Consider the following 56,983-nt stretch of genomic DNA (forward strand, 5'->3'; position numbering starts at 1 on the left):
GAGCCCCTTCGGCGGCATGGGCGGCGCCGGCTCGCTGGCCGACACCGCAGCGGAGTTCGCCGCGGTGGCCGACGAGCTGGGCGTGTCGGTCTACCAGGTGACGCTGGCCTGGCACCTGGCCCAGGCCGACGTCGTCATCCCCATCCCCGGGGCCAGCAAGCCGCGCTCGATCCAGGACAGCGCCGCCGCCACCCACGTGCAGCTGAGCCCCGAGCAGCTGGCCCGCCTGAACACGACCCCCTGAGACCACCCGCCGCCTGAGACCACCCGCCGCCAGCGACCGCCCGCCGCCTGCGGCATGGGAGCCCGTGCACCCGGTCCCGAGGCCCCTCCCCGGGTGCATGGGCTCCCATGCCTGGGCTCAGGCGAGGACGGCGTCCAGGGCGGCGAGCACCGTGGCCACGGTGTCGGGGCGGGCGTTGTGGCCCATCATCCCGATGCGCCACACGGTCGAGGCGTACTGACCGACCCCGCCGCCGATCTCGATCGAGTACTCCTCGAGCAGGCGCGTGCGCACGGCTGCGGAGTCGACCCCCTCGGGGACCCACACAGTGGTGAGCTCGGGCAGCCGGTGGCCCTCGGCCGCGAACAGCCGCATGCCGCGCTCGACCAGACCCGCCTGCAGCGCCCCGCCGGCGGCGGCGTGCCGAACGTGGACGGCGGGCAGGCCCTCCTCGAGCACGCGCCCCAGGCCGGCGTGCAGCGAGACGACCATCCCGGTCGGCGCGGTGTGGTGGTAGGTGCGGCCGCCGGAGCCCGCGGCCTCGCCCGCGTAGCCGCCGAGCATGCCGAGGTCGAGGTACCAGGACTGCGGCTTCTCGATGCGCCGCTCCCACGCGCGGTCGGAGATGGTGAACGGGGCCAGGCCGGGGGCCACGCCCAGGCACTTCTGCGAGCCGGAGTAGGCGATGTCCACGCCCCACTCGTCCAGGGCCACGGGGATGCCGCCCAGCGAGGTCACGCAGTCGGCCACCAGCAGGGCATCGCCCTTGCCCGCGCCGAGGGTGGCCATGTCGGACTCCACACCGGTGGAGGTCTCGGCGTGCACCGCGGCGATGACCTTGGGCGAGGGGTGCGCCGACAGCACCCGGTCGGCGTCGACGGGCTGGCCCCACTCGTGCTCGACGGCGACGACGTCGGCCCCGGTGCGCGAGGCGACGTCGACCATGCGCTGGCCGAACAGGCCGTTCACCGCGACGACGGCGACGTCGCCGGGGCCGAGGGTGTTGACGAAGGCGGCCTCCATGCCGGCCGACCCGGTGGCCGACAGCGGCAGCGTGCGCCGGTTGGCCGTGCCGAAGACGGTGCGCAGCCGCTCCGAGGTCTCGTCGAGCACCTGGAGGAACAGCGGGTCGAGGTGCCCGAGCAGCGGCTGCCCGAGGGCCGCGGTGGCCTCCGGGTAGGGGTTGCAGGGGCCGGGTCCGAGCAGGGTGCGGGCGCGCAGCATGTGCCGCAGATTACCCACGGCGGCTGCGCGCCCCTCCCCCGTCAGGAGGCCGGCGCCTCGGGCTGCGCGTCGATGCCGGCTTCCTTGCGCTGCGCGGTGCTGATCGGCGTCGGTGCACCGGTCAGCGGGTCGTAGCCGGCACCGGTCTTCGGGAAGGCGATGACCTCGCGGATGGACTCGACCCCGGCCAGCAGCGCGGTGAGCCGGTCCCAGCCCAGCGCAGCACCGGCGTGCGGCGGCGGGCCGTAGGCGAAGGCCTCGAGGAAGAAGCCGAACCGCTCGCGGGCCTCCTCGCGGGACATGCCGAGGGTCTCGAACACCCGCTCCTGCAGACCCGCGTCGTGGATGCGGACCGAGCCGGACATGCACTCGTTGCCGTTGATCACCAGGTCGTAGGCGTCGGACAGCGCCGCGCCCTTGTCCTCGGCGAACCGCTCGCGCCACTCGGGGGTGGGCGAGGTGAAGGGGTGGTGCATGAAGGTCCAGCCGCCGTCCTCGGTCTCCTCGAACATCGGGAAGTCGACGACGAACAGGAAGGCCCACGAGCCCTCGGGCACGAGCTCGAGGCGCTTGGCGATCTCGTTGCGGGCCGCGCCCAGCAGCTCCTGCGCCGGACGGCGGGGGCCGGCGGCGAAGAAGATGCAGTCGCCCGGCTGGGCGCCCACCGCGGCGACCAGGCCCTCGCGCTCTGCGTCGGAGATGTTCTTGGTGACCGGGCCGCCGAGCGTGCCGTCCTCGGCGACGGTGACGTAGGCCAGGCCCTTGGCGCCGCGGGAGCGGGCCCAGTCCTGCCAGGCGTCGAAGGTGCGCCGGGGCTGCGAGCCGCCGCCGGGCATGACCACGGCGCCGACGTAGGGCGCCTGGAACACCCGGAACGGGGTGTCGGCGAAGTAGGAGGTCAGCTCGGTCAGCTCGACGCCGAAGCGGGTGTCGGGCTTGTCGGAGCCGAGGCGGTCCATGGCCTCGCGGTAGGTCATCCGCGGGATCTCGCCGACCTCGTGGTCGGCCAGCTCGCGCCACAGCGCGGTGACGACGGCCGAGGCGACGTCGAGCACGTCGTCGCGGTCGACGAAGCTCATCTCGAAGTCGAGCTGGGTGAACTCGGGCTGCCGGTCGGCGCGGAAGTCCTCGTCGCGGAAGCAACGCGCGATCTGGTAGTACCGCTCGAGCCCGCCGATCATGAGCAGCTGCTTGAACAGCTGCGGCGACTGCGGCAGGGCGTACCAGGAGCCCGGCTGCAGCCGGACCGGGACGACGAAGTCGCGCGCGCCCTCGGGGGTGGAGCGGGTCAGCGACGGCGTCTCGACCTCGGTGAAGCCCAGGTCGGCCATGACGCCGCGGGCCACGCGGTTGACCTCGCTGCGCAGCTTCATGACCTTCGCGGGCCCCTGGCGGCGCAGGTCGAGGTAGCGGTGGGCGTAGCGGACGTCGTCCCCGGCGGGCTGCGCGGTCTCGATCGGGAAGGGCAGCGGCGCCGACGCAGACAGCACCTCGAGCGTGGCGGCGACGACCTCGATCTCACCGGAGGGCAGCTCGGGGTTCTCGTTGCCCTCGGGGCGCCGCTGCACCTCACCGGTGACCAGCACGCAGAACTCGTTGCGCAGCGCGTGCGCCTCCTCCTCGCGGACGACGACCTGGGCGTAGCCCGAGCCGTCGCGCAGGTCGAGGAAGACGACCCCGCCGTGGTCGCGGCGGCGGGCGATCCAGCCGGCGAGGGTGACGGTGGTGCCGGCGTCGGCGGCCCGGAGGGTGCCGGCGTCGTGGGTGCGCAACAAGGAGGTGCCTCTCAGAAGGGTGCGGGTTACCAGCGGGAGTGGACGTGGGTGCGGATGCGCTCGTCGTAGAGCCGCTCGAGGTCGGCGAGCTCGGCGTCGGTGAGCGGCGGCAGGTCGGCGGCCGCGGCGTTGCTCTGCGCCTGCCGGACGCTGCTGGCGCCCGGGATGACCGCGGTGACGCCGGCCTGCTGGATGATCCACCGCAGCGCGACCTGGGCGGGCGTGCGGTCGCCGCACAGCTCGACGAACTCACGCGCCGCGGCGACGCCGACGTCGTAGGGCACGCCGGCGAACGTCTCGCCCACGTCGAAGGCCTCGCCGTTGCGGTTGAAGTTGCGGTGGTCGGTGGCGGCGAAGGTGGTGTCCTCGCCGAACCGGCCGGTGAGCAGGCCGGAGGCGAGCGGCACCCGGGCCAGGATGCCCACCTGGGCCGCGGCGGCCGCGGGCAGCAGCTCCTCCAGCGGCTTGCGCCGGAACACGTTGAGGATGACCTGGATCGACTGCACGCCGTCGTGCTCGAGCGCCGTCAGGCCCTCCTGCACGGTCTCGACCGACACGCCGTAGGCCGCGATCGAGCCGTCGGCGACGAACCCGTCGAGGGTGTCGTAGACCCGCTGGTCGGAGTAGACGGCCGGCGGCGGGCAGTGCAGCTGCACCAGGTCGAGGGTGTCCACACCCAGGTTGCGGCGCGAACGGTCGACCCAGGCCCGCAGGTTCTCGGGGGTGTAGGTCTCGGCGACGAACGGGTCGGCCCGGCGGCCGGCCTTGGTGGCCACGAACGGGCGGTCGCCCCCGCGCTCGCCCAGGGCCGCGGCGATGCGCTGCTCGGAGCGGCCGTCGCCGTAGACGTCGGCGGTGTCGAGCAGGGTGACGCCGGAGTCGAGGGCGGTGTCGAGCACCTGCCGGGCGGTGCTGTCGTCGACGTCGCCCCAGTCGGCGCCGAGCTGCCAGGTGCCCAGGCCGACGACGGAGACGGAGGCGCCGGTACGGCCGAGAGGTCGCTGTTCCATGCTCACACGCTCGCACGCAACGAGGTGGCCAGCTCGGTCAGGGGGACGGCGACCTGCTCGCCGGTGGCCATCGTCTTGACCTGGGCCACGCCCTCGGCCAGGTCGCGCTCGCCCACCACGACCACCCGGGCGGCACCGGACCGGTCGGCGGCCTTCATGGCGCCCTTGAGCCCGCGCCCGCCGTAGACGGTGTCGGCAGCGACCCCGGCAGCGCGCAGCTGCCCGACCAGCCGGACGGCGAACCGCTTGGCCTCCTCCCCGAGGTGCACGACGAAGACGTCGATGCCGGACGCGACGGCGACGTCGAGCCCCTCGGCCTGCACGGCGAGGATCGTGCGGTCGACGCCGACGGCGTAGCCGATGCCCGAGACGTCGGGGCCACCCAGCGCGGCCGACAGCCCGTCGTAGCGGCCGCCGCCCCCGATGCCCGACTGCGAGCCCAGGCGGGCGTGCACGAACTCGAAGGTGGTCTTCGTGTAGTAGTCCAGCCCGCGCACCAGCCGCGGCGCCTCGACCCAGGCGACCCCGAGGTCGGCCAGGTGCTGGCGGACGGCGTCGTAGTGCGCCTTCGTGGCGTCGGAGAGGTGGTCGACCATCAGCGGGGCGTCGACCAGCTGGGACTGCACCTCGGGCCGCTTGTCGTCGAGCACCCGCAACGGGTTGATCTCGGCTCGGCGGCGGGTGTCGTCGTCCAGGTCCAGCCCTGCCAGGAACGAGGTGAGCAGCTCGCGGTACTGCGGCCGGCAGGTCGCGTCGCCCAGCGAGGTCAGCTGCAGCTCGTAGTCGGTGAGGCCGAGGTCGCGGTAGCCCTGGTCGGCCAGCGCGACGACCTCGGCGTCGAGCGCGGGGTCGTCGACACCCAGGGCCTCGACGTCGACCTGGGTGAAGTGCCGGTACCGCCCGGCCTGCGGCCGCTCGTAGCGGAACGCCGACCCGACGCTCCACAGCTTCACCGGCAGGGCGCCGGCGTAGAGGCGGTGCTCGATGAAGGCGCGCACGAGCCCGGCCGTGAGCTCGGGTCGCAGCGTCAGCGAGCGGTCGCCGCGGTCGGTGAAGGTGTACATCTCCTTCGACACGACGTCGGTGGACTCCCCCACCCCGCGGGCGAACACCGCGGTGTCCTCGAACACCGGGGTCTCGACGTAGCCGTAGCCGGCCCGGCGCAGGGGGGCGGTGAGGGTGTCGCGGACGGCGAGGAACCGCGCCGACTCCGGCGGCAGCGTGTCGAAGGTGCCCTTGGGGGCGACGAGGCCGCTCACAGCCCGCGGCCCTTCGCGGGGGCACTGCCGGGGGTCGACGCAGCGGCCTCGGCCAGGTAGGGGTTGGTGGACCGCTCACGCCCGATGGTGGTGGCCGGCCCGTGCCCGGGCAGCACGACCGTGGCGTCGTCGAGCGGCAGGACGACGTCGCGCAGCGAGCCGAGCATCGCGTCCCACGAGCCCCCGGGCAGGTCGACCCGGCCGACCGAACCGGCGAACAGCACGTCGCCGGCCAGCAGGCCCGGGGAGTCGTCGAGGTCGAGGGAGAACATGACCGAGCCCTGGGTGTGGCCCGGCGCGTGCCGGACCGTGAGGTCGACCCCGGCCAGCGACAGGACGGCGCCGTCGTCCAGGCTCAGCACGTCGGCCGGGTCGGGCAGCCGCACGCCGGAGATCAGCGGGGCCAGCTGCGGCCCGTGCCAGCGGGCGGGGTCGGACAGCATGCCGGAGTCGGCCGGGTGCAGGTAGGCGGGGATGCCGTACCCGTCGCAGACCGGCAGCACCGAGAAGGTGTGGTCGAGGTGCCCGTGGGTGAGGACGACGGCGACCGGCTTCAACCCGTCGGCGGCCAGCATCTGCGCCAGCGGCTCGACGGCGTCCATGCCGGGGTCGACGACGACGCACTCGGCACGCGGACCGGACGCCACCGCGTAGCAGTTGGTGCCGAACGCGCCGGCGGGGAACGAGCGGATGAGCACCCGAGCAGGGTACGTCCCGGGTCCGACACGACCGGTGTCCCAGGAGACGGCCAGGGAAGGCTGCCTAGACTCCGCACCCGTGGTCAGCAACAAGCAGCGTCGTCAAGCCGCCCAGCGTCACCTGCAGCGCCAGCTCGAGCGGCGGGCGGCCCAGCAGCGGGCCCGGCGACGCAACCTGCTCATCGGCGGCACCGTCGCCGCGGTCGTGGTGGTGGTCGGGGCCGCGCTGCTCATCACGACCACCGGTGGCGACGACGACAGCACCGCGGCGGCCAGCAGCTCCGCGGCCACCACGAGCGCCGCGGCGGCCCCCACCCCGGGTCCCGGCGCCGAGCGGGCCGGCCAGACCACCACCGCGGGTGCGTGCACCTACACCTACGACGCGCAGGGCAGCTCCGGCACCGTCGCCGTCGACGCGCCCAGCGGGGACCTCCCCACCGGCACCCAGGCCGAGACCATCGCGACCAGCGCCGGGGACATCGGGGTCACCCTCGACTACACCGGCCCGGGCGTGTGCGCGGCCGAGAGCTTCTCGACGCTGGCCGCCCAGGGCTACTTCGACGGCACGATCTGCCACCGGCTGACCACCTCCGACGGGCTGAAGGTGCTGCAGTGCGGCGACCCGTCGGGCACCGGCACCGGTGGCCCCGGGTACTCCTTCCCCACCGCGGTCGACGGCAGCGAGACCTACGGCCGCGGGGTGCTGGCCATGGCCAACAGCGGCCAGGGCACCGACGGGAGCCAGTTCTTCCTGGTCTACGGCGACAGCCAGCTGACCCCCGACTACACCGTCTTCGGGACCATCGACGAGGCCGGGCTGGGCGTCCTGGACCAGGTCGCCGCCGTCGGCACGGCGGACGGCAGCCAGGACGGCCAGCCGGCCACCCCGGTCACCATCACCGGGGTCACCCCGAGCGCGTAGCCCTGCCCGGTGGCGCACCCGTGCAGCGGGTGCGCCGTCACGCCGGTCACGGATGCCGCGGACCAGCCTGGGCGCGCATCGCCGTCGGTTCTGCGCGCCGGGCCCGGTCCTCGGGTTCCAGCACCCGCACGGGCGCGCTGTGCGCGCGGAGCTGCGGGGTTGAGCGCGGGGTCAGCCGGACGCGGGTCGACCGGCTCGACCCACGTCACGCCGTGACGCGCTCCACGTCGAAGACGCCCTCGACGTTGCGGACCGTCTGCAGGACCGCACCCAGGTGGGCGGGGTCGGCCAGCTCGAAGGTGAAGCGGCTGACCGCCACCCGGTCGCGGCTGGTCTGCACCGAGGCCGACAGGATGTTGACCCGCTCGTCGGCCAGGGCCTTGGTGACGTCGGAGAGCAGCCGGTGCCGGTCGAGGGCCTCGACCTGGATGGCGACGAGGAACACCGCGCCGGGCTGGGCAGCCCAGGCGACCTCGACCAGGCGCTCGGGCTTGCGCTGCAGGTCGGCGGCGTTCGTGCAGTCGGTGCGGTGCACGCTGACGCCGCCGCCGCGGGTCACGAAGCCCAGGATGTCGTCGCCGGGGACGGGCGTGCAGCACTTGGCCAGCTTGGCCCACACGTCGGTCATGTCCGTGACGACGATGCCGGGGTCACCGCTGGCGGTGCGGGCCACCGACCGGCGGGCGGGGATGGCGGTCTCGGCGATGTCCTCGGTGGCGCCCTCGGAGCCGCCGAGCGCGACCAGCAGCTTCTCGACCACGGAGGCGGCCGAGACCTGGTTCTCCCCCACCGCGGCGTAGAGCGCGCTGACGTCGGGGTGGTGCAGGTCGGCGGCCAGCGTGGCCAGGGCCTCGCCGCCCATGAGGCGCTGCAGCGGGAGCCCGGCCTTGCGCATGGCCTTGGTCAGGGCGTCCTTGCCGGCCTCGACGGCGTCCTCGCGGCGCTCCTTGGTGAACCACTGCCGGATCTTGGTGCGCGCGCGGGAGGAGCCGACGAAGTCCAGCCAGTCGCGGCTGGGGCCCGCGGTCGGGGACTTGGACGTGAAGATCTCGACCGTGTCGCCGTTGGTCAGCTTGGAGTCCAGCGACACCAGCGACCCGTTCACCCGGGCACCGATGCAGCGGTAGCCGACCTCGGTGTGCACGGCGAAGGCGAAGTCGACCGGGGTGGAGTTGTCCGGCAGGCTCATCACGTCGCCCTTGGGCGTGAAGACGAAGACCTCCTGCGGGCCGAGGTCGTAGCGCAGGGTCTCCAGGAACTCCCCGGGCTCCTGGGCCTCGCGCTGCCAGTCCAGCAGCTGGCGCAGCCAGAGCATGTCGTCGCCGGCGGTGCCGGGGCGCGGCCCGGCGGCGACCCCGCCCTTGGCCTTCTCCTTGTACTTCCAGTGCGCCGCGATGCCGTACTCGGCGGTGCGGTGCATGTCGTGCGTGCGGATCTGCAGCTCGACCGGCTTGCCCTGCGGACCGATGACCGTGGTGTGCAGCGACTGGTACATGTTGAACTTCGGCATCGCCACGAAGTCCTTGAACCGGCCGGGCACCGGCTGCCAGTGCGCGTGCATGATGCCCAGCGCGGCGTACACGTCGCGCACCGACTCGACCAGGATGCGGATGCCGACCAGGTCCCAGATGTCGGTGAAGTCTCGGCCGCGCACGATCATCTTCTGGTAGATCGAGTAGTAGTGCTTGGGCCGGCCGGTGACCGTGGCCTCGACCTTGGCGCCCCTGAGCTGCTCGGTGACGGCGCTGGTGACCTCGGCCAGGTAGGTGTCGCGCGAGGGTGCGCGCTCGGCCACCAGCCGCACGATCTCGTCGTACCGCTTCGGGTAGAGGGTGGCGAACGCGAGGTCCTCGAGCTCCCACTTGATGGTGTTCATCCCCAGCCGGTGGGCCAGCGGGGCGAGGATCTCCAGCGTCTCGCGCGCCTTCTTCTCCTGCTTCTCGGGCGGGAGGAAGCGCAGGGTGCGCATGTTGTGCAACCGGTCGGCGAGCTTGATGACCAGCACGCGGGGGTCTCTAGCCATCGCCACGATCATCTTGCGGATCGTCTCGGCCTGGGCGCCGTCGCCGAACTGCACCTTGTCGATCTTGGTGACCCCGTCGACGAGGTGGGCCACCTCGGGCCCGAAGTCGGCCGTGATGCTGTCCAGGCCCACCCCGGTGTCCTCGACGGTGTCGTGCAGCAGGGCGGCCACCAGGGTCGTGGTGTCCATGCCCAGGCCGGCCAGCACGGTGGCGACGGCGAGGGGGTGGGTGATGTAGGGGTCACCGGACTTGCGCTTCTGGCTGGCGTGCGCGGTCTCGGCGACGTCGTAGGCCCGCTGCAGCAGCGCGAGGTCGGCCTTGGGGTGGCTCTGCCGGTGCAGGGCGGCCAGCGGCTCGAGGACGGGCCGGACGACGGTGGACCGCTGGCCGGCCACGATGCGGCGGGCGAGGCGGTCGCGCACGCGCCGGCGCGGCACCCCGTCGAGCACCGCCGAGGTCGGCTCGGCCGGCTCCGCCACGTCGGCCGGGCGGGTCGCGGGCAGCTGCACCGCCGGCCGCTCGGGCAGGGCGACCCGCGCGGGCTGCTCGGCCGTCGCCGGGTCGGACGCCGCACCGGAGGGTGCCTCCTGCGATGCCACCACCTCGGATGCCACGGCTGCTCCTGGTCCTAGCGGGGTCCTAGCGGGACGGGACCCCCACCATGCTAGCCACGGGGTCGCAGGGGCGGACCGCTCGGGAGGGTGAGCCGGTTCACGTCGTCCAGAGGGCGTGCACGGTGTGCGGCCGCAGCCGCTCGCGTCCACCCAGCGCCGGCAGCTCGACCACAACCGAGAGGGCGCTGACCACCCCGCCCAGCCGCTCCACGAGACCGGCGGCGGCCTCCAGGGTGCCGCCGGTGGCCAGGACGTCGTCGACGAGCAGCACCCGCTGACCGGGGCGGACCGAGTCGGTGTGCAGCTCGAGCACGGCGGTGCCGTACTCCAGCGCGTACTCGGCGGCGACGGTCGCCCGCGGCAGCTTGCCGGCCTTGCGGACCGGCACCACCCCGGTGCCGGCGACCAGGGCCACCGCGGCGGCGAGCAGGAAGCCGCGGGCCTCCACCCCGACCACGACGTCGAAACCGGGGTCGTCCGGCCCGGTGCGCAGGGCCCCGACCCGGGGGTCCTCCAGCACCGACCCGGCGAGGGCCTCGACGACGCGGCGGAACACCCCCGCGTCGGCGAAGACCGGGGTGAGGTCGCGGAAGACGACCCCGGGCTCGGGGAAGTCGGGGATGTCGACCGCGACGGCCGCCACCAGCTCGTCGAGCGGGGGCTCGCTCACCGCCGCTTGCCGCCGCGTGGGCGGGTCGGCCGGGCCCCGGGCCGGGGCGGGGTCACCGTGCGGGTCACGGTGGCCGGGGACTCGACCTGCTCGACGGCCTCGGGGCGCTCGGGGAGGTCCTCCCGGTCCAGCACCGCCGTCCGGGTCGGCCGGGTGCGGCGGGCACTGGCCACGGTGCCGGGGGCGGTCGCGGTGCCGGCCGAGCGGGCGTCGGCGGCGCGACGGGCCAGCACCCGCGTGCGCAGGGCCTGCACCCCGGGCTCGCGGGCCTTGAGGTCGGCCAGCACGGGCGTGGCCAGGAAGATCGAGCTGTAGGTGCCGGCCGCCAGGCCGACGGTGAGCACCAGGGCGAGGTCCTGGAGGGTGCCGACGCCGAGCAGCCCCACGCCGACCACGAGCAGCCCGAGCACCGGCAGCAGGGCGATCACCGAGGTGTTGATCGAGCGCATGAGCGTCTGGTTGACCGCGAGGTTGGCCGCCTCGCCCCAGGTCATGCGGGCGCCCTTCTCCAGGTCCTTGACGTTCTCGTCGACCTTGTCGAAGACCACGACGGTGTCGTAGAGGCTGAAGCCGAGGATGGTCAGGAACCCGATCACCGTGGACGGCGTGACCTCGAAGCCGACCAGGGAGTAGACGCCCGCGGTCAGCACGATGTCGTGGGCGAGCGCGGCGATCGCCGCGACCGCCATCTTGGGCTGGAACCGGATGGCCAGGAAGAGCACGACCGCGGCCAGGAACACCACGAGGGCGATCAGGGCCTGGTCGGTGATGTCCTGGCCCCAGTCGGCGCTGACCGACTCGGGGCTGACCCGGGAGTCGTCGACCCCGGCGGCGTCGGCCACCGCGGAGACCACGGCGGCCTCGCCGGCGTTGTCCAGGGCCCCGGTGCGCAGCAGGACCGTGTTGCCCCCCACCACCTGGGCGGTGGCGACCTGCGCCCCGGCCTCCTCGGCGGCCTCTCGGATCTGGGACAGCTCGGCCGTGGTGCCCGGGACCCGGAAGCTGTTGCCGCCGGCGAAGTCGATGCCGAAGTTGAAGCCGCGGAACACCATCGACGCGATGCAGACCAGCACCACGACGGCGGTGACCTTGTACCAGAAGCGGCTGCGCCCGACGACGTCCAGCCCGGCTTCGCCGTTGTAGAGCCGGTGCGCCAGCGACGCCTTCCTCGCCGGCGGCGGAGTCCCCTCGCCCTCGGCGGGCAGGCCGGCGTCGGCGAGCGCCTCGTCGTCGGCGTCGCGGGCCGCCTCGGCCCGCACGTCGGCGTCGTCGGTGGTGGCGTCGGCGGCGTCGGCGGCGGCGTCGGCGGTGGGTTCCGGGTCGGGCACGTCGGCCTCGGGCCGGTCGCCGTCGCGGGGGGTCCCGGTCATCGGTCGCTCCTGTCGCTGCTGGCGGTGCTGCCGACGCCGGCGACGGCCGGGCGGCGCTGGCCCGGCCGGGCACCGGGCCGGGGTGCCGTGCTGGCCCGGCGGGTGACGTCCACCGCGCCCAGACCCGAGAAGCGGCTGGACCCGAAGGCCTTGAACCGGCTCAGCACCGACATGAGCGGGTGGGTGAAGAGGAAGACGACGACCAGGTCGAGCACGGTGGACAGGCCCAGCGTGAACGCGAAGCCCTTCACGTCGCCGATCGCCAGCACGTAGAGGATGGCCGCGGCCAGGAAGCTGACCGCGTCGGCGGACAGGATCGTCCGGCGGGCGCGCACCCACGCCCGCGGGACGGCGCTGCGCAGCGTGCGGCCCTCGCGCACCTCGTCCTTGAGCCGTTCGAAGAAGACGACGAACGAGTCGGCCGTGATGCCGATGCTGACGATGAACCCGGCGATGCCGGCCAGGCTGAGCGTGAAGCCGATCTCGCGGCCCAGCAGCACGAGGCTGGCGTACACGACCACCGCGGAGAGCACGAGGCTGGCGATCATGACCAGGCCCAGGGCGCGGTAGTAGAGCAGCGCGTACAGGAACACCAGGGCGATGCCGATCGCCCCGGCGACGAGGCCGGCCCGGAGCTGCTCGGCACCCAGCTCGGTGGTGATGGTCTGGGCGGTCGCCTGGCTGAAGGTCAGCGGCAGGGCGCCGTACTCCAGCTGGTTGGCCAGCGTGTCGGCCTCGACCTGGGTGAAGTTGCCGGTGATCTGCGTGCTGCCGCCGGTGATCGCGCTCTGCACGGTGGGGGCCGAGACCACCCGGCCGTCGAGGACGATGGCCACCGCGCCGCCGGAGGCGGCCGCCTGGGCGGTGTAGGCGGCCCAGGTGGAGGCCGCGCCGGAGTTGAAGTCCACCGAGACGATCCACTCGCCGGTCTGCGGCAGGGTGCCCGCGCTGGCCGAGGTGACGTCGGTGCCCTCGATGACGGTCGGACCCAGCAGGTACTTGGCGGTGCCGTCCTCGGAGCAGGCGGCCAGGTAGGAGTCGGGCAGGTCGACCTGGCCGACGCCCTCGCCGTCGGTGGCGCAGGTGAGCGTGGCGTACTCGGCCGCGGCCTCCTCCTGGGACACCGGGGTCGCCTCGGCGACGTCGCCGCCGGACGTCGGGGCCGCGCTGGTGGTGGGCGCCGCGTCCGTGGTGGGCGCCGCGTCCGTGGTGGGCGAGGCCGGGTCGGTCGTCGCGGGGTCGGTCGTCGCGGGGTCGGTCGAGGTGCCGTCGGTGGGGGTGGCCGACGGGTCGGTGGCGGCGGTGGCCGCCTCCGGCCCCTGCAGCACCGGGCGGAACCGCAGCTGGGCGGTCTGGCCCAGCTCGCGGGCCTGGTCGCCGTCGGCGCCGGGGACGGAGATGACGATGTTCGAGTCGCCCTCGGTGACGACCTGGGCCTCGGCCACGCCGAGGCCGTTGACCCGCTGCTCGATGATCTGCCGCGCCAGCTCCAGGTCCTCACGGCTGGGGGTGCCGCCACCGGGCACCTGCGCGGTGAGGGTCACCGTGGTGCCGCCGCGCAGGTCCAGCCCCAGCTGCGGGGTGCGCTGCGAACCGGTGAGGAAGACCAGGCCGTAGAGCAGGGCCACGACCAGGACGAAGGCGCCGAAGTAGCGCGACGCCGGGAGCTGGCGCGATGCCATGTCAGTTCCTGCGGTCGGTCGGGTCGTCGTCGACGCCGCCGGGGCGCTCGTCGGTCGGCGGCACGACCTCACCGGCCTGCGCGTCGAGGACGGCGCCGTCGGGCTTGCGGATCTCCATCACCGCGGGCCGGGCGAAGGTGGCGACGACGCCCGGGGCGATCTCGATGTCGACCGTGCCGTCGCGGAGGGCCGCGACGGTGCCGTGCAGGCCGCTGGTCAGCATCACCGGGGAGCCCACGGTCAGCGACTCCTGCAGGGCCTGGGCGTTGGCGGCCATCTTCTTGCGCTGCCGGGCGGGCAGCACGATGAGGAGCGCGAAGGCCAGCACCAGCAGGATGAGCGGGAAGAACTGCTCCACGGTTGTCGTGCCTCTCCACCGCGCGGTTCGGCGCGGTTGTGCGGCCGCCGCTGAGCGGTCGCGTCGGGGACGTCGGCTGCGGTGCGCCCGCGGGCGCGACCGGCGCAGGGCGCGCGCCACCAGGGGTGGGCGCACCAGCGCGGAGGAGTCTAGGCGTCGAACAGGGTGGGCGGTGCAGGCTGGTCGCCGGGCGCGCCCGGCGGGGTGCCACCGCGCAGCCACACGCCCTCGGGCACGTGCAGCCCGAGGTGGGTCCAGGCGGCCTCGGTGGCCACCCGTCCGCGCGGGGTGCGGGCCAGCAGCCCGGCCCGCACGAGGAAGGGTTCGCACACCTCCTCGACGGTGTGCGGCTCCTCCCCCACCGCGACCGCGAGGGTGGCCACGCCGACCGGGCCGCCGTTGAACTTGGCGACCAGGGCGTGCAGCACTTCCCGGTCGAGCCGGTCCAGGCCGAGCTCGTCGACGTCGTAGAGCGCCAGGGCGGCCCGGGCCACCGGTTCGGTGATGCGCCCGTCGGCGCGCACCTCGGCGTAGTCGCGCACCCGGCGCAGCAGTCGGTTGGCAATGCGCGGGGTCCCGCGCGAACGCCCGGCGATCTCGGCCGACCCGTCGGCGTCGATGGCCACACCCAGCAGGTCGGCGCTGCGCCGCAGCACCGACTGCAGGTCCTCGGTGGAGTAGAACTCCATCTGCCCCACGAACCCGAACCGGTCGCGCAGCGGGCCGGTCAGCAGCCCGGCGCGGGTGGTGGCCCCGACCAGGGTGAAGGGTGAGATCTCCAGCGGGATGGCGGTGGCCCCGGGCCCCTTGCCGACGACGACGTCGACCCGGAAGTCCTCCATCGCCATGTACAGCAGTTCCTCGGCGGGGCGGGCGATGCGGTGGATCTCGTCGATGAAGAGGACGTCGCCCTCGGCCAGGTTCGACAGCATCGCCGCCAGGTCCCCCGACCGCTCGATCGCCGGACCCGAGGTGATCTTCACCGACGTGCCCAGCTCGGCGCCGATGATGAGCGCCAGCGACGTCTTGCCCAACCCGGGCGGGCCCGAGAGGAGCACGTGGTCCGGCGGCCGGCCGCGGCGCTTGGCGCCCTCCAGCACGAGGTCGAGCTGCCGGGCCACCTTGGGCTGACCGACGAACTCGGCCAGCGAGTGCGGGCGCAGCGCCGACTCGACGACCCGTTCCTCGTCCCCGGCCCAGGGTGAGGCGTCGGACTCGGTCACGAGCGGCCCAGCAGCCGCAGGGCCTGGCGCAGCAGGACGGCGACGTCGACGCCGCCGGTGGCGCTGATCTGCTCATCGACCACGGGGGCGAGCTTGTCCAGGGCGCCCTCGGCCTCGCGCACGGTCCAGCCCAGGCCCACCAGTGCCGTGGTCAGCTGGTCGCGCCAGGGCGCGACCGGGGCGACGGCGGCCGACCCGGTGGCCCCGGCCGCGGCGGCGACCGCGTCGAGGGTGACGTCGCCGGTGGGGGCGCCGATGCGGTCGCGCAGCTCGAGCACCAGCCGCTCGGCGCCCTTCTTGCCGATGCCGGGGACCTGCATGAGCGCCTTGAGGTCACCGGTGGCGACCGCCCGCCGGACGTCGCGGGGCGGGTGGATGGCCAGCACCGCCTGGGCCAGCCGGGGGCCGACCCCGTTGGCGGTCTGCAGCAGCTCGAACAGCTGGCGCTCGTCGTCGTCGGCGAACCCGTAGAGGGTCAGGGAGTCCTCGCGCACGACGAGGCTGGTGGCCAGGCGGGCGCTCTCGCCCACCTGCAGCCGGGCGATCGTGCCCGGTGTGCACTGCACGGCCAGGCCGATGCCGCCGACCTCGACGACGGCGCCGTCGGGACCCACCGCGGCGACCCGACCCGCGACGCTGGCGATCACCGCCCGCTCCCGATGCCCTGCCACCGGCCCGGACGCACGGCCGACCGGGTGGCCACCGACAACGGCGCGGCGCCGACCCCTGCCCCGGCGGCGAGCGCGGCGACCCGCAGCCGGTCCTGGGTAGGACCGCGCCAGACGTGGCAGACCGCCAGGGCCAGCGCGTCGGCGGCGTCGGCGGGCTTGGGCGGCGTGGCGAGGCCCAGCACCCGGGTGACCATCAGCGTGACCTGCTCCTTGTCGGCCCGGCCGCTGCCGGAGATGGCGGCCTTGACCTCGCTCGGGGTGTGCCAGTGCACGGCCAGGCCGGCCTGCGCCCCGGCGAGGGCCGCCACGCCGGCGGCCTGCGCGGTGCCGGTCGCCGTCCCCTTGTTGTTCTGCTGGAAGACGCGCTCGACGGCGACGACGTCGGGCCGGTGCTCGCGCAGCAGCGCGGTGACCGCGGTGTGCAGCTCGAGCAGCCGCAGCTCCAGGGCGAGCGTGTGGTCGCTGCGCACCACCCCCACCCCCACCGCCGTGGGCCGGGCGCCGGGACGGCCGTCGACCACGCCCCACCCGCACCGGGTCAACCCCGGGTCGATCCCCAGCACGCGCACCGACTACCCCCCACCGTACGAACAGGCGTTCGAGAGTCTAGGCCCCGGAGGGACCGGTCTCCCGGCGGCACGCCGGCCGGCCCCCGTGCGAGGTCCCGCCGCGAGCTTGCGAGCGGTGGGGGGCACGGGGGTCCTTCTGCTAGGCGTCGATGGTCTCCATGACCTCGTCCGACACGTCGTAGTTGGCGTAGACGTTCTGCACGTCGTCGCAGTCCTCGAGCGCGTCGATGAGCTTGAACACCTTGGTGGCGGCGTCGGCGTCGAGCTCGACCTGCACGCTGGGCACGAACCCGGCCTCGGCGGAGTCGTAGTCGATCCCGGCGTCCTGCAGGGCGGTGCGGACGGCGACGAGGTCGGTGGGCTCGCAGACCACCTCGAAGGTGTCGCCGAGGTCGCGCACCTCCTCGGCGCCGGCGTCGAGCACGGCGAGCATGACGTCGTCCTCGGTGGTGCCGGCGGAGGGGACGACGACGACGCCCTTGCGGCTGAACAGGTAGGACACCGAGCCCGGGTCGGCCATCGAGCCGCCGTTGCGGGTCATGGCGGTGCGGACCTCCATGGCCGAGCGGTTCTTGTTGTCGGTCAGGCACTCGATGAGGACGGCGACCCCGGCCGCGGCGTAGCCCTCGTAGGTGATCGTCGAGTAGTCGACGCCGCCGGCCTCCAGGCCCGCCCCCCGCTTGACCGCGCGGTCGATGTTGTCGTTGGGCACCGAGGACTTCTTGGCCCGCTGGACGGCGTCGTACAGCGTGGGGTTGCCGTTGATGTCACCACCACCGGTGCGGGCCGCGACCTCGATGTTCTTGATCAGCTTGGCGAAGAGCTTGCCGCGCTTGGCGTCGAGGCCGGCCTTCTTGTGCTTCGTCGTCGCCCATTTGGAGTGGCCGCTCATGCTGTCTCCTCGCTCGCAGGTCGGGGGTCCGTCAGGACCGCTCGCGCACCAGATCCACGAAGAACCGGTGCATGCGGGTGTCGCCGGTGAGCTCCGGGTGGAAGCTGGTGGCGACGACGTCGCCCTGGCGGACCGCGACGATCCTACCGTCGGCCGGTCCACCCGAGACCCGGCCGAGCACCTGCACGGTGTCCGCCGCCTCCTCCACCCACGGCGCCCGGATGAACACCGCGTGCACGGGCGGTCCGGTGAGGCCCTCGACCGCGACCTCGGACTCGAAGCTGTCGACCTGCCGGCCGAAGGCGTTGCGGCGCACCGTGACGTCGAGGCCGCCGATGGTCTGCTGGTCCGGGATGGCATTACCAGCGGCGTCCAGCAGTCGGTCGGCCAGCAGGATCATCCCCGCGCAGGAGCCGTAGGCCGGCAGCCCGCCGCGGACGGCGGCGCGTAGCGGCTCGAGCAGCCCCCACCGGTCGGCGAGCTTGGCGATGGTCGTGGACTCCCCGCCCGGCAGGACGAGCCCGTCGACCCCGTCGAGCTCCTCGGGCCGCCGCACGGCGACGGTGCGCGCGCCCTGCTGCTCGAGCACTGCCCGGTGCTCCCGGACGTCGCCCTGCAGCGCGAGCACCCCGACGAGCGGGGTGCTCACCACCCGCGCGAGCTGTACTTCTGGTCGGCCGGCAGCGTGTCCACGTTGAGGCCGACCATGGCCTCGCCCAGCCCGCGGCTGACCTTGGCGACCACCGCCGGGTCGTCGTGGAAGGTGGTGGCCTGCACGATCGCCGCGGCGCGCTGGGCCGGGTCGCCGGACTTGAAGATGCCCGAGCCCACGAACACGCCCTCGGCGCCCAGCTGCATCATCATCGCCGCGTCGGCGGGGGTGGCGATGCCGCCGGCGGTGAACAGCACGACGGGGAGCTTGCCCGTACGAGCGACGAGGGCCACCAACTCATAGGGGGCCTGCAGCTCCTTGGCCGCGACGTACAGCTCGGTCTCGTCGAGGGTGCCCAGGGCCCGGATGCCGGCGCGCAGGGCGCGCATGTGCCGGGTGGCCTCGACGACGTTGCCGGTGCCGGCCTCGCCCTTGGAGCGGATCATCGCCGCGCCCTCGGAGATGCGGCGCAGCGCCTCGCCCAGGTTGGTCGCCCCGCAGACGAAGGGCACGGTGAAGTCGGTCTTGACGATGTGGTGGGCCTCGTCGGCGGGGGTGAGCACCTCGGACTCGTCGATGTAGTCCACCCCGAGGGACTGCAGCACCTGTGCCTCGACGAAGTGCCCGATGCGCGCCTTGGCCATCACCGGGATGGAGACGGCGTCGATGATCCCCTGGATCATGTCCGGGTCGCTCATGCGCGCGATGCCGCCCTGCGCCCGGATGTCGGCGGGCACCCGCTCGAGGGCCATGACGGCGACGGCGCCGGCGTCCTCGGCGATGCGGGCCTGCGCGGCGTCGACGACGTCCATGATGACGCCGCCCTTGAGCTGCTCGGCCATGCCGCGCTTCACCCGGTCGGTGCCGGTGCTCGGGGTGGTGGACTCGGCGGCGACGTTCTCGCTCATGGGTGCGGCCTCGCAGTGCGGATCGGTTGTGGGCGGTCCAATCGTAGAGCGGTGTCAGCGGGTGCTGGGCGGGCCCGTCCCGACGACGGCGTCCATGCCGTCGTCGATGTCGAAGAACCTGGGGAGCGGCCGGCGGCGCCGCAGCCGCAGCAGCCGGACGGCGGGACGCCGGCGCAGGGCGCGGGTGTCGCGCACGGCGTCGTTGTAGAACCGGCGGGCCAGCCCCACCCGCCAGGCAGCGTCGTCGACCTCGTCACCGGGGTGCGCGAGGTCCCGCAGCTGCCGGCCCAGGGCGTTCTCGGCGGCCTCGCGGTCACCACCGGGTGGCCGGCGGGCCTGCGCGACGGCCGACGCCAGCGCCCGCGCCCGCTCCTCGCCCAGGACGGCGGGCCGCTCGCGCGCAGCGGCAGCCGCCAGGTCGGCCCGGCGGGCGAGGGCGGTGTCGAGCACGTCCCAGGCCCGGTCGACCCGCCCCTCGAGGCGGCGGAGGCGGGTGAGGGTGAACGCGACCCACCCCAGGAGCAGAAGCACGACGACGCCGGCCACGAGCAGGGCCGAACCGGGCGGGGTCACGCCGCAGGAGGCTACCGCTGCCTCAGACGTGCCCCCCGCGGCGCAGCCACCGGGGCAGGACGCTCTCCGGCGAGGCACCCGTGCGGGCGCCCCCCGCCGGGCCCCCCGCCGGGCCCTCGGCCGGGTCGTCGGCCGGGTCGTCGTCGCCGGCGGTGACCTGGCCGGCACCGGGCGGCGCGACCGTCTCGTAGACGGCGAGGATCTGGTGGGCGACGGTGGACCAGTCGTAGTCCTGGGCCCGGCGGCTGCCCGCCGCGGCCAACGCGGCCCGGCGCTCCGGGGAGGCCAGCAGGTCCACCAGCTCCCGCCCGAGGGCCGTCGCGTCACCGCGCCGGACGAGCACGCCCGCCGGGCCGCCCGGCCCGTCGGACAGCACCCGGGCGAACGCGTCGAGGTCGGCGGCCACCACCGGCGCCCCGGCCGCCATGGCCTCCACCAGCACGATGCCGAAGCTCTCGCCCATGAGGTTGGGGGCGCAGTAGACGTCGACCGACCGCAGGAAGGCGGCCTTGTCCGGTTCGCTGAGCTCGCCCAGCAGGGTGACGGAGGGCGCCAGGTCGGGGCTCAGCAGGGCCCGCAGCTCGTCGGGGTCGCCGCGCCCGGCAACCAGCAACCGCGCCTCCGGGAGCCTGCCGACGACGGTGCGCATGGCCTCCAGCAGCACGGGCAACCCCTTGCGGGGTTCGTCGTAGCGGCCGAGGAACCCGACCGTGGGGGTGCCGCTCCCCCGCCGGTACCCGGCCAGCGGCGGACCCTCCGCGAACGCCGGGACGTGCACGCCGTTGGGGATGACGACGGCGTCGCCGCCCAGGTGCTCCACCTGCAGCCGCCGGGCGAAGTCCGAGACCGCGATGCGCCCGGCGATCTTCTCCAGCCAGGGCCGCACGACCGGCCCCCAGGCCATGAGCCACTTCGACCGCACGCTCGCCGCGTGGAAGGTCGCCACGATGGGTCCGTCGGCCAGCATGCACACCATCAGCGAGACCGACGGCGGGGCCGGCTCGTGCACGTGCACGACGTCGAACCGGCCCTCGCGCAGCCACCGCCGCACCCGGTTGGCCGAGACCGGCCCGAACTGCCAGCTGGCCATCGAGCCGTTGTAGGGCACCGGGTTGGCGCGACCGGCCCAGGTGACGTGCGGGGCGGGCACGTTCTCCTCGTGCTCGGCCGGGGTGAGCACCTCGACGTGGTGGCCGAGCGCGCGGAGGGTCTCGGCCAGGTCGCGCACGTGGTACTGCACGCCGCCGGGGACGTCCCACTGGTAGGGGCAGACCAGCCCGATCCTCATCGTCGTGCCCGCGGTGGGTCCGGCGGGACGTCGGCCCAGATGCGGCCCAGCTGGTGCCAGTCGGCCGGGGCCTGCGCGATGCCGCGGGCGAACGCGTCGGCGATGCCCTGCGTGCCGGCCCGCACGCGGTCGCGCAGGCGGCCCGGGCCGTGGACGTCGACCTCGGGGTGCACGGTGAGCCGCCAGCCGTCGCCCGCGAAGCTGCACACCACGGGCAGGAGCACCGCGCCGGTGCGCGCGGCCAGCAATGCCGGGCCGCCGGGCATCCTGGTCGGGCGCCCGAAGAAGTCCACGGGGATGCCCGACGCGGACAGGTCTCGGTCGACCAGCAGGCACACCGACCGGCCGGCCTGCAACCACTCGGTGAGCAGCGCCGAGCTGGGTCGGTCCCCGCCGGTCAGCGGCACCACCCGGAAGCCGAGGGACTCGCGGTAGGCCAGGAAGCGCCGGTACAGCTGCTCGGGCCGCAGCCGTTCGGCGACGGTCATGAACGGCTCGCCCAGCCAGTCGACGAACCAGACGCCGGCGGCGTCCCAGTTGCCGCTGTGCGGCAGGGCCAGCACGATCGGCCGGCCGGCGGCCCGCGCGGCCTCGATGTGCTCGCGGCCGGGCACGGTGCTGTCCCGGAGCACCCGGGCGGTGCCCAGCGTGGGCAGCCGGAAGGCCTCCAGCCAGTACCGGGCGTAGGAGCGCACGGCGTCGCGGGTCAGCGCGTCCAGCTCGGGGCCGTCGGCACCGGTGGCGACCCGCAGGTTGGCCCGCAGCTGCCGCACGCCGCGCCCGTCGCGCCCGGCCGCCCACGCGCCGGCCCGGTCGAAGGCGGTGCGGGCCAGGGGCTCGGGCAAGGCCTTCACCGCACCCCAGCCCGCCGCGTACCCGGCGTCGACCAGCCGGTCGCGCAGGGCGCTCACCGGAGCGTGCGCCCGGCGGCCTGCTCGTGGACCGCGGCGAACCGCTGCCCGACGGTGATGGTGCTGCCCACCAGCAGCACCCACAGGCACACCTGCAGGGCGTAGGGGATGCCGATGCCGGTGAAGCCGGTGCCCACCAGCACGAGGATCAGGCGTTCGGTGCGCTCGACGAGGCCGACGTCGCAACGCAGGCCCATGCCCTCGGCCCGGGCCTTGACGTAGGAGGTGAGGACGCCGAGCACCAGGCAGGTCAGCGCCAGCCAGACCACCATGCGGTTGTCCCCCGCGCCGGAGAACCACCAGGCCAGCGCGGCGAAGATCGCGGCGTCGGCGGCCCGGTCGCCGGTGGAGTCCAGCACCGCGCCGAACACCGACCCACCGCCGCGGGCCCGGGCCAGCGCGCCGTCGAGCATGTCGAGCAGGACGAACACGGTGACCGCGACCGCACCCCACCACAGCCAGCCGTTGCCGATGAGGAAGACGGCCGAGACGACCGCCCCGACGGTGCCGATCACGGTGATGGCGTCGGCGGTCACCCCCAGCCGCACCAGCGTGCGCACCACGGGCGCCCAGACCCGGGCGACGGCGGGCCGGAGGTTGACACCCAGCATCAGTCGGCCGACCCCACGGCACGGGGCCAGGCGTCCGCGAGCAGGGCCCGGGTCTCCCGCAGCACCTGCGGCAGGACCCGGGTCAGACCCACGACCGGCATGAAGTTGGTGTCCCCGCCCCAGCGGGGCACGGCGTGCTGGTGCAGGTGGTCGGCGATGCCGGCCCCGGCCACCGACCCCTGGTTCATGCCGATGTTGAACCCGTGCGCGCCGCTGACCCCGCGCACCACCCGCATCGCCGTCTGGGTGAACGACCCCAGCTCGGCGACCTCCTCGGCGGTGAGGTCGGTGTAGTCGGGCACGTGCCGGTACGGGACCACCATGAGGTGGCCGGCGTTGTAGGGGTAGAGGTTGAGCACGGCGAAGACCGTCGTCCCGCGGGCCACCACCAGCCCCTCCTCGTCGTCCATGGCCGGGATCAGGCAGAACGGGCAGTCGTGGTCCCCGGTGGGCTTGTTCTCCCCCCGGATGTAGGCCATGCGGTAGGGGGTCCACAGCTGCTCGAAGACCGAGCCGGGGCCGCCGTCGTCGGGGTTCACGGCGCCCCGGTGGGGTCGTCGTTGCGCCGGTCGGCCACCCACGCAGCGACCGCCTCGACGGCGTCGGCGACCGGGACCCCGTTGCGCTGGCTGCCGTCGCGGTACCGGAAGGACACCGCGCCGGCCTCGGCGTCGGTCGCCCCGGCGATGAGCACGAAGGGCACCTTCTGCTTGGCGGCGGTGCGGATCTTCTTCTGCATGCGGTCGTCGGAGTCGTCGACCTCGACCCGGATGCCCCGGGCCCGCAGCTGGGCGGCCACGTCGTCCAGGTAGGGCACCTGCTCGTCGGTGATCGGGATGCCGACGACCTGCACCGGGGCCAGCCACGCGGGGAAGGCACCGGCGTAGTGCTCGGTCAGGACCCCGAAGAACCGCTCGATGGAGCCGAACAGCGCCCGGTGCAGCATGACCGGCCGCTGCCGGGACCCGTCGGCCGCGGTGTACTCCAGGCCGAAGCGCTCGGGCAGGTTGAAGTCCACCTGGATGGTCGACATCTGCCAGGTGCGGCCGATGGCGTCCTTGGCCTGCACCGAGATCTTGGGGCCGTAGAAGGCCGCGCCGCCCGGGTCGGGGAACAGCTCCAGCCCGGAGTCGACGGCGGCCTGGCGCAGCGCCTCGGTGGCCCGCTCCCAGCTCTCGTCGGTGCCCACGGACTTCTCCGGGTTGCGGGTGGACAGCTCGAGGTAGAAGTCGCTGAGCCCGTAGTCGGCCAGCAGCCCGAGCACGAAGTCCAGCAGCGCCCCCAGCTCGCCGGCCATCTGCTCGGGGGTGCAGTAGATGTGCGCGTCGTCCTGGGTGAAGCCGCGGGCCCGGGTGAGGCCGTGCACCACGCCGGACTTCTCGTACCGGTAGACGGTGCCGAACTCGAACAGCCGCAGCGGCAGCTCGCGGTAGGAGCGCCCCCGGGAGTCGAAGACCAGGTTGTGCATCGGGCAGTTCATCGGCTTGAGGTAGTAGTCCTGCCCCTGCCGGCGGACGTGGCCCTCGGCGTCGCGCTCCTCGTCCAGCTGCATCGCCGGGTACATGCCCTCGGCGTACCAGTCCAGGTGCCCGGAGGTCTCGAACAGCTGGCCCTTGGTGATGTGCGGGGTGTTGACGAAGGAGTACCCGGCCTGCTCGTGCCGCTGCTGGCTGTACTTCTCCAGCTCGCGCCGCACGATGCCACCCTTGGGGTGGAACACGGCCAGCCCGGACCCGACCTGCTCGGGGAAGCTGAAGAGGTCGAGCTCGGTGCCCAGCTTGCGGTGGTCGCGCCGCTCGGCCTCGGCCAGCTGCTCCTGGTGGGCGCGGAGGGCGTCCTTGGACTCCCACGCGGTGCCGTACACCCGCTGCAGCTGCGGGTTCTTCTCGTCGCCGCGCCAGTAGGCAGCGGCCACCCGGGTGAGGGCGAAGGCCGGGATGCTCGAGGTGCGGGGCAGGTGCGGGCCGCGGCACAGGTCGGTCCAGACCCGCTCCTTCGACCTCGGGTCGAGGTTGTCGTACATGGTCAGCTGGGCGCCACCGACCTCGACGTCGGCGCCCTCGGCGGCCTCGGACAGGTCGGCGCCGGCACCGCCCTTGAGGCCGATGAGCTCCAGCTTGTACGGCTCGTGGGACAGCTCCGCGCGGGCGTCGTCGTCGCTGATCTCGCGGCGGGCGAAGAACTGCCCCTCCTTGACGATGGCCTGCATGCGCTTCTCGATCGCCTGCAGGTCCTCGGGGGTGAACGGCTTCTCTGGGTCGACGTCGTAGTAGAAGCCGTTCTCCACCGGCGGGCCGATGCCCAGCCGGGTGCCCGGGAAGAGGTCCTGGACCGCCTGGGCCAGCACGTGCGCCGTGGAGTGCCGGATGACGGCCCGGCCGTCGGGGCTCGACGCCGGGACCGGCTCCACGTCGGTGTCGACCTCCGGGGCCCAGGCCAGGTCCTTCAGCTCGCCGCCGACCCGGACGACGACCGCGGCGTCGGGGCCCTTGAGCGGGACGCCGGCGTCCTTGAGCGCCTGGGTCGCCGTGGTCCCACCCGGCACCTGGACGGCGGCGACGGCGGGGGCGGGGGGCGCGGCTGGCACAGCAGTACTCCTGGGGACGGCGCAGAGGGACACCGCGAGAGTACGGCCCGCCCCTGTCCGGACCACGTGCGTTCGGCGGGCGTCGGCCAGCCCGCGTGGTCAGCCGCCGTCCCGGCGCCGATCAGCCCGCCCGCAGGCGACGCAGCTGGGCGTCCAGGTGCGGCCGGGCCCGGCGCTGCCCACCCCGCTCGGCGACCGCAGCCGCCAGGGACTCCAGGGCCCGCGCGACCCGGGCGGCGTCCGGCGTCCACCCCCGGGCGCGGCACTCGGCCAACCACTCGACGGCCCCCCGGTGCCCACGGGCCGCGTTGCAGCGGCTGCAGGCGGCCACCTCGTTCTCCGCCCACGACGGCCCGCCGCGCACCCGGGGCACGACGTGCTCGGTGGTGGGTCGCACGTGCCGGTCGAAGGCGCGCCCGCACCACACGCAGGTGGGCCCGTCCCGGTCCAGAGCCGCCGCCAGGCGTGCCGCGCGGTCGGGCTGGGCGCTCACCCCCGCCATGGTCCCCCTGCTCGGGCCGTCCCGCCGCCGCCGATGATTCCCGGCGACCGTCGGGGTCGATCCCCCTGACGAACCCCCGAGCGAGGAGCGACCCATGGGCAGCATCAAGGTGCACGAGTTCACCACCGTCGACGGCGTGGTCGACGCCCCGATGTGGACGGTGGACTACGGCTTCCCCGACGACCTGGCCGCCGCCGTGGGCACGCTGACCGACGGTGCCGACGGCATCCTGCTGGGCCGCCGGACCTACGAGATGTTCGGTCTGGCCTGGTCCACCCGCACGGCCGAGGACGACCCCGGCGCCCCGTTCTTCAACGAGACCCCCAAGCACGTCGTCTCCGCGACGCTCACCGACCCGGGCTGGGGCCCGGCCCAGGTGCTCCCCTACGACGCCGACCGCCTGCGGGCGCTGAAGGCCGAGCACGACCTCTACGTCAGCGGCAGCGTCACGCTGGTGCGGGCGATGCTCGCCGACGGACTGGTCGACGAGCTGCACCAGTTCGTCTACCCGGTCGCGCTCGGCACCGGCCCCCGGCTGTTCCCCGAAGGGGCGCCGCGCACCCCGCTGGCCCTGCTGGACGCCCGGCCGCTGAGCAACGGGGTGGTCCACCTGGTCCACGGCCCCGCCTGAGCCACGGCCCCGACTGGCGCAGGGCCTGTCCGGAACGCCGACGGCCCCCGTCCTCGACGAGGACGGGGGCCGTTCGTGGTGGGCGATACTGGGATCGAACCAGTGACCTCTTCGGTGTGAACGAAGCGCTCTACCGCTGAGCCAATCGCCCGGCTGCGGTGCGGCGACCAGTGTGCCAGACGCCTACCGCCACATCGGCACCCACCCCGGAACCCAGCTGGGCACCCCCAGCACGTGCATGACGACGACCACCACGAGGTAGACGAACGCGGCGGTGGCCAGGGCGACCAGCACCCGCACCCAGACCGCCTGCCGGCCCAGCCAGTCGGTCCAGCGCTTCACGTTGCGCTTGGTGAACTCCAGCAACCGCTCGGCCCAGGTGAACTCGGTGGCGAGCACGAACAGGGCGGCGATCACGGTCAGCCAGCCGGGGCCGGGCAGCGGGATGGTCACGAGGCCGAAGACCAGCAGCAGCGAGCCCCCGACGCCGACGGCGGCCCGGTAGGCGGTGTCGGCGGTCCTGTTCGCGGCCAGGCGGCGTCGCCACCGGCGCCGGCCGATCCGCTCGCGCAGGCTGTCGACGTCGTCGCCGTCGTAGCGGGTCCGACGCTCCTCGCGGCTCTCCCGGGGACGACGGCCCTCGGGGCTGTCCGCGGCGGTGGCCGTGTCGGACCCGCTGCTGCTCAACTGGTCACCTGTCCGTTCGCGACGACGTCGGTGGGCTCGGTCGGGGCCTGCCGGCCGGGTTCGAGACTGATGGCGTACGCCGAGAAGTCACCGAGCCCGGTCGCCTCGGAGCCTACGGTCCGCAGGTCGGTCGCACCGGACACCACGTCGAAGGTGCCCAACGCCTCCGGACCGTCGGCGGTGACGCCCCAGAGCACGTAGGTGCTGGTGGCGGTGTCGTTGACGGACATCCCGTCGACGACCACCTGGGCCTGCCCGTCGCGCGCGACGACGGTGGCGACGGTGCGGCCGTCGTGCTCCATCGGGGCCACGGTGACCTCCCCGGGCGCCAGCAGGGCCGACATCATCGACGCCTGGCTGGCCGCGGTGGCCTGCGCGGCGTCCCGGTCGCGGACCAGGGTCACGTTCCACACCCCGAGCCCCAGCACGGCGGCCACCCCGGCGGCCAGCACCGCGCGGGGGGCGACCCCGCGCCACCCACGGGTCCGGCTCGGACGGCGGGTCCGCGCACCGTGCCGCGGCAGCGCGACCACGTCGGCCACGTCGGCCACCGACGGCTGCGCGACCTGCGGGGCGGGCGCGGCGGCGACGTCGTCCCCGGCCGGCCGGCCGGCGGCACCGGGCACCTGCTCGGTCTCGGCGACGGCGGCCCGCAGGCGGTCCCGCAGGGCGGGCGACGGCTCGGCCGCGGGGAGGTCGGTGGCCATCGCGGCCATCACCTCGCCGGTGTCGGAGACCGTGCGGGCGCAGCGGGCGCAGCCGTCGAGGTGCTGGCCGAAGACGGCCTCGTCCTCGGGCTCCAGGGCGTGCAGGGCCCACCCGACAGCCATCTCGTCGAACTGCTCGTGGTCGTCGTCCAGGTGCCGGCGGGGGCTCATCGCCGTCCTCCCTCGACCGCGGGGGTGCCCAGCGCGGCACCGGCGACGCCGCCCAGGGTCTCCTTCAACCGACGCATGCCGGCGAGCATGCGGGTCTTCACCGTGCCCAGCGGGGTGCCGGTCAGCACCGAGACCTCGCGCTGGGTGTAGCCGCCGTAGTAGGCCAGCGTCAGCGCCTCGCGCTGCGGGGCCGGCAGGGCCTGCAGGGCGGCCCGCACACGCTGGGACACCACCCGGTCGGCGGCCTCGTCCTCCACGTCGCCGTGGGCCGTGGGCTCGGTCAACCGCAGGTCGTCCTCGGCCCGGGTCTGCCGGCGCCGGTGGCTCTCCTCGCGGCGCACGGCGTCGACGGCCTTGTGGTGCACCATCGCCAGCAGCCACGAGGCGACGGTGCCCCGGGCGCCGTCGAAGGCGGCCGGGTCCTTCCAGACCGCGAGGAAGACGTCCTGCACCACGTCCTCGGCGAGGGTGTCGTCACCCAGGACCCGACGGGCCAACGCGAACGCAGGACGGCGGAACCGGTCGTACAGGTCGTCGACGGCCCCCCGGTCGCCGGCACGCACGCGGCGCAGCAGCTCGGCGTCGGCGGCCGCGTCGTCGGCGCGACGGGGAGGACGGGTCATGAGTCCCATGGTCACACGCGGTGTTCGCGACACGGGCGCTCCGCGGTTCACCGGCCCGCCCCGATCCCCCGACCGGGTAGGCGACCACCGGCCGTCACCGAACACCGGCCGCCGTCGTTGTCCGGGCATGGTGAGTCCTCCCGCCCCGGGGTGCTCGGCCTCGGTGACGCTGCAGCTGGTCGGTCCGACGTCGTGGACCCAGCTCTCGGCGACCCTGGGCTACGACCCGCGCGACCCCTTCGCCGTCCGCATCCGGTTCGGCGGCCGGCCGCGGGCCGGCGCACCCGACGACGGCGTGGAGTGGCTGGTCGCCCGCGACCTGCTGGCGTCCGGGTTGGGGCACCCCTGCGGCGACGGCGACGTCCGGCTGTGGCCGGCGCGGACGGCCGAGGACGTCCTCTTCCTGGAGCTGCGGGCCCCGTCCGGGCACGCCCTCTTCGAGCTCTCGCGCACCGCGCTGGCCGACTTCGTGGCCGCCACCGAGCAGCTCGTACCGCTGGGCCAGGAGTCCGACGTCGCGGACATGGGCCCCGAGCTGCACGCGCTGCTGCAGGGCGAGGGGCCCGACCTCGGCGGTCGGTGACCGTCTGACCTCGGTGTTCACCCCTCCGACACCCACCGGGGACCCCCCCCGTGCAGACCCCGTTCCGGGGTCGTCTACAGTTGTCCACGCACTGCGGATGTGGCTCAGTGGTAGAGCATCACCTTGCCAAGGTGAGGGTCGCGGGTTCGAATCCCGTCATCCGCTCGGAACCGGGCGTCGATCTTCGGATCGGCGCTCGTGTGCGGTGGAGTGGCCGAGAGGCGAGGCAACGGCCTGCAAAGCCGTCTACACGGGTTCAAATCCCGTCTCCACCTCGACGGCCCCCGGGCTCGCTCGAGGCGGGACGGGGCCAGCACGACGAGGGCGATTGGCGCAGCGGTAGCGCGCTTCCCTGACACGGAAGAGGTCACTGGTTCGATCCCAGTATCGCCCACAGCACGAACGAAGGCCCCGGAGCGTCCGCTCCGGGGCCTTCGTCGTCCCACCCCTGGCCCGTCAGCGGAGCGGTGCCACGCGGTCCCCCCAGAACCTGTCCACCTGCGCCGCCAGCTCCGCGCGGCTGCCGGCGTTGGTCAGCACGACGTCGGCCACGGCCGCCCGCTCCTCGTCGGTGGCCTGACCGGCGATGCGGGCCCGGGCATCGGCCTCCGGGGTGCCGCGCTCGGCCAGCCGCGCCAGCCGGACGTCGAGCGGTGCCTGCACCACCACCACGAGGTCGAAGGTGCCCGCCTGGCCGGTCTCCACGAGCAGCGGGACGTCCTGCACGACCACCGCGTCGGGGGGTGCTGCGGCCACCAGCTCAGCGGCCCGGGCCCGCACCAGCGGGTGCACCACCGCGTCGAGCCGAGCACGCTGCTGCGGGTCGGCGAACACGACCGCGGCCAGGGCCGGCCGGTCCAGTGCCCCCTGCGGCGTCAGCACCTGCGGCCCGAACGCCTCGACGACGGCGGCCAACCCCGGGGTCCCCGGTTCGACCACCTCGCGCGCGATCTGGTCGGCGTCCACCAGGTGGGCCCCCCGTTCCACCAGCAGAGCGGCCACGGTGCTCTTGCCCGACCCGATGCCCCCGGTCAACCCGATCCTCAGCACCCGAGGACCCTCGCACATCCCCCCGTCCGCGGCGATCGTGACCGCCCACGGGTAACGATTCGGTGACGGTGCGTCCAGATGCCCCAGCAGCCCGGCGCGTCGCACCAGTCCCACGAGTCACACGACCTACGTTCTGCAGCGACGCCCTCCCCTCGTCGGGGGCGCCACCGCAGAGAGGTAGGCACGACCATGTCCCGTTCCACGTCGCCGGAGTCCCTGCCGGCCGCCGCCGGCCGCCGCACTCCCGGTCGGCACCGGCTCGACCTGCCCGGTGGCGTGCGCTGCTCGCAGCTGCCCGCCGTGGCTGCTCGGCTGGAGCGGTCCAGCACCCCGCGCACGGGTCTGCTGGCCCTGCTGCGCGCCCTGCTGCCCTCGGTGCCGGCCGGTCGGCACACCTGGGACTTCCTGGACAACGCCGGCGGCCGCCCGCGGACCGCGTTCGCCATCATCCTCAGCCTGTAGAGCCGCCGACCGGCTCAGCCGGTTGCGCTGCTCGTCGACGTCCCCGCAGGCCGGCCGGTCTGCGGGGACGTCGTCGTCCGGGCCTCGGAGCCGACGGACGTGCCGGTGCCCGCGCCGAGCGCGGCCGCGGCCAGTTGCTCCAGCGCCGCGCGGGTGGCCGCGGCGTCGAGCAGGCCGGGCACCAGGGTGAGGCTGACGGTGCGCTCCGCGAGCGTCGCCACGAGCGTGGTGTCCGCGGCCCCGGCGAAGAGCACGGCCTGCGCCCCCGGGACCGTGGCTGACCCGGCGGTCACGCCCTGGCCCTGCCGGGCCGCGACGACCGCCGCGACGCGATCGGTGGCCGCACCGGGGTCGGTGTAGGTCAGCAGCGACACCTCGAGCAGGGGGTCGCTGGCCCCGGCCGTCGCGGTGGCGGGAGTCACCCCGAAACCGCACGTGACGCGCCCGGTGCGGCCGATGGAGGGCTCGGGCAGACCGACCACGTAGGTGCTGGTGCCCGGGAGCCGGGCACCCAGCGCGGCGTCCAGCTGCGCGGTGCTGAGCAGGTCGGTGCACGTGGCCGGCAGCTCCACGGCGGCCGCGGTGGTCGCCGCGGTCGTGCTGGCCGTGGTGGCCGACGACGGGGCCGACGACGGGACGGACGACGTCGTCGCCGGGGCCGAGGTCCCGGCGAAGCCGGTGCACCCACCGAGGACCAGCACGCCCGCCAGCCCCACCGCGCCCACCAGCCCCACCGACGACAGTGCGCCGCCCACCCGGGTGGGTGGACGGCGCACGGTCATGCGGTCAGCAGGTCACTCGCCGCCGGCGAGCTTCGCCCGCAGCGCGGCCAGCGCCTCGTCGGAGGCCAGCGTGCCGCCGCCGGAGGAACCGGTGCTGGCGGCCGGACCGGAGTCCGAGGTGGCCGCGTCGCTGGAGTAGCTGCCACCGGCCGCAGCCTCGGCGTCGGCCTCGCGGGCCGCGACGATCTGCTTCTGGTGCGCCTCGAAGCGGGCCTGGGCCTCGGCGTACTGCCGCTCCCAGGTCTCGCGGGCCTCCTCGTAGCCCTCGAGCCACTCGCCGGTCTCGGAGTCGAAGCCCTCGGGGTACACGTAGTTCCCCTGCTCGTCGTACGAGGCGGCCATGCCGTAGGCGGCCGGGTCGAACTGGTCGTCCTCGGCGATGACGCCCTCGTTGGCCTGCTTCAGCGACAGCGAGATGCGACGACGGTCGAGGTCGATGTCGATGACCTTGACCAGGATCTCGTCGCCGACCTGGGCGACCTGCTCGGGGATCTCCACGTGGCGCTCGGCCAGCTCCGAGATGTGCACCAGGCCCTCGATGCCCTCGTCCACGCGCACGAACGCACCGAAGGGCACCAGCTTGGTGACCTTGCCGGGCACGACCTGCCCGATCTGGTGCGTGCGGGCGAACTGCCGCCACGGGTCCTCCTGGGTCGCCTTCAGCGACAGGGAGACGCGCTCGCGGTCCAGGTCGACGTCGAGGACCTCGACGGTGACCTCCTGGCCGACCTCGACGACCTCGGACGGGTGGTCGATGTGCTTCCAGGACAGCTCGGAGACGTGCACCAGGCCGTCGACGCCGCCCAGGTCCACGAACGCACCGAAGTTGACGATCGAGGAGACCTGCCCGGTGCGGACCTGGCCCTTGGCCAGCTTGTTGAGGAACTCGCTGCGCACCTCGGACTGGGTCTGCTCCAGCCACTGGCGGCGGGACAGCACCACGTTGTTGCGGTTCTTGTCCAGCTCGATGATCTTGGCCTCGAGCTCGCGGCCCACGTAGGGCTGCAGGTCGCGGACGCGGCGCATCTCGACCAGCGAGGCGGGGAGGAACCCGCGCAGGCCGATGTCGAGGATCAGGCCGCCCTTGACGACCTCGATGACGGTGCCGGTGACGACCTCGTCGGCTTCCTTCTTCGCCTCGATCGTGCCCCAGGCGCGCTCGTACTGCGCGCGCTTCTTGGACAGGATCAGACGGCCTTCCTTGTCCTCCTTCTGGAGGACGAGGGCTTCCACCTCGTCGCCGACGGTGACGACCTCGTTGGGGTCGACGTCGTGCTTGATGGACAGCTCGCGCGAGGGGATGACGCCCTCGGTCTTGTAGCCGATGTCCAGCAGCACCTCGTCGCGGTCGACCTTGACGATGACGCCCTCGACGATGTCGCCGTCGTTGAAGTACTTGATCGTCTGGTCGATGGCCGCGAGGAAGTCCTCGGCGGTGCCGATGTCGTTGATGGCGACCTGCGGCGTGGAGGTGCTGTCGGGACGGACCTGGGTGGAGGTCATGTGGTCGGTAGCTCCGGACGGGGGGTGTGGAGGGACAGGGACGCACCCCGGCCGGGGAGGACCGGGGAGGGTTGTGCGGGAGAGGTGACGCGGTGACCCGCGAGGGGTCGCACCGCAGACCTCGGGCGCAAGGCCCATCGTACGTACCCCGGCCGGGCGGGTCCACCACCGGCCCGGTGACGTGCCACGATGCCCGGATGCCTGCGCCGCTGCCCCTCGCCACCGACGGCTACCCGCGCGCCGGCGGGGTCGAGCGCCGCCCGGTCGCCGAGCAGGAGTCGGTGCGGGCCAACCGTGGTTGGTGGGACGCCGCGGCCCCGGCCTACCTGGCCGAGCACGGCGACGACCTGGGCGAGGCCGACTTCCTCTGGGGCCCCGAGGGCCTGCGGGAGTCCGAGGCCGGCCTGCTCGGCGACGTCGTCGGGCGGCGGGTGCTCGAGGTCGGGTGCGGTTCGGCCCCCTGCGCCCGGTGGCTGACCGCGGCCGGCGCCTCGGTGGTCGCCCTGGACCTCTCGGCCGGCATGCTCGCACGTGCGGCCCAGCTCAACACCAGCACCGGCCTGACCCCGTCCCTGCTGCAGGCCGACGTCGGCGCGCTGCCGCTGGCCGACGGCAGCGTCGACCTGGCGTGCTCGGCCTTCGGCGGGCTGCCGTTCGTCGCCGATGCCCGCGGCGCGCTGCGCGAGGTGGCCCGCGTCCTGCGTCCCGGGGGGCGCTTCGTGGCGTCGGTGAACCACCCGCTGCGGTGGCCCTTCCCCGACTCCCCCGACCCGGCCGACCTGACCGTCGTGGGCTCCTACTTCGACCGCACGCCCTACGTGGAGACCGACGGCGCGGGTGCCGTCGTCTACGTCGAGCACCACCGCACGGTCGGTGACTGGGTGCGTGACGTGGTCGCCGCCGGCTTCGGGCTCACCGACCTGGTCGAGCCCGAGTGGACGCCCGGGCGCACCGAGACGTGGGGGCAGTGGTCCCCGGCGCGCGGCGCCCTGGTGCCCGGGACGCTCGTGCTGGTGTGCGACCTGCCCGGCTGACCCGACCGGCTCACCCCACGGGCAGGACGAGGCGGGACGCGCCCTCGGCGACGGCGACGGTGCGGGTGCTGGCCACGGTGCGCACGGCGGTCTCCGGTGGCTCGCCGGTGCCGGTGTTGCGCGCCCAGTGCGGGTGCGAGGACCCGGCGACCACGAGCCGCAGCCGGGCACCGGCCGGGAAGCGGTGGGCGACCGGGTCGAGCTCCAGCCGCACCAGCCCGCCGTCCGGGGTGGTGGCGTCGTCGCCGGGGACCAGGCGGACGTAGCCGTCGCTGACGTTGCGGGAGCGGCCTCGGCGGTCGACCTGCGAGAGCCGGACGGCGACGTCGACGTGCGCGACGTCGGTGCCGTGCACGAGCTCCACGACCGGCGTCCCCAGCACCTCGAGGTCGGCGGGCAACGGGTCGGACACCCAGCTGGCGACGTCGTCGCGGGCAGCGAGGGCGGTGTCGTCGCGGTAGCCGCCGCTGCGGTCGTCCAGCAGGCGGCCGCCGATGCTGGGGGTGGGCACGGCGGGGTCGCTGCGGAAGGTGACCGCCGGGGCGTCGGGGCCGGCGGGCGCCTGGGCGAGTCGGGCGCGGTCGGCGAGGAAGAAGGTGCGGTCGACGGTGGCCGGCGGCCAGTCGGGCAGGTGGCGCCACTCGCCGGCCCCGGTGACGTGCACGTGGACCCGTGCGGGCCGGCGGCGCGTCCCGGTGCCGGCGAGGTGCTCGCCGAGCCAGTCGAGGGACTCCCGGGTGATCAGCCCACCACCCTTGGACAGGGTCTCCACGTGGGTCCAGGGACCCACCGTCAGGGCGACGTCGGCACCCGCATCCCTCAACCTCTGGTACTGGTCGAGGGTCTGCTCGAGGAAGAGGTCCTGCCAGCCGCCGACGAGCAGCACCGGCACCCGGGGGCGGTCCAGGGCCCGCTCGAGCTGCACCGGCTCCCACCACGGGTCGCGGCGGTCGGGGTGGGCGACCCAGTCGCGGTACCAGGGGGCACGACCGGCGAGCAGCCGCTCACCGGCGTCACCGAGGGGCAGCGCGTCGAGGGCCGGGCCCAGCCGGCGGGCGGCCGTGGCCTGGCGCACCAAGCGGCGCAGGCGGCCGGGGTCCTCCTGGTGGGCGACCATGTCGCTCCAGCCCAGGAAGTCGTTGACGGTGAAGGCGCCGGTGCCCCAGGTCGCCCGGGCGAAGTCGTGCGGCCCGACCAGGACGACGGAGGCCACCAGCTCGTCGGGCGGGTCGGCCAGCAGCGCCCACTGGGTGAAGCCGAGGTAGGAGAGGCCGACGGTGCCGAACGTGCCGGTGAACCAGGGCTGCTCGCGCAGCCAGGCCACGGTGTCGGCGCCGTCGTCGACCTCGCGGAACATGGGCTCGAAGTCCTCGCCCGAGCCGAAGGTGCCGCGCACGCTCTCGAGGATCACCTGGTAGCCGCGGGCGGCGTAGGCGGTGGCGAACAGCAGGGAGAACGGGAACGCCCGCCCGTAGGGCCCCCGCACCAGCAGGGTCCCGAGCGGGGGTCCGTCGGGCACGTACCGGTCGGCGACCAGCTCGACGCCGTCGCGCATGGGGACCCTCAACCCGCGCTCGACGGTGTACCCGGTGGTGGCCGGCGGTAGCCGGAGCACCCGCGACGCGATGCGGTCGACGATCCCCATGCCCGCATCCTGCCCCGCGAGCCGGTGCCGGCGCGCGTCCCCGCCCCGCGGGAGGCGGGGATCCACCCGGCGCGAGGCGAGGACCCACCCGAGACCGGTGCACACTGAGTTCGGGGTTCGCGGGCCCTCAGTGCAGGTCATGGCCCCTCGAACCCCGAACTCGAGGGACAACAGCTCCGGCACCCAGCCGGCCGGGCGACGCAAGGGGGCGCGGGAGCAGCGCCGCTCGTCGCGCCAGGGGCACGGCCGTTGGCCGCGGTGCGATCCGGAGGATCGCGATGTCCTAGTGCGCGGCGGCGTCCCAGCTCTGGCCGACCCCGACGCTGACGTCGAGGGTGACCGACAGGTCGGCGGCACCGGCCATCTCGGCGCGGACGAGCTCCTCGAGCTCCTCCCGCTCGCCCGGGGCGACCTCGAGCACGAGCTCGTCGTGCACCTGCAGCAGCATCCGGCTGTTCAGCTGCCGCTCGGCGATGCCCCGTTCGACACGCAGCATGGCGACCTTGATGACGTCGGCCGCCGACCCCTGGATGGGGGCGTTGAGGGCCATGCGCTCGGCCATGTCGCGGCGCTGCTTGTTGTCGCTGGTGAGGTCGGGGAGGTAGCGGCGGCGACCCATCGTCGTCTGGGTGTAGCCGGTCTGCCGGGCGTCCTCGACGACGGTGTCCAGGTAGTCGCGGATGCCACCGAACCGCTCGAAGTAGGCCTGCATCTGCACGCGGGCCTCCTCCGGGGTGATCTTCAGCTGCTGGGACAGGCCGTACGCGGAGAGCCCGTAGGCCAACCCGTAGCTCATGGCCTTGATGCGGCGGCGCATCTCGGGGTCGACCTGCTCGAGGGGGATGTCGAAGGCCCGCGCGGCGACGAAGGTGTGCAGGTCCTCCCCCGAGGTGAACGCCTCGATGAGACCGGCGTCCTCGGACAGGTGCGCCATGATGCGCATCTCGATCTGGCTGTAGTCGGCGGTCATGAGCGACTCGTAGCCCGCGCCCACCACGAACGCCTGCCGGATGCGCCGGCCCTCGGCCGACCGGATCGGGATGTTCTGCAGGTTGGGGTCGGTGGAGGACAGCCGCCCGGTGGCCGCGATGGTCTGCTGGAACGTGGTGTGGATGCGGCCGGCGTCGTCGACCATCGGGATCAGCCCGTCGATGACGGTGCGCAGCCGGGTGACGTCGCGGTGCCGCAGCAGCGCCTCGAGGAACGGGTGCGGGCTGGTCTCCTGCAACCAGGCCAACGCGTCGGCGTCGGTGGTGTAGCCGGTCTTGTTCTTCTTGGTCTTGGGCAGGCCGAGCTGGTCGAACAGGACGGCCTGCAGCTGCTTGGGCGAGCCCAGGTTGATCTCGGTGCCGATGGCCTCGTAGGCGTCGGCGGCGGCCTCGGCGACCTTGCCGGCGAACTCGGACTGCAGGTCGTGCAGCAGGTCCAGGTCGGCGGCGATGCCGCGGGCCTCCATGCGGGCCAGCACCTTGGTCAGCGGGAGCTCGAGCTCGGTGAGCAGCTGGTCGCCGCCCTTCTGGCCGAGCAGCTGCTCGAGGGCGTCGGCCAGGTCGTTCACGGCGACGGCCTTGCGGGCGTCGGAGACCGCGGCCTCGCGGGCCAGGTCGGCCTCGGTGGGGCCCATGCCGTCGAGGGTCAGCTGGGTCTCGGTGGGCGCCGCCTCGACGAGCTCGCGGCGCAGGTAGCGGACGGCGAGGTCGCCGAGGTCGAAGGAGCGCTGCCCCGGCAGGGCCAGGTAGGCCGCCAGGGCGGTGTCGCTGACCTCGCCCTCGAGCTCCCACCCCCGCGCCCAGACCGCCAGCAGCGGGCCCTTCTCCTCGTGCACGACCTTCCGGGCGGCGGGGTCGGCCAACCAGGCCGCGAGGGCCTGCTCGTCGGCGGTGTCGAGCTCGGGGCCGAGGTCGACGAAGACGGTGTGGTCGTCGGCGGCGGCCAGCGCGATGCCCGTGAGCTCGCCGGTGCCCCGGCCCCATGTCCCCCGGAAGACGATGCCCGTGTGGCCCTTGTGGCCGTGCGCGGCCAACCAGTCACCGAGCCCGCCGGCGGGCACCTCGTCGACGGTCACGTCGATGCCGCCGTCGACCTCGGGTTCGGCGCTGGACAGCGTGGCGAACAACCGCTCGCGCAGCACCCGGAACTGCAGGTTGTCGAACAGGGTGTGCACCTCGGACCGGTCCCAGGGCTGCACTGCGAGGTCGGTGGGGTGCAGCTCGAGGGCGACCGTGCGGTCGAGCTCGGTGAGCCGGCGGTTCTGCAGCACCGACGAGAGGTGCTCGCGCAGCTTCTCCCCGACCTTGCCCTTGACGGTGTCGACCTGGTCGACCAGCGCGTCGAGCGAGCCGTACTCGCGCACCCACTTCGCGGCGGTCTTCTCCCCCACGCTCGGGATGCCCGGCAGGTTGTCGGACGGGTCGCCGCGCAGCGCGGCGAAGTCGGGGTACTGGACGGGGCTCAGCCCGTACTTCTCCTCCACCGCGTCGGGGGTGAAGCGGGTGAGGTCGGAGACCCCCTTGCGCGGGTAGAGCACGGTGACGTGCTCGTTCACCAGCTGCAGGGCGTCGCGGTCGCCGGTGCAGATGAGCACGTCCATGCCCGACTCGACGGCCTGGACGGTGAGCGTGGCGATGACGTCGTCGGCCTCGTACCCGGCGGCGGTCAGCACCGGCACCCGGAGGGCGGCCAGGACCTCCTGGATCAGGCTGACCTGGCCACGGAAGTCGGTGGGGCTCTCGGACCTGTTGGCCTTGTACTCGGCGTAGATCTCGCTGCGGAACGTCGTGCGGCCGACGTCGAAGGCCACCGCGAGGTGGGTGGGCGCCTCGTCGCGCAGCACGTTGATGAGCATCGAGGTGAAGCCGTAGACGGCGTTGGTGGGCTGCCCCGTGGTGGTCGAGAAGTTCTCCACCGGCAGCGCGAAGAACGCCCGGTAGGCCAGCGAGTGGCCGTCGAGCAGCAGCAGGCGGGGGCGTTGCCCCGCCGGCACGGTGGTGGATGGGGGGGCCGTCTCGGACACCGGTGCAGACATCGGGGCCATCGTATGGCGGGGGTACGACGGTTCCCGGGCCGATGGCTAGCGTGCGGCCGGTGAGCACCCCGCGCCCTGACTGGGCCCCCGCCGACCTCAGCCCGCTGGACCGCAAGCTGGGCATCGAGATCACCGACCACGACCCCGACCGGCTGGTGGCCACCATCCCGGTCGCCGGCAACGAGCAGCCGTTCGGGCTGCTGCACGGTGGGGCCACCTGCGCGCTGGCCGAGACAGTGGGCTCGTGGGCGGGCGCCCTGCACGCCGGGCCCGGCGGGCAGGTGGTCGGCATCGAGCTCAACGTGAGCTACCTGCGGGGGGCGACCGCCGGCACCGTCACCGCCGTCTGCACACCGGTGCGGCGGGGCCGCACGCTCGCCACCTTCCGCATCGAGATGAGCGACGACCAGGGTCGCCCGACCGCCAGCGCCCGGCTGACCACCTTCCTGAAGCAGGCCTGACCAGCCACGACAGGCCCGGGACCGCCCGGATCGGACCGCCTGCGCCCGGGCTCCCGAGTCGCGTTTGTGTCACGGACCACCTTCAGGACCCAAGACCGCAACACGGGTGGGCTAGTGTCCCGGTCCGATCGCAACCCGTCGTCCACCGGGACACCCCCGGACGGACACCTGCAGACCGCAGCACTCCCACGGCCCAGGAGGTCGAGTGACGCACGCTCCCCACCGTGCCCCCGCGCACGGTGAACGCACGGGCCCGCCGGGCCCCCGGGCTCGGCGCCGGCGGGCGGTGTCCCGCGCCCGGGACCGCGCCCGGCGCCCGTTCGCCCTCGCCCTGCTGCTCGCCGCCCTGGCCGCCGTCTTCGCCGTGCTGCTGCCCGCCGGGGTGGCCAGCGCCGAGGGCGAGTCGGTGCGCGGCACCCTGCAGACCAGCCGCTCGGGCCCCATCGAGGGCGTCGAGGTCACCGTCACCACCCCCGACGGCGACGAGGTGGGCTCGGCCGAGACCGGCGACGACGGCCGGTGGGAGGTGGAGCTGCCGGGCCCGGGCCAGTACGTGGTGTCCATCGACGGCGACGCGCTGCCCGACGGCGTCGTGCTCAACGGCGAGGACAGCCGCACCGTCACCGTCGACACCGGCCGCAACCAGCCGGTCAACCTCGGCCTCAACGACGGCTCCCGCAACGCCGGGGGTGGCGGCATCCGCGCGGTGCAGCTGTTCGTCGACGGGCTCCGGTTCGGGCTCATCATCGCCGTCTGCGCGGTCGGCCTGTCCTTGATCTTCGGCACCACCGGGTTGACGAACTTCGCGCACGGCGAGCTGGTCACCATCGGTGCCATCGTCGCCTGGTACATCAACGTGCAGGGCGGGGTGCCGCTCATCGCGGCCACGCTCATCGCGATGGTGGTCGGGGCCGGGGTCGGCGCGCTCAACGAGCTCGGGCTGTGGCGGCCGCTCCGCCGTCGCGGCACCGGCCTCGTCGCCGCGCTCGTCGTCTCGATCGGGTTGTCGCTGCTGCTGCGCTACGCCATCCAGATCGTCTACGGCGGGTTCTCCAACCCCTACGCCGAGTACCAGTCGCAGCGGGCCGTCGACTACGGCGTGTTCACCATGACCAACCGGGCCCTGGCCTCCATCGTCATCGCCCTGGTCGTCCTGGTCCTCGTGGCGCTCATGCTGCAGCGCACCAAGATCGGCAAGGCCATGCGGGCCGTCGCCGACAACCGTGACCTCGCCGCGTCCTCGGGCATCGACGTCAACCGCGTCATCCTGGTCGTCTGGATGATGGGCGGCGCGCTCGCCGCCCTCGGCGGGGTCCTGCTCGGCCTGTCCGACCAGGTGCAGTGGGACATGGGCTTCCGCCTGCTGCTGCTCATGTTCGCCGGCGTCACCCTCGGTGGCCTGGGCACCGCCTACGGCGCCCTGGTCGGGAGCGTCATCATCGGTGTGTTCGTCCAGATGTCCACCCTGGTCATCCCGGACGACACCAAGTACGTCGGAGGTCTGCTCCTCTTGATCGTCATCCTCGTCATCCGGCCCCAGGGCATCCTGGGCAGCCGGGCCCGGATCGGTTGAGCCGATGAGCGACCTGATCGACGCCCTGCTCATCGGCGTGAAGGCCGGCCTGGGGTTCCAGGCCATCTTCTTCGCGCTGCTGGCCATCGGCATCAACGTCCACTTCGGGTACACCGGCCTGCTGAACTTCGGGCAGATCGCCTTCGCGATGCTCGGCGGGTTCGGCATCGCCATCTCCGTCAGCCAGTGGGGGCTGCCGTTCTGGGTCGGCGTGCTCGTCGGCATCGCCGCGGCCGTCGTCCTGGCCCTGCTGCTGGGCCTGCCCACGCTGCGGCTGCGGGCCGACTACCTGGCGATCGTCACGATCGCCACGGCCGAGGGTCTGCGGCTGCTGTTCCGGTCGGTCTCGGCCACGCCGGTCACCAACGGCACGCGTGGCCTCTCGGCGTTCAACCAGAGCTTCATCGCCCTCGCCCCGTGGGACACCCAGCGCCGGTACCGGATCCTGGGCACCTCGTGGAGCGGCGGCGAGCTCTGGGTGGCCCTGGTCGGCTGGGTCCTCGTCGCGCTGGCCTGCCTGCTGGTCTGGTCGCTCATGCGCAGCCCCTGGGGCCGGGTGCTCAAGGCCATCCGCGAGGACGAGGACGCCGTCCGGGCGCTGGGCAAGAACGTCTACAGCTACAAGATGCAGGCCCTGGTCCTCGGCGCGGTCTTCGGCGCGTTCGGCGGCATGGTCTACGCCGTCGGCACCGGGTCGGCCATCCCCGACCAGTACCAGAACGCCAACACGTTCCTCGCCTACGCCGCCCTGATCCTCGGCGGTGCGGCGCGGGTGCTCGGCCCGGTCGTCGGGTCGATCATCCTGCTGTTCATCCTGCAGTTCGCCGACACCTTCCTGCGGGCGCTGATCAGCAACGGCGTCATCCCCGACGCCCTGCTGTCCTCCACCGACGTGGCCCAGATCCGCTTCGTGCTGGTCGGCATCGGGTTGATCCTGCTGCTGGTCTTCCGGCCGCAGGGCATCTTCGGTGACCGACGAGAGGTGATGCTCGATGCCCGCTGAACCCACCACCGGCTCGACCGCCGCGTCGCACGCCGCGCCCCCGGCCCGGCTGGCGCAGAAGGCCCTGGCCGACCTCCCCTGGGAGGTCGGGGTCGCCAAGCCCGACCCGGCGCTCGTCGTGGACAAGGTGACCCGCACCTTCGGCGGCCTCACCGCCGTGTCGGTGGACCACCTGGAGATCCAGCGCGGTGGCATCACCGGGCTGATCGGCCCCAACGGCGCCGGCAAGACCACGCTGTTCAACCTGCTGACCGGGTTCGACCAGCCCAACACCGGTACCTGGACCTTCGACGGCAGGTCCCTGGGCCGGTTGTCCCCGCACCAGGTCGCGCGGCTGGGCGTGGTGCGCACCTTCCAGCTCACCAAGGCGCTGTCCCGGCTCACCGTGCTGCAGAACATGCTGCTCGGTGCCCAGGGCCAGTCCGGCGAGTCCTTCCTCAAGGCCCTCGTCCCGGGTACCTGGCGCGCGCAGGAGAAGGCCAACACCGAGAAGGCCATGGAGCTGCTCCGGCGGTTCAAGCTCGACGCCAAGAAGGACGACTTCGCCGGCATCCTGTCCGGCGGCCAGCGCAAGCTGCTGGAGATGGCGCGCGCGCTCATGAGCGACCCCCAGGTGGTCATGCTCGACGAGCCGATGGCCGGGGTGAACCCGGCGCTGACCCAGTCCCTGCTGGGCCACGTGAAGGACCTCCGCGAGGAGGGCATGACGGTCGTCTTCGTCGAGCACGACATGGACGTGGTCCGCGACATCAGCGACTGGGTCGTCGTCATGGCCGCCGGCAAGGTCATCGCCGAGGGCCCGCCGGAGTCGATCTCGCAGAACAAGGCCGTCGTCGACGCCTACCTCGGAGCGCACCACGACGCACCGCTCACCAACGAGGAGGAGGACCGCGTCCTGGCCGAGGCCGAGGCCGCGATCGCCCGGGAGGAGGGTGCCGCCCCCGGCGGCACCGCCTCCGCCTCCACCGAGACCATCTCCAGCGAGAAGGACAAGCCATGAGCGACCCGATGTCCGGGGTCGACGACTCCGGCGAGGCCGTCACCCGCGCCGACGCAGCATCGACCGGGGAGCTGTCCCCGGCCGAGAAGGCCGCCACGCGCGAGGAGCACGTCAAGCTCGCCGAGGGCGCGCTGGTGCGGGCCGACGACCTGGTCGCCGGCTACGTGCCCGGGGTCAACATCCTGCAGGGCTGCGACTTCTACCTGCAGGACGGCGAGCTGGTGGGCATCATCGGCCCCAACGGCGCCGGCAAGTCCACGCTGCTCAAGACGCTCTTCGGCCTCATCCCGGTGCGGTCGGGCGCGGTGACGCTGCGCGGGGAGAACATCACCTCGGCGCCGGCGCACAAGCTGGTGCAGCTGGGCGTGGGCTACGTACCGCAGAACAACAACGTGTTCCCCTCGCTCACCATCGCCGAGAACATGCAGATGGGTGTGTACCTGCGGCCCAAGACGTTCAAGGAGCGGTTCGACTACGTCATCGACCTGTTCCCGCTGCTCGGCGAGCGGCGCAACGGCAAGGCCGGGGCGCTGTCGGGCGGGGAGCGGCAGATGGTGGCGATGGGCCGGGCCCTGATGATGGACCCCTCGGTGCTGCTGCTCGACGAGCCGTCGGCCGGTCTGTCGCCGGCCTACCAGGACGAGGTGTTCATCCGCTGCCGCCGGATCAACGCCACCGGTGTCTCGATCATCATGGTCGAGCAGAACGCCCGCCGGTGCCTGCAGATCTGCGACCGCGGCTACGTGCTGGACCAGGGCCGCAACGCCTACACCGACAAGGGCAAGGCGCTGATGAACGACCCCAAGGTCGTCGAGCTCTACCTCGGCACCCTCGCCAAGGCCCAATGACGGACCACTAGAAGGACCCCCTCGCCCCCCGAGCCACGCTGCGCGCGGCCCGGGACCCTGCGAGGGGGCCGTTCCAGCACGTCACCTGCCGGTCGTCCCCACGCGGGGCGGCCGGCAGCGTGCTGTCATGGGCCGTGCCCCCCGGCCCTGACCCTCGACCGCACCCGGTGACCCGGGAGCAGCTGGACGCGCAGAACCTGGCCTGGCGCGGCACGCCGGCCGAGGACGACCGATGACCGTCCTCGCCGTCGTGCACCTGGTCCTGGTCGCCGCCTACGCGGGGTTCCAGTGGACCGTGCGGGTCGTGGTGTACCCGCAGATGGCCGGGGTCGGAGCGGGGTTCGCCGCCTACGAGCGGGCCCACCAGCAGCGGATCGCCCGGGTGGTGGGGCCGCTGTTCGCCGGGCAGGGCGTCACCACCTGCTGGCTGGTCGTGCTCGCCCTCCGCGGGTCCGCCCCCGCCGTCCCCGTGCTGGCCGGCGGCGTGTGCCTGGCCGTCGTGCTGGGTGCGACCTGGCTCGGGGCCGTCCCCCAGCACCGGGTCCTCGACCGGGGGTGGGACGCCGTCGCGCACCGACGGCTCCTGCGGGTGGACTCCGTACGGGTCGCCGCGGCCTCCGCCGGGCTCGCCGCCGCCGTCTGGCTGGTCCTGGGCTGAGACGCAGAACGGCCCGGCTCCCTCGCGGGGGCCGGGCCGTTCCGTGCTGGCTACGTCAGCGCTGCGGGCCGATGCCCTGGGCGTTGAGCTGCTGGATGATCCGCGAGGACTCCTCGAAACCGATGACCACGATGGCGTCGGGGTTGAAGTCCACCATCCGCTGCACCTCGGAGTCGAAGTTGGCAGCCTGCGGGTCGTAGGTGATCGACACGATGCTGTCCTCCGACAGACCGTCGCTGATCAGGTTGTTGCGGGTGTTCTCCGACAGACCCGTGCCGTACGGGTCGTTCAGCGCCAGGATGCCGACCGTGTTGTTGCCGTCGGCGCCGATCAGGTCGGCCAGCGCCCGGGCCTGCAGCGTGTCCGGGGGCGCGGTGCGGAAGTACAGCCCCTGGTCGTTGTAGGTGGTGAACTGGTCGGAGGTGTTGGCCGGGGAGAACTGCAGCACACCGGCGCCGGTGATGGCGTCGATGACGGTGAGGCTCACGCCCGACGACGCCGCGCCGATGATCGCGTTCACGCCGGACTGCAGCAGCCGGTCCACGGTCTGGGTGGCGGTGTCGGTCGAGGTGTCACCGGAGTCACCCTCGACGAGCTGGACCGGCTGGCCCAGGACGCCGCCGGCGGCGTTGATGTCGTTGATCGCCAGCTGGACGCCGGCGACCTCCGGCGGGCCGAGGAAGGCCAGGTTGCCGGTCAGCGGCAGCAGCGTGCCGATGACCAGCGCCTCACCGGTGGCGCCCGGCGCGGCGTAGGCCGGGCCCTCGTCGGTGGTGGCGTTGGCCTCGTCGCCGGCGATGACGTAGTCGGTCAGGCTGTCGTCGAGCTGGTTGTCCTCGCCGAACTGCAGCAGGCCGAAGGACGCCTGGGCCGGCTCACCGGCGTCGGTGAAGCTCAGCGGGCCGGTGATGCCGTCGTAGTCGACGTTCCCGCCGGCGTTGATGATGTCCAGGCAGCCCTGGAAATCGGTGCAGGCGTCGCCGCCGATGGTGATGCCGTTGACGTAGGGCCCGAAGGTGGTGGCCTGGTTGCTGCCCGCCGCCTGGGCCGCCAGCGCCGTGACGATGACGGCGTCGTAGGACTCACCGGCGTAGTTGAAGTCCTGCAGGTTGGGGTCGACCTCGAGCAGCCGGTCGGTGAAGTCGCCGGAGAGCTCGGTGAGGGGCGTGGTGCCCTTCATCCCGGCGAGCGCACCCTCCTCGGTGAAGTCGTTGCCCAGGGCGTTGCCCATGTTGCCGTCGGTGCCGTAGACGTTGACCTGCTTGCTGCCGCCGTCCCCGCCGCCGGTGGCCCCGTTGTCGTCGCTGTCGCTGCCGCCGCCACAGGCGGTCGCAGCGAGCAGGACGGCACCGGACACGGCGACGGCGCGGGCGAAGGTGCCAGTGCGCATCAAGTGACTCCCAGTGTGGTGGTTCATCGCTCGACCGGGCCGACCCGGGCGCCGAGGCACCCCGACCCGTCCGGTCAGTGTCGAGAACCTAACCGCGATCCGGGACCGCATCGGCCTCTCGGGTCGCACCGTGACCCGGTTGTGACCTGGGCAACCCCCCGGACACACATCCGACCCACGCCCCTCACCCGGGACGAGCCGGACGTGGTCGGGCCCACGCGGGTCAGGGGGCGGCGGTCTGCGCCGGCCCGGCCTCGCCGCTGAGCACGAGCGCCGCGAGCGCCTTCATGGAGGTGCGCTCGTTCATCGCGGTGCGCTGGATCCAGCGGAACGCCTCGGCCTCGGTGATGCCCCGGTCGGCCATGAGCTTGCCCTTGGCCTGCTCGACCACCTTGCGGGCCTCGAGCCGCTCCTTGAGGTCGCCGACCTCGGCGTCCAGGGCGGTCATCTCGACGAACCGGGCACGGGCCACCTCGATGGCCGGCACCAGGTCGGCCTTGGAGAACGGCTTGACCAGGTAGGCCATCGCGCCGGCGTCGCGGGCCCGCTCGACCAGCTCGCGCTGGGAGAAGGCGGTGAGCACGATGACCGGGGCGATGCGGGCCGCGGCGATCTGCTCGGCCGCCGAGAGCCCGTCGAGCACCGGCATCTGCACGTCGAGGACGACCAGGTCGGGGCGCACCTCGCGAGCGGTGTCGACCGCCGCCTGGCCGTCGCCGACCTCGCCGACGACGACGTACCCCTCCTCCTCCAGCATCTCCTTGAGGTCGAGACGGATCAGTGCCTCGTCCTCGGCGATGAGGACCCGGGTCGGCTCGTTGCTCACCGGCACACCCTATCGAGACCGGACCGCCGGTGCCCGTACTCTCCCGGGAGGGCCCCCGTACCCCAACGGCAGAGGGATCGGATTCAAAACCCGCACAGTGTCCGTTCGAATCGGACCGGGGGCACGTGACAGGCCACATGACACCCGAGGAGTTCCGGCGCTACGGGCACGAGGTGGTGGACTGGGTCGCCGACCACATGGGTCGCGTCGAGTCGTTGCCGGTCCGCTCCCAGCTGGCCCCGGGTGACGTCCGGGCCGAGCTCCCGGCCTCGGCCCCCGAGCAGGGCGGGTCGGTGGCCGACCTGCTGGCCGACCTCGACCGCGTGGTCGTGCCCGGGCTGACGCACTGGCAGCACCCCGGCTTCTACGGCTACTTCCCGGCCAACACCTCCGGGCCCTCGGTCCTGGGCGACCTGGTCAGCTCCGCACTGGGCGTGCAGGGCATGTCGTGGGTGACCAGCCCCGCCTGCACCGAGCTCGAGCAGCACGTCATGGACTGGTTCGTCGAGCTCCTGGGCCTGCCCGAGGCCTTCACCCACGGCAGCACCGGCGGCGGCGTGGTGCAGGACTCCAGCTCGGGGGCCAACCTCGTCGCGCTGCTGGCCGCGCTGCACCGGGCCACCGGCGGGGCCACCGTGCGCATCGGGGTCGAACCGGGTGCGATGACCGTCTACGTGTCGGCGCAGACGCACTCCAGCATGGAGAAGGCCGCCCGCATCGCCGGGCTGGGCACCGACGCCGTGCGGGTCGTGCCGGTCGACGGCGACCTGGCGATGCGGCCCGAGGACCTCGCCCGCCGCATCGACTCCGACGTCGCGCGTGGGTTCACCCCCGTCCTGGTCTGCGCCACGGTCGGGACGACGTCGACCGGCGCGTTCGACCCGCTGGCCGCCCTCGGTCCGGTCTGCCGGGACCGGGGGGTCTGGCTGCACGTGGACGCCGCCTGGGCGGGGGTGTCGGCCGTCGCGCCCGAGCTGCGCCACCTGCAGGAGGGCGTGGAGTGGGCCGACAGCTACACGACCGATGCCCACAAGTGGTTGCTCACCGGCTTCGACGCGACCCTGTTCTGGACCGCCGACCGGGCCGCGCTCACCGGGGCGCTGGCGATCCTGCCGGAGTACCTGCGCAACGCGGCCACCGAGAGCGGCGCCGTCGTGGACTACCGCGACTGGCAGATCGAGCTCGGCCGTCGCTTCCGGGCGCTGAAGCTGTGGTTCGTGCTGCGCTGGTACGGCGCCGAGGGCCTGCGCGAGCACGTGCGGGGGCACGTCGCGCTGGCGCAGGAGCTCGCCGCGTGGGCGCGCGCCGACGACCGCTTCGACGTCGTCGCCCCGCACCCGCTGTCGCTGGTGTGCCTGCGGCCCCGCTGGGCGCGGGGGGTGGACGCCGACGTCGCCACGATGACCCTGCTCGAGCGGCTGGCCGACGGCGGCGAGGTCTTCCTGACCCACACCACGGTGTCCGGTGAGGCCGTGCTCCGGGTGGCGATCGGCTCCCCCGCCACCGAGCGGCGGCACGTCGAGCGGCTGTGGGCGCTGCTGTGCGAGGGCCACGACTGGCTGGCCCGCGACTTCGCCGAGGCCAGCGAGGCAGCCGCAGCCGCGCAGGCCGCCGCCCGGGCCGAGCGGGAGGCCGCCGCGGCCCGTGCGGCCGCCGACGCGGACCCCGGGGAGGGCGAGGGGTAGGTCAGCCGCCGAAGGAGCGGATGAGGCCCTCCTGGGCCACGGTGGCCACGTGCGTGCCGTCGGCGGCCCAGATCTGCCCCAGGCACATCGCCCGCCCGGCCACCGCGGCCGGGCTGTCGGTCTCGTAGAGGAACCACTCGTCGGCCCGGACGGGGCGGTGGAACCACACGGCGTGGTCCAGGCTGGCGCCCACGGTCTCCCCGCTCCAGCCGCCCCCGATCCGGGCCAGCCCGGCCGAGAGCAGGGTGAGGTCGGAGACGAAGGTCAGCGCGGCGGCGTGCACGCCGTCGTCCTGGGGCAGCCGACCGGTGACCCGGAACCACCCGCGGCTCTGCGTGTGCGGGTGCACCTTGGGCGCGGGGTCGAAGGGGTCCTCCAGGTAGCGCTGCTCGACGGCCACCGCCAGGGCGCGGGCACCGGTGGCCCGACCCGGGTGCGCCGCAGCGATCTCGTCCACCCCGGGCAGGCCCACCGGCCCCGGAACGTCGGGCATCGGGAGCGAGTGCTCCACCACCGGCCGCTCCCCCGCCGTGAAGTCGGCCGTCATCGCGAAGATGGCGACGTCCTCGCCCTTGCGGGTCTGCCGGGCGAGCACCCGCCGGGTGCTGAACGACCGGCCCTCGCGGATGCGGTCGACCTCGAAGCGGATCTCGGTGTGCGGGTCACCCGGGCGCAGGAAGTACGAGTGCAGCGAGTGCACCGCCCGGTCGGCCGTCACGGTGCGGGTGGCCGCGGTCAACGACTGGGCGGCCACCTGCCCGCCGAAGATCCGCTGCAGCGGGGTCTCCGGCGTGCGGCCCACGAACAGGCCCGGCTCGCGCTCCTCCAGCGACAGCACCTCCATCAGGGCCGCCGCGTGCGACTCACCGTTCAAGCGTGCGTGCCGATCTCGTGCACGCGGATGAGGTTGGTCGAGCCCTGGATGTTGGGCGGGGACCCGGCGACGACGACCACCCGGTCGCCCTCCTTGAGACGCCCGATCGACATGAGCGAGAAGTCGACCTGGCCGACCATGTCGTCGGTGTGGCCGACCTGGGGCACGAGGAAGGTCTCGACCCCCCACGACAGCGCCATGCGGCTGCGCACCCGCGGGTCGGTGGTGAAGGCCAGGATGGGCAACCGGGTGTGCAGCGCGGCCAGCCGGCGCACGGTGTCACCGGTCATCGTGAAGGCGGCCAGGGCGTCGACGTCCAGCGCCTCCCCCACCTCCCGGGCGGCCCGCACGATGGCTCCCGAACGGGAGCCGGACTTGCGCACCAGCGCCGGCACGCGCACCGCGTCGGTCTCGACCGCGTCGATGATGCGCTCCATCGTGCGCACCGCGGCGATCGGGTACTTGCCGACCGAGGTCTCCCCCGACAGCATCACCGCGTCCGCGCCGTCGAGGACGGCGTTGGCGACGTCGGAGGCCTCCGCCCGCGTGGGCCGCGACGAGGTGATCATCGACTCGAGCATCTGCGTGGCCACGATGACCGGCTTGTTGCGCTCGCGGGCGGCCTGCACGGCGCGCTTCTGCACCAGCGGGACCTGTTCCAGCGCGAGCTCGACGCCGAGGTCGCCGCGGGCGACCATGATGCCGTCGAAGGCCTCCACGATGGCCTCGAGGTTCTCCACCGCCTCCGGCTTCTCCAGCTTGGCGATCACCGGGACCTCGACGTCCTCCTGGCGCATGATCTCCCGCACCAGCTCGACGTCCTCGGCGCGGCGGACGAACGACAGGGCGACGAAGTCCACCGACAGGCTGAGGGCGAACCGGAGGTCGGCGGCGTCCTTCTCGCTGAGGGCGGGCACGCTCACGGCGACCCCGGGCAGCGACAGACCCTTGTTGTTGGAGACCTTGCCGCCCTCGAGCACCAGGCACCAGACGTCGGGACCGTCGACCTCGACCACGGTGAGGGCCAGGTTGCCGTCGTCGACCAGCAGGCGGTCGCCGACCCGGACGTCGTTGGCCAGGTTCTTGTAGGTGGTGCCGACCCGCTCGGCGGTGCCCTCGACGTCCTCGACGGTGATGCACACGCGCGAGCCGGTCTCCCAGACGACCGGGCCCTCGGCGAAGCGGCCGAGGCGGATCTTGGGGCCCTGCAGGTCGGCGAGGACGGCGACGGCCCGCCCGACCGTGTCCGACGCCTGCCGGACGAGGTGGTAGTTGCGCTCGTGGTCGGCGTGCTCACCGTGGCTGAAGTTCAGCCGGGCGACGTCCATGCCGGACTCGACGAGGGCGGTGATCTGCTCCGCGGAACCCACCGCGGGGCCGAGTGTGCAGACGATCTTGGCGCGACGGCTCATGCCCGCAACGCTAGTGCAAGGCAGGACACCCTCCCGACTCCGGGAGGCGGAGCCGAGAGGGTGTCGGGACAGACGTCTTGGACGTCCTACCAGCGCGAATGCACCTCAGCGCAGGGCAACGGCCGTCGGGGTGATCGGCCGCGGGAGCATCGAGGAGCCGGTCAGCCAGGCGTCCACCGCGCCGGCGGCGGCGCGGCCCTCGGCGATGGCCCAGACGATGAGCGACTGCCCGCGGCCCATGTCACCGGCCACGAACACACCGGGCACGGTCGACATGAACTCGGCGTCGCGCACCACGTTGCCGCGCCCGTCGACCTCGACGCCGAGGCCCTCGACCAGGCCCTCCTTCTGCGCACCGGTGAAGCCCATCGCGAGGAACACCAGGTCGGCGGGGAGCTCGCGCTCGGTGCCCTCGATCTTCTGGAACTTCCCGTCGACCATCTCGACGTCGTGCACCAGCACGGCCTTGACGTGGCCGTGGCCGTCGTCGACGAACCGCTCGGTGTTGACCGCGTAGATCCGCTCGCCGCCCTCCTCGTGCGCGGAGGACACCCGCATGATCATCGGGTAGGTCGGCCACGGGTTCCGCGGCCCGCGCGAGGTCGGCGGCTCGGGCATGATCTCCAGCTGCGCCACCGAGGCGGCGCCCTGCCGGTGCGAGGTGCCCAGGCAGTCGGCGCCGGTGTCACCGCCGCCGATGATCACGACGTGCTTGCCGGCCGCGTTGATCGGCGGGTCGTCGAGCTGGCCCAGGCCCTGGCGGTTGCCGTAGGGCAGGAACTCCATGGCCAGGTGGATGCCGGCCAGCTCGCGGCCGGGGGCCGGGAGGTCGCGGCCGATCGTGGCCCCGCCGGACAGGACGACGGCGTCGAAGTCGCCGCGCAGCTGCTCCACGGTGACGTCGGAGCCGGCCGCGCCGACCTCCACCCCGGTGACGAACCGCGTGCCCTCGGCGCGCATCTGGTCCAGCCGCCGGTCCAGGTGCCGCTTCTCCATCTTGAACTCGGGGATGCCGTAGCGCATCAACCCGCCGACGGCGTCGGCCCGCTCGAAGACGGTGACCTCGTGGCCGGCCCGGGTCAGCTGCTGGGCGGCGGCCAAGCCGGCCGGCCCGGAACCGACGACGGCGACCTTCTTGCCCGACAGCTCCGCCGGCGGCTGCGGCTCCACCCACCCCTCGGCGAAGGCGCGGTCGATGATCTCGACCTCGATCTGCTTGATCGTGACCGGCGCCTCGGTCAGGTTGAGCACGCACGACCCCTCGCAGGGCGCCGGGCACAGCCGCCCGGTGAACTCCGGGAAGTTGTTCGTGGCGTGCAGCCGCTCGATCGCCTCGCGCCAGTCGTCGCGGCGCACCAGGTCGTTCCACTCGGGGATGAGGTTCCCCAGCGGGCAGCCGTGGTGGCAGAACGGGATGCCGCAGTCCATGCAGCGGGCCGCCTGGGTGCGCAGCGTGGCGGAGGTGAAGGCCTCCTCGCCGCCGGCCTGGCGCTCGAGGTAAACCTCCTTCCAGTCCCGGATGCGGACGTCGACGGGTCGCCGGGGCGGCGTCGTCCGCTCGTACTTCAGGAACCCGGTGCTGTCAGCCACGTGCCGCCTCCATCACAGCTCGATCCACGTCGTACCCGGCGGCCTCGGCGGCCCGGCGGGCCTCCAGGGCACGTCGGTAGTCCCGCGGCATGATCACGCTGAACCGCTCGGACCAGCGGCCCCAGTCGGCCAGCAGCGAGGCGGCCACGCTGGAGCCGGTCTCCTCGCGGTAGCGGGCCAGGGTGTCCCGCAGCCAGAGCGAGTCCTCGGTCGAGAGGGTCTCGACGTCGACCATCTCGCCGTTGACCCGGTGCACGGCCAGGTCGAGCACGTAGGCGATGCCGCCGCTCATGCCCGCGGCCACGTTGCGCCCGGTCTCGCCGAGGATGATCGCCCGGCCGCCGGTCATGTACTCGCAGGCGTGGTCGCCCACGCCCTCGACGATCGCCAGCGCGCCGGAGTTGCGGACGCAGAAGCGCTCGCCGACCCGCCCGCGCAGGAAGATCTCCCCGCCGGTGGCGCCGTAGCCGATCACGTTGCCGGCGATGACGGCGTCCTCGGCGGCGAAGCTGGCCGCGGGGTCGGGCCGGACGACGATGCGGCCACCCGACAGGCCCTTGCCGACGTAGTCGTTGGCGTCCCCGTGCAGCCGCATCGTGATGCCGGCGGGCACGAAGGCGCCGAACGACTGACCGGCCGACCCCTCGAAGGTGAGGTCGATGGTGCCGTCGGGGAGACCGGCGCCGCCGAACCGGCGGGTGACCATCGCGCCCAGCATCGTGCCGACCGTGCGGTTCACGTTGCGCACCGGGAGCTGCAGGCTCACCGGGCGGGCGTCGAGCAGCGCACCCTCGCACAGCTGGATGAGCGTCTGGTCCAGCGCGACGTCCAGACCGTGGTCCTGGCCGCGGACCCGGCGGCGCGGGGCGCCCTCGGGCAGCTCCGGCAGGGCCAGCACCGGCGCGAGGTCCAGCCCGGCGGCCTTCCAGTGGTCGACGGCGGCGCGGGTCTCGAGCACCTCGACCTGGCCGACGGCCTCCTCGATGGACCGGAAGCCCAGCTGCGCGAGGATCTCGCGCACCTGCTCGGCCAGGAACTCGAAGAACGTGACGACGAACTCGGGCTGGCCGGTGAAGCGCTTGCGCAGCTCGGGGTTCTGGGTGGCGACGCCGACCGGGCAGGTGTCCAGGTGGCAGACGCGCATCATCACGCAGCCGCTGACCACCAGGGGCGCGGTGGCGAAGCCGAACTCCTCACCGCCCAGCAGGGCGGCGACGACGACGTCGCGGCCGGTCTTCATCTGGCCGTCGACCTGCACGGTGATGCGGTCGCGCAGCCCGTTGACCAGCAGCGTCTGCTGGGTCTCGGCCAGGCCGAGCTCCCACGGGGACCCGGCGTGCTTGAGCGAGGTCAGCGGTGCCGCGCCGGTGCCGCCGTCGTGCCCGGAGATGAGGACGACGTCGGCGTGCGCCTTGGACACCCCCGCCGCGACCGTGCCCACGCCGACCTCGGACACGAGCTTGACGTGCACCCGCGCCTCGTTGTTGGCGTTCTTGAGGTCGTGGATGAGCTGCTTGAGGTCCTCGATGGAGTAGATGTCGTGGTGCGGCGGCGGGGAGATCAGGCCGACGCCGGGGGTGGAGTGCCGGGTGCGGGCCACCCACGGGTAGACCTTCGAGCCCGGCAGCTGGCCACCCTCGCCGGGCTTGGCGCCCTGGGCCATCTTGATCTGGATGTCGTCGGCGTTGACCAGGTACTCGCTGGTCACCCCGAAGCGGCCGCTGGCCACCTGCTTGATCGCCGAGCGGCGCAGGTCGCCGTTCTCGTCGGGGGTGAAGCGGTCGGGGTCCTCCCCGCCCTCACCGGTGTTGGACTTGCCGCCCAGGCGGTTCATCGCGATGGCGAGGGTCTGGTGGGCCTCGGCGGAGATGGAGCCGTAGCTCATCGCCCCGGTGGAGAACCGCTTGACGATCTCGCTGGCCGGCTCGACCTCCTCGAGCGGCACCGGCGGGCGCACGCCCTCCTTGAAGGAGAACAGCCCGCGCAGGGTGGAGGCGTCCTTGGACAGCTGGTCGACGGCGTCGGTGTACTTCTGGAAGACGTCGTACTGGCGCGACCGGGTGGCGTGCTGCAGCAGGAAGACCGTCTCGGGGTTGAACAGGTGGATCTCGCCCTCGCGGCGCCACTGGTACTCACCGCCCACGGTGAGCTTGCGGTGGGCGACCTCGGTCGGGTTCGAGGGGTAGGCCCGGCGGTGGCGCATGGCCACCTCCTCGGCGAGGACGTCGAGGCCGACGCCGCCCAGGGTGGACGACGTCCCGGTGAAGTACTCCTCGACCACGTCGTGGGAGAGCCCGACGGCCTCGAAGATCTGGGCCATCGTGTACGAGCCGACGGTGCTGATGCCCATCTTGCTCATGACCTTCAGGACGCCCTTGCCCATGGCCTTGACCACGTTGCGCACGGCCTGGGCCGGCTGCACCCCGGTGAGCAGGCCGTCGCGGATGAGGTCCTCGACGCTCTCGAACGCCAGGTAGGGGTTGACCGCGGCGGCGCCGTAGCCCAGCAGCAGGGCGACGTGGTGCACCTCGCGGCAGTCGCCGGACTCGACGACGAGGCCGACCTCCATGCGGGTGCGCTCGCGCACCAGGTGGTGGTGCACCGCAGCGGTCATGAGCAGCGACGGGATGGGCGCGCGCTTCTCGTCGCAGTCGCGGTCGGAGAGCACGATGACCCGGGCGCCGGCGGAGATGGCCTTGCTGACCTTGGTCTGCAGGTCGCGCACGGCCTGCTTCAGCGCCTCGCCACCGCCGTCGACGTCGAAGTGGCCGGTGATCCGGACGGCGGCGAAGCCGGGCAGGTCGCCGTCGTCGTCGATGTGCAGGATCTTGGCCAGCTCGTCGTTGTCGATGACCGGGTAGGGCAGCACGACCTGGCGGCAGGACGCCGGGCGGGCCTCCAGCAGGTTGCCCTCGGGCCCGAAGGTGCGGCCCAGGCTGGTCACCAGCTCCTCGCGGATGGCGTCCAGCGGCGGGTTGGTCACCTGGGCGAAGAGCTGGTTGAAGTAGTCGTAGAGCAGCCGGGAGCGGTCGCTCAGCGCGGCCACCGGGGTGTCGGTGCCCATGGAGCCGATCGGCTCGGCGCCGCTGGCGGCCATCGGCTGCAGCAGGACGCGCAGCTGCTCCTCGGTGTAGCCGAACAGCAGCTGCCGCCGGACGACGGACTCGTGGCTGGGCCGGGAGCGGCGGCGCTCGGGCAGCGAGGGCAGGTGGATCAGCCCGGCGTGCAGCCAGTCGTCGTAGGGGTGCTCGGCCGCCAGGGCGCCCTTGACCTCGTCGTCGCTGACCATGCGGCCCTGCGCGGTGTCGAGCAGGAACATGCGGCCGGGCTTGAGCCGGCCCTTGGCGACGACGTCGGCGGCCGGGATGTCGAGCACCCCGACCTCCGAGGCCAGCACGACGACGTCGTCCTTGGTGCGCCACCAGCGACCCGGGCGCAGGCCGTTGCGGTCGAGCACCGCCCCGATGAGCGTGCCGTCGGTGAAGCAGACGCACGCCGGCCCGTCCCAGGGCTCCATCACGGCGGAGTGGAAGCGGTAGAACGCCCGGCGGGCGGCATCCATCTCGGCGTGGTTCTCCCACGCCTCGGGGATCATCATGAGCACCGCGTGCGGCAGCGAGCGGCCCGACAGGTGCAGCAGCTCGAGCACCTCGTCGAAGGTCGCCGAGTCGCTGAAGTCACCGGCGGTGAGCGGGAAGATGCGCTCGAGGCCCAGCTCGGAGGCGGGACCGGCCGGACCGTCGAACAGGTCGGTGTGCAGCTTGGCCTCGCGGGCCCGCATGCGGTTGCGGTTGCCCTTGATGGTGTTGATCTCGCCGTTGTGGGCGATGGCCCGGAACGGGTGGGCCAGCGGCCAGCTCGGGAAGGTGTTGGTGGAGAACCGGCTGTGCACCAGCGCGATCGCCGAGGCGTAGCGCTCGTCGGTCAGGTCGGGGAAGAACGCGGGCAGCTGGTCGGTGGTCAGCATGCCCTTGTAGGTGATCGTGCGCGAGGACAGCGAGGCGAAGTACAGCGAGCTGCCGGCCTCGGTGGCGGCGCGCTCGGCCCGCTTGCGCAGGACGAACGCGCGCCGCTCGAGCCGGGTGACGCCGTGGTTGACCGCGGTGCCGCCGAAGGCGGTCTCGTCGGCGCGGGCCTTGGTGGCCTCGGCGACGAACAGCTGCGCGAAGTGCGGCATGACCGCCAGCGCGGTGGGGCCGATGTCGGCGCCCTCGGGGTCGATGGGCAGCTCGCGCCAGCCGAGGACGACGAGGCCCTCCTCGCCGGCCAACCGGTCGACGTCGGCCACGCGCTCGGCGCGCTCGGCGGCGTCCTGCGGCAGGAAGCCGACGCCGACGGCGTACTCCCCCAGCGGCGGCAGGTCGAACTGGACCTCGGCCCGCAGCAGGGCGTCGGGCACCTGGGTGAGGATCCCGGCGCCGTCACCGGAGTTGGGCTCGGAACCCGCCGCACCGCGGTGGTCGAGGTTGTGCAGCGCGGTGAGGCCCATGGCCACGATCGACCGCGACCGGCGACCCTGCGCGTCGGCCACGAAGGCCACACCGCACGCGTCGTGCTCGTTGGCCGGGTCGTAGAGGCCGGTGGCCGACGGGACGGCGGAGAACGGCACACGGGTCGCGGCCGGGGCCCCGGTGGGAGCGAGTTCCTGGTTCGGCGTGCTGGAGGTGGACATGTCACTCCCGTCGAACGGCTGTCCCTCCGCGTCCGGCGGGCCGGAGCGGGGGCGGGGGCCCGAGGGGCCCGGCCGGGTGGTGGTCAGGGGCAGGCAGGGGGCTGGCGCACCGGGTGGTTCGGTGGTTCGGACGGCATCGGCTGGGTGGCCGGATGTCGGGTGTCGCGCGCACCGCAGGCGAAGCCCGCGGGTTGTCGTGGCGCGGGGCGTCGCTGGCCCGGTTCCGACGTCGGCTCACCGCCCGGGATCTCCGGGTGGCTGCGCGCCGAGAGTACACAGAACCGTCACGGATCCGACACGCCCGGGAGGTGAGGCGAACGTCTCGTTCAGGTCTGCTCGCGGGGGCCGTCCTCCGGGCGCGCCCGGGTGCTGCCGGTCGGCTCCGGGTCGTCCTCCCCCGCCCGGGCGGCGGCCTCGGCGCCCCGGGTCAGCTGCTCGCGCGGCCGGCCGCGCTGCCAGACCAGGTAGGCGACGGCGGCCAGGCCGACGACGACCGCGGTGAACACGTTGAGCCGCACCCCGAAGAAGCGCTCGGCGGTGTCGATGCGCAGCGTCTCGATCCAGCCGCGCCCCAGGCAGTAGGCGGCGACGTAGAGCGCGAAGGCCCGGCCGTGGGAGAGCTGGAACCGGCGGTCGGCCCAGACCACGAGTGCGGCGGCGGCCAGGTTCCACAGCAGCTCGTACAGGAACGTGGGGTGGAAGGTGGCGAACTGCTCGTACCCGGCCGGTCGGAACTGCGGGTCGATCTCCAGGCCCCACGGCAGGTCGGTGGGGGCGCCGAACAGCTCCTGGTTGAACCAGTTGCCCAGCCGCCCCACGGCCTGGGCGACCAGCAGGCCCGGTGCCAGGGCGTCGGCGAAGACCGGCAGCGG

51 protein-coding genes and 5 tRNA genes (2 of these 56 cut by a window edge) are annotated in these 56,983 nt (G+C 73.6%); 17 read left to right on the forward strand and 39 right to left on the reverse strand.

The features are described 5' to 3' along the window. Positions 1-244, forward strand: the 3' end of a protein-coding gene (locus TEK04_RS04070; RefSeq protein WP_336403036.1) for an aldo/keto reductase. It extends 632 nt beyond the left edge of the window; only the last 244 of its 876 coding nucleotides appear in the window; its start codon lies off the left edge, out of view; its stop codon occupies positions 242-244. A 117-nt stretch (positions 245-361) separates the two neighbouring features. On the opposite strand, the gene TEK04_RS04075 is transcribed toward TEK04_RS04070, so the two are convergent. Genes TEK04_RS04075 through TEK04_RS04095 form a run of 5 tightly spaced genes read right to left on the reverse strand, consistent with a single transcriptional unit; the run spans position 362 to position 6,189 of the window. Next, on the reverse strand, positions 362-1,447 hold the full coding sequence (locus tag TEK04_RS04075) for a pyridoxal-phosphate-dependent aminotransferase family protein (protein WP_336403037.1): 1,086 nt from the start codon (positions 1,445-1,447) through the stop codon (positions 362-364). 41 nt (positions 1,448-1,488) lie between these two features. Next, the gene (gene aspS / locus TEK04_RS04080) at positions 1,489-3,219 is read right to left on the reverse strand and encodes an aspartate--tRNA ligase (RefSeq protein ID WP_336403038.1); all 1,731 of its coding nucleotides are present in this window, start codon (positions 3,217-3,219) and stop codon (positions 1,489-1,491) included. A 29-nt stretch (positions 3,220-3,248) separates the two neighbouring features. After that, positions 3,249-4,232, reverse strand: coding sequence for an aldo/keto reductase (locus TEK04_RS04085; RefSeq protein WP_336403039.1), 984 nt, complete (start codon positions 4,230-4,232; stop codon positions 3,249-3,251). 2 nt (positions 4,233-4,234) lie between these two features. After that, the gene (gene hisS, locus TEK04_RS04090; protein ID WP_336403040.1) at positions 4,235-5,491 is read right to left on the reverse strand and encodes a histidine--tRNA ligase; all 1,257 of its coding nucleotides are present in this window, start codon (positions 5,489-5,491) and stop codon (positions 4,235-4,237) included. Further along, entirely contained in the window at positions 5,488-6,189 is a 702-nt protein-coding gene (locus TEK04_RS04095) for an MBL fold metallo-hydrolase (RefSeq protein ID WP_336403041.1), read from the reverse strand. The genes hisS and TEK04_RS04095 overlap by 4 nt, the downstream gene beginning before the upstream one ends. A 79-nt stretch (positions 6,190-6,268) precedes the next feature. Here TEK04_RS04095 and TEK04_RS04100 point away from each other — a divergent pair, with 79 nt between their 5' ends. Beyond that, positions 6,269-7,111 carry a peptidylprolyl isomerase gene (locus tag TEK04_RS04100; protein WP_336403042.1) on the forward strand — a complete coding sequence of 281 codons (843 nt, stop codon included), beginning with the start codon at positions 6,269-6,271 and terminating at the stop codon, positions 7,109-7,111. 205 nt (positions 7,112-7,316) lie between these two features. Here TEK04_RS04100 and TEK04_RS04105 read toward each other — a convergent pair whose 3' ends face one another. The 18 genes from TEK04_RS04105 to TEK04_RS04190 form a co-directional block, all read right to left on the reverse strand. Further along, positions 7,317-9,749 carry a RelA/SpoT family protein gene (locus TEK04_RS04105; RefSeq protein WP_336403043.1) on the reverse strand — a complete coding sequence of 811 codons (2,433 nt, stop codon included), beginning with the start codon at positions 9,747-9,749 and terminating at the stop codon, positions 7,317-7,319. A gap of 97 nt (positions 9,750-9,846) precedes the next feature. Further along, on the reverse strand, positions 9,847-10,419 hold the full coding sequence (locus tag TEK04_RS04110; protein ID WP_336403044.1) for an adenine phosphoribosyltransferase: 573 nt from the start codon (positions 10,417-10,419) through the stop codon (positions 9,847-9,849). Beyond that, positions 10,416-11,789, reverse strand: coding sequence for a protein translocase subunit SecF (secF, locus tag TEK04_RS04115; RefSeq protein WP_336403045.1), 1,374 nt, complete (start codon positions 11,787-11,789; stop codon positions 10,416-10,418). The genes TEK04_RS04110 and secF overlap by 4 nt, the downstream gene beginning before the upstream one ends. Continuing rightward, positions 11,786-13,471 (reverse strand): protein translocase subunit SecD, encoded by a 1,686-nt coding sequence (gene secD, locus TEK04_RS04120; RefSeq protein WP_336403046.1) that lies wholly within the window; start codon positions 13,469-13,471, stop codon positions 11,786-11,788. Before secD ends, secF begins: the two co-directional genes overlap by 4 nt. Position 13,472: 1 nt before the next feature. Then, positions 13,473-13,829 carry a preprotein translocase subunit YajC gene (gene yajC / locus TEK04_RS04125; RefSeq protein WP_336403047.1) on the reverse strand — a complete coding sequence of 119 codons (357 nt, stop codon included), beginning with the start codon at positions 13,827-13,829 and terminating at the stop codon, positions 13,473-13,475. A 149-nt stretch (positions 13,830-13,978) separates the two neighbouring features. Further along, positions 13,979-15,052: a Holliday junction branch migration DNA helicase RuvB gene (gene ruvB / locus TEK04_RS04130; protein WP_336403048.1), complete on the reverse strand. Its 1,074-nt coding sequence runs from the start codon at positions 15,050-15,052 to the stop codon at positions 13,979-13,981. Then, positions 15,049-15,699 carry a Holliday junction branch migration protein RuvA gene (gene ruvA, locus TEK04_RS04135; protein ID WP_336403049.1) on the reverse strand — a complete coding sequence of 217 codons (651 nt, stop codon included), beginning with the start codon at positions 15,697-15,699 and terminating at the stop codon, positions 15,049-15,051. The genes ruvB and ruvA overlap by 4 nt, the downstream gene beginning before the upstream one ends. Next, the gene (gene ruvC, locus TEK04_RS04140; protein ID WP_336403050.1) at positions 15,696-16,292 is read right to left on the reverse strand and encodes a crossover junction endodeoxyribonuclease RuvC; all 597 of its coding nucleotides are present in this window, start codon (positions 16,290-16,292) and stop codon (positions 15,696-15,698) included. The genes ruvA and ruvC overlap by 4 nt, the downstream gene beginning before the upstream one ends. 139 nt (positions 16,293-16,431) lie before the next feature. After that, a complete protein-coding gene (locus tag TEK04_RS04145; RefSeq protein WP_336403051.1) occupies positions 16,432-17,184 on the reverse strand; it encodes a YebC/PmpR family DNA-binding transcriptional regulator in 753 nt (250 codons plus the stop codon). Between the two features lie 31 nt (positions 17,185-17,215). Beyond that, a complete protein-coding gene (gene pdxT, locus TEK04_RS04150; RefSeq protein WP_336403052.1) occupies positions 17,216-17,833 on the reverse strand; it encodes a pyridoxal 5'-phosphate synthase glutaminase subunit PdxT in 618 nt (205 codons plus the stop codon). Continuing rightward, positions 17,830-18,744: a pyridoxal 5'-phosphate synthase lyase subunit PdxS gene (gene pdxS / locus TEK04_RS04155; RefSeq protein WP_336403053.1), complete on the reverse strand. Its 915-nt coding sequence runs from the start codon at positions 18,742-18,744 to the stop codon at positions 17,830-17,832. The genes pdxT and pdxS overlap by 4 nt, the downstream gene beginning before the upstream one ends. 54 nt (positions 18,745-18,798) lie before the next feature. Next, positions 18,799-19,317 (reverse strand): hypothetical protein, encoded by a 519-nt coding sequence (locus TEK04_RS04160; protein ID WP_336403054.1) that lies wholly within the window; start codon positions 19,315-19,317, stop codon positions 18,799-18,801. Positions 19,318-19,339: 22 nt separating this feature from the next. Further along, a complete protein-coding gene (locus TEK04_RS04165; protein ID WP_336403055.1) occupies positions 19,340-20,605 on the reverse strand; it encodes a glycosyltransferase family 4 protein in 1,266 nt (421 codons plus the stop codon). Then, positions 20,602-21,516 (reverse strand): phosphatidylinositol mannoside acyltransferase, encoded by a 915-nt coding sequence (locus tag TEK04_RS04170; protein ID WP_336403056.1) that lies wholly within the window; start codon positions 21,514-21,516, stop codon positions 20,602-20,604. The genes TEK04_RS04165 and TEK04_RS04170 overlap by 4 nt, the downstream gene beginning before the upstream one ends. Next, entirely contained in the window at positions 21,513-22,127 is a 615-nt protein-coding gene (gene pgsA, locus TEK04_RS04175; protein WP_336403057.1) for a phosphatidylinositol phosphate synthase, read from the reverse strand. Before pgsA ends, TEK04_RS04170 begins: the two co-directional genes overlap by 4 nt. Next, entirely contained in the window at positions 22,127-22,666 is a 540-nt protein-coding gene (locus TEK04_RS04180; RefSeq protein WP_336403058.1) for an HIT family protein, read from the reverse strand. The genes pgsA and TEK04_RS04180 overlap by 1 nt, the downstream gene beginning before the upstream one ends. Beyond that, positions 22,663-24,714, reverse strand: a complete 2,052-nt coding sequence (gene thrS / locus TEK04_RS04185; protein ID WP_336403059.1) for a threonine--tRNA ligase — start codon at positions 24,712-24,714, stop codon at positions 22,663-22,665. Before thrS ends, TEK04_RS04180 begins: the two co-directional genes overlap by 4 nt. A 121-nt stretch (positions 24,715-24,835) precedes the next feature. Beyond that, positions 24,836-25,216 carry an HNH endonuclease gene (locus tag TEK04_RS04190; RefSeq protein ID WP_432277313.1) on the reverse strand — a complete coding sequence of 127 codons (381 nt, stop codon included), beginning with the start codon at positions 25,214-25,216 and terminating at the stop codon, positions 24,836-24,838. Positions 25,217-25,310: 94 nt separating this feature from the next. On the opposite strand from TEK04_RS04190, the gene TEK04_RS04195 reads away from it, so the two are divergent. Continuing rightward, the gene (locus TEK04_RS04195; RefSeq protein ID WP_336403061.1) at positions 25,311-25,847 is read left to right on the forward strand and encodes a dihydrofolate reductase family protein; all 537 of its coding nucleotides are present in this window, start codon (positions 25,311-25,313) and stop codon (positions 25,845-25,847) included. Between the two features lie 76 nt (positions 25,848-25,923). Here TEK04_RS04195 and TEK04_RS04200 read toward each other — a convergent pair. The 4 genes from TEK04_RS04200 to TEK04_RS04215 form a co-directional block, all read right to left on the reverse strand. Then, a tRNA-Val gene (locus TEK04_RS04200) sits at positions 25,924-25,998 on the reverse strand. Positions 25,999-26,030: 32 nt separating this feature from the next. Beyond that, complete coding sequence (locus TEK04_RS04205; RefSeq protein WP_336403062.1) at positions 26,031-26,534, reverse strand: TIGR02611 family protein; 504 nt, start codon at positions 26,532-26,534, stop codon at positions 26,031-26,033. Beyond that, positions 26,531-27,412, reverse strand: coding sequence for an anti-sigma factor domain-containing protein (locus TEK04_RS04210; protein ID WP_336403063.1), 882 nt, complete (start codon positions 27,410-27,412; stop codon positions 26,531-26,533). The genes TEK04_RS04205 and TEK04_RS04210 overlap by 4 nt, the downstream gene beginning before the upstream one ends. Then, positions 27,409-28,035 carry a sigma-70 family RNA polymerase sigma factor gene (locus TEK04_RS04215; protein WP_336403064.1) on the reverse strand — a complete coding sequence of 209 codons (627 nt, stop codon included), beginning with the start codon at positions 28,033-28,035 and terminating at the stop codon, positions 27,409-27,411. Before TEK04_RS04215 ends, TEK04_RS04210 begins: the two co-directional genes overlap by 4 nt. A gap of 163 nt (positions 28,036-28,198) precedes the next feature. On the opposite strand from TEK04_RS04215, the gene TEK04_RS04220 reads away from it, so the two are divergent. The 4 genes from TEK04_RS04220 to TEK04_RS04235 all read left to right on the forward strand — a co-directional run bounded on the left by TEK04_RS04220 (position 28,199) and on the right by TEK04_RS04235 (position 29,012). Continuing rightward, positions 28,199-28,618, forward strand: a complete 420-nt coding sequence (locus TEK04_RS04220) for an SsgA family sporulation/cell division regulator (protein ID WP_336403065.1) — start codon at positions 28,199-28,201, stop codon at positions 28,616-28,618. A 93-nt stretch (positions 28,619-28,711) separates the two neighbouring features. Next, positions 28,712-28,783 (forward strand) — tRNA-Gly (locus tag TEK04_RS04225). Positions 28,784-28,822: 39 nt separating this feature from the next. Then, positions 28,823-28,893: transfer RNA gene (locus TEK04_RS04230), tRNA-Cys, on the forward strand. Between the two features lie 47 nt (positions 28,894-28,940). Further along, positions 28,941-29,012, forward strand: a tRNA-Val gene (locus TEK04_RS04235). Positions 29,013-29,074: 62 nt separating this feature from the next. On the opposite strand, the gene coaE is transcribed toward TEK04_RS04235, so the two are convergent. Continuing rightward, positions 29,075-29,668: a dephospho-CoA kinase gene (gene coaE, locus TEK04_RS04240; protein WP_336403066.1), complete on the reverse strand. Its 594-nt coding sequence runs from the start codon at positions 29,666-29,668 to the stop codon at positions 29,075-29,077. Between the two features lie 189 nt (positions 29,669-29,857). Between coaE and TEK04_RS04245 the strand changes: the two genes are divergently transcribed. After that, on the forward strand, positions 29,858-30,130 hold the full coding sequence (locus tag TEK04_RS04245; protein WP_336403067.1) for a hypothetical protein: 273 nt from the start codon (positions 29,858-29,860) through the stop codon (positions 30,128-30,130). A 14-nt stretch (positions 30,131-30,144) separates the two neighbouring features. Here TEK04_RS04245 and TEK04_RS04250 read toward each other — a convergent pair whose 3' ends face one another. Together TEK04_RS04250 and rpsA are read right to left on the reverse strand one after the other, a co-directional pair. Then, entirely contained in the window at positions 30,145-30,912 is a 768-nt protein-coding gene (locus TEK04_RS04250; RefSeq protein ID WP_336403068.1) for a hypothetical protein, read from the reverse strand. A gap of 12 nt (positions 30,913-30,924) precedes the next feature. After that, positions 30,925-32,415, reverse strand: coding sequence for a 30S ribosomal protein S1 (gene rpsA / locus TEK04_RS04255; RefSeq protein WP_336403069.1), 1,491 nt, complete (start codon positions 32,413-32,415; stop codon positions 30,925-30,927). Between the two features lie 197 nt (positions 32,416-32,612). On the opposite strand from rpsA, the gene TEK04_RS04260 reads away from it, so the two are divergent. After that, positions 32,613-33,449 carry a class I SAM-dependent methyltransferase gene (locus TEK04_RS04260; protein ID WP_336403070.1) on the forward strand — a complete coding sequence of 279 codons (837 nt, stop codon included), beginning with the start codon at positions 32,613-32,615 and terminating at the stop codon, positions 33,447-33,449. Positions 33,450-33,459: 10 nt separating this feature from the next. On the opposite strand, the gene TEK04_RS04265 is transcribed toward TEK04_RS04260, so the two are convergent. Further along, positions 33,460-35,094, reverse strand: a complete 1,635-nt coding sequence (locus TEK04_RS04265) for a CocE/NonD family hydrolase (protein ID WP_336403071.1) — start codon at positions 35,092-35,094, stop codon at positions 33,460-33,462. A gap of 283 nt (positions 35,095-35,377) precedes the next feature. Then, a complete protein-coding gene (gene polA / locus TEK04_RS04270) occupies positions 35,378-38,119 on the reverse strand; it encodes a DNA polymerase I (protein WP_336403072.1) in 2,742 nt (913 codons plus the stop codon). Between the two features lie 59 nt (positions 38,120-38,178). On the opposite strand from polA, the gene TEK04_RS04275 reads away from it, so the two are divergent. The 6 genes from TEK04_RS04275 (at position 38,179) to TEK04_RS04300 (ending at position 43,662) form a co-directional block, all read left to right on the forward strand. Next, positions 38,179-38,580: a PaaI family thioesterase gene (locus tag TEK04_RS04275; RefSeq protein ID WP_336403073.1), complete on the forward strand. Its 402-nt coding sequence runs from the start codon at positions 38,179-38,181 to the stop codon at positions 38,578-38,580. 286 nt (positions 38,581-38,866) lie between these two features. After that, complete coding sequence (locus TEK04_RS04280; protein WP_336403074.1) at positions 38,867-40,153, forward strand: branched-chain amino acid ABC transporter permease; 1,287 nt, start codon at positions 38,867-38,869, stop codon at positions 40,151-40,153. 4 nt (positions 40,154-40,157) lie between these two features. Then, the gene (locus TEK04_RS04285; protein WP_336403075.1) at positions 40,158-41,156 is read left to right on the forward strand and encodes a branched-chain amino acid ABC transporter permease; all 999 of its coding nucleotides are present in this window, start codon (positions 40,158-40,160) and stop codon (positions 41,154-41,156) included. Continuing rightward, a complete protein-coding gene (locus TEK04_RS04290; RefSeq protein ID WP_336403076.1) occupies positions 41,146-42,156 on the forward strand; it encodes an ABC transporter ATP-binding protein in 1,011 nt (336 codons plus the stop codon). The genes TEK04_RS04285 and TEK04_RS04290 overlap by 11 nt, the downstream gene beginning before the upstream one ends. Next, positions 42,153-43,004 carry an ABC transporter ATP-binding protein gene (locus TEK04_RS04295; protein ID WP_336403077.1) on the forward strand — a complete coding sequence of 284 codons (852 nt, stop codon included), beginning with the start codon at positions 42,153-42,155 and terminating at the stop codon, positions 43,002-43,004. The genes TEK04_RS04290 and TEK04_RS04295 overlap by 4 nt, the downstream gene beginning before the upstream one ends. A 232-nt stretch (positions 43,005-43,236) precedes the next feature. Continuing rightward, complete coding sequence (locus TEK04_RS04300; RefSeq protein ID WP_336403078.1) at positions 43,237-43,662, forward strand: DUF1772 domain-containing protein; 426 nt, start codon at positions 43,237-43,239, stop codon at positions 43,660-43,662. Positions 43,663-43,717: 55 nt separating this feature from the next. On the opposite strand, the gene TEK04_RS04305 is transcribed toward TEK04_RS04300, so the two are convergent. Both TEK04_RS04305 and TEK04_RS04310 read right to left on the reverse strand, forming a co-directional pair. Further along, complete coding sequence (locus TEK04_RS04305; RefSeq protein WP_336403079.1) at positions 43,718-45,052, reverse strand: ABC transporter substrate-binding protein; 1,335 nt, start codon at positions 45,050-45,052, stop codon at positions 43,718-43,720. Positions 45,053-45,275: 223 nt separating this feature from the next. Further along, positions 45,276-45,878, reverse strand: coding sequence for an ANTAR domain-containing response regulator (locus TEK04_RS04310; protein ID WP_336403080.1), 603 nt, complete (start codon positions 45,876-45,878; stop codon positions 45,276-45,278). A gap of 51 nt (positions 45,879-45,929) precedes the next feature. Between TEK04_RS04310 and TEK04_RS04315 the strand changes: the two genes are divergently transcribed. Both TEK04_RS04315 and TEK04_RS04320 read left to right on the forward strand, forming a co-directional pair. Next, positions 45,930-46,002: transfer RNA gene (locus TEK04_RS04315), tRNA-Leu, on the forward strand. A gap of 13 nt (positions 46,003-46,015) precedes the next feature. Then, positions 46,016-47,563 (forward strand): pyridoxal phosphate-dependent decarboxylase family protein, encoded by a 1,548-nt coding sequence (locus TEK04_RS04320; protein ID WP_336403081.1) that lies wholly within the window; start codon positions 46,016-46,018, stop codon positions 47,561-47,563. 1 nt (position 47,564) lies between these two features. Here the strand turns inward: TEK04_RS04320 and TEK04_RS04325 are convergent, their stop codons facing one another. From TEK04_RS04325 to lgt, 5 genes are all read right to left on the reverse strand, one after another. Next, the gene (locus TEK04_RS04325) at positions 47,565-48,437 is read right to left on the reverse strand and encodes an acyl-CoA thioesterase (protein WP_336403082.1); all 873 of its coding nucleotides are present in this window, start codon (positions 48,435-48,437) and stop codon (positions 47,565-47,567) included. After that, positions 48,434-49,849 (reverse strand): pyruvate kinase, encoded by a 1,416-nt coding sequence (gene pyk / locus TEK04_RS04330; RefSeq protein WP_336403083.1) that lies wholly within the window; start codon positions 49,847-49,849, stop codon positions 48,434-48,436. Before pyk ends, TEK04_RS04325 begins: the two co-directional genes overlap by 4 nt. A gap of 105 nt (positions 49,850-49,954) precedes the next feature. After that, the gene (locus TEK04_RS04335) at positions 49,955-51,439 is read right to left on the reverse strand and encodes a glutamate synthase subunit beta (RefSeq protein WP_336403084.1); all 1,485 of its coding nucleotides are present in this window, start codon (positions 51,437-51,439) and stop codon (positions 49,955-49,957) included. Continuing rightward, a complete protein-coding gene (gene gltB, locus TEK04_RS04340) occupies positions 51,432-56,111 on the reverse strand; it encodes a glutamate synthase large subunit (protein WP_336403085.1) in 4,680 nt (1,559 codons plus the stop codon). Before gltB ends, TEK04_RS04335 begins: the two co-directional genes overlap by 8 nt. A 326-nt stretch (positions 56,112-56,437) precedes the next feature. Further along, positions 56,438-56,983 carry the 3' portion of a prolipoprotein diacylglyceryl transferase gene (lgt, locus tag TEK04_RS04345; RefSeq protein WP_336403086.1) on the reverse strand. It continues 369 nt past the right edge of the window, so 546 of the gene's 915 nt are visible here — the last part of the coding sequence; its start codon lies beyond the right edge, outside the window; the stop codon is at positions 56,438-56,440.

The organism is Klenkia sesuvii (genome assembly GCF_037083825.1).
In the GTDB taxonomy this organism is placed as follows: Bacteria; Actinomycetota; Actinomycetes; order Mycobacteriales; family Geodermatophilaceae; genus Klenkia; species Klenkia sesuvii.

Excerpts from the sequence above, each read along its gene's own strand:
- TEK04_RS04145 (WP_336403051.1), bottom strand. The coding sequence starts at position 17,184 with ATGAGCGGCCACTCCAAATGGGCGACGACGAAGCACAAGAAGGCCGGC.
- rpsA (WP_336403069.1), bottom strand. The coding sequence starts at position 32,415 with ATGACCTCCACCCAGGTCCGTCCCGACAGCACCTCCACGCCGCAGGTC.
- TEK04_RS04210 (WP_336403063.1), bottom strand. The coding sequence starts at position 27,412 with ATGAGCCCCCGCCGGCACCTGGACGACGACCACGAGCAGTTCGACGAG.
- TEK04_RS04250 (WP_336403068.1), bottom strand. The coding sequence starts at position 30,912 with ATGACCGTGCGCCGTCCACCCACCCGGGTGGGCGGCGCACTGTCGTCG.
- TEK04_RS04085 (WP_336403039.1), bottom strand. The coding sequence starts at position 4,232 with ATGGAACAGCGACCTCTCGGCCGTACCGGCGCCTCCGTCTCCGTCGTC.
- secF (WP_336403045.1), bottom strand. The coding sequence starts at position 11,789 with ATGACCGGGACCCCCCGCGACGGCGACCGGCCCGAGGCCGACGTGCCC.
- TEK04_RS04290 (WP_336403076.1), top strand. The coding sequence starts at position 41,146 with ATGCCCGCTGAACCCACCACCGGCTCGACCGCCGCGTCGCACGCCGCG.
- TEK04_RS04075 (WP_336403037.1), bottom strand. The coding sequence starts at position 1,447 with ATGCTGCGCGCCCGCACCCTGCTCGGACCCGGCCCCTGCAACCCCTAC.
- TEK04_RS04245 (WP_336403067.1), top strand. The coding sequence starts at position 29,858 with ATGTCCCGTTCCACGTCGCCGGAGTCCCTGCCGGCCGCCGCCGGCCGC.
- TEK04_RS04260 (WP_336403070.1), top strand. The coding sequence starts at position 32,613 with ATGCCTGCGCCGCTGCCCCTCGCCACCGACGGCTACCCGCGCGCCGGC.
- TEK04_RS04265 (WP_336403071.1), bottom strand. The coding sequence starts at position 35,094 with ATGGGGATCGTCGACCGCATCGCGTCGCGGGTGCTCCGGCTACCGCCG.
- secD (WP_336403046.1), bottom strand. The coding sequence starts at position 13,471 with ATGGCATCGCGCCAGCTCCCGGCGTCGCGCTACTTCGGCGCCTTCGTC.
- TEK04_RS04285 (WP_336403075.1), top strand. The coding sequence starts at position 40,158 with ATGAGCGACCTGATCGACGCCCTGCTCATCGGCGTGAAGGCCGGCCTG.
- pdxS (WP_336403053.1), bottom strand. The coding sequence starts at position 18,744 with ATGAGCGAGAACGTCGCCGCCGAGTCCACCACCCCGAGCACCGGCACC.
- TEK04_RS04165 (WP_336403055.1), bottom strand. The coding sequence starts at position 20,605 with ATGAGGATCGGGCTGGTCTGCCCCTACCAGTGGGACGTCCCCGGCGGC.
- pgsA (WP_336403057.1), bottom strand. The coding sequence starts at position 22,127 with ATGCTGGGTGTCAACCTCCGGCCCGCCGTCGCCCGGGTCTGGGCGCCC.
- TEK04_RS04295 (WP_336403077.1), top strand. The coding sequence starts at position 42,153 with ATGAGCGACCCGATGTCCGGGGTCGACGACTCCGGCGAGGCCGTCACC.
- gltB (WP_336403085.1), bottom strand. The coding sequence starts at position 56,111 with ATGTCCACCTCCAGCACGCCGAACCAGGAACTCGCTCCCACCGGGGCC.
- polA (WP_336403072.1), bottom strand. The coding sequence starts at position 38,119 with ATGTCTGCACCGGTGTCCGAGACGGCCCCCCCATCCACCACCGTGCCG.
- TEK04_RS04300 (WP_336403078.1), top strand. The coding sequence starts at position 43,237 with ATGACCGTCCTCGCCGTCGTGCACCTGGTCCTGGTCGCCGCCTACGCG.
- TEK04_RS04305 (WP_336403079.1), bottom strand. The coding sequence starts at position 45,052 with ATGCGCACTGGCACCTTCGCCCGCGCCGTCGCCGTGTCCGGTGCCGTC.
- pyk (WP_336403083.1), bottom strand. The coding sequence starts at position 49,849 with ATGAGCCGTCGCGCCAAGATCGTCTGCACACTCGGCCCCGCGGTGGGT.
- TEK04_RS04215 (WP_336403064.1), bottom strand. The coding sequence starts at position 28,035 with ATGACCCGTCCTCCCCGTCGCGCCGACGACGCGGCCGCCGACGCCGAG.
- TEK04_RS04190 (WP_432277313.1), bottom strand. The coding sequence starts at position 25,216 with ATGGCGGGGGTGAGCGCCCAGCCCGACCGCGCGGCACGCCTGGCGGCG.
- TEK04_RS04320 (WP_336403081.1), top strand. The coding sequence starts at position 46,016 with ATGACACCCGAGGAGTTCCGGCGCTACGGGCACGAGGTGGTGGACTGG.
- TEK04_RS04195 (WP_336403061.1), top strand. The coding sequence starts at position 25,311 with ATGGGCAGCATCAAGGTGCACGAGTTCACCACCGTCGACGGCGTGGTC.